Origin of the sequence: Paenibacillus sp. V4I7, assembly GCF_030817275.1 — a bacterium.
Lineage (GTDB): Bacteria > Bacillota > Bacilli > Paenibacillales > NBRC-103111 > Paenibacillus_E.
The window spans coordinates 980,416-1,038,086 of the sequence record NZ_JAUSZD010000002.1 but is presented as its reverse complement, the minus strand read 5'-3'; the positions used below and the strand labels follow the sequence as shown (position 1 = coordinate 1,038,086).

Genomic DNA, 57,671 nt, shown 5'->3' with positions numbered 1-57,671 from the left:
CCTTTTAATACGCCATTTTCAACCTTTGCAATCGACGGATCTCTTGATTCCCATTTAGCTAAATTAGTTACGTCTTCCATCGAACCATCGCTATAAAGTGCTTTCAAAGCGATAGGACGCTCTTCCCCTTCATCTATGAATGTAATTCTAGGTGCAGCTAAAACGAGCGATACAATTGTTTTCCCTTCTGCCTTTACTGACTTTTCAGGCGAGGCAGAAGCCAAACTACTAAATAGAGACAGGATTACTATAAAGATGAGAGTTAATACTGTAATTCGCTTTGTTACCTTTGTTCTCATTTGCCAACCTCCGTATTTTTTATAGCAATCAGCCTTTCAACCTAATATTAGACTATAAAAAATGTATATCATATAGAGCGATAGTTTTGATTTTTCAGAAATATAGCATTGATTTCCACTCATCTGTTTTGTGACTTTTCACATTGATTTCGACATTCATAAAATTAAATTCTACTGGAATCGATCCGTATCAACATAAACGCCGTTAGTTTGCTTACTGGCATGCTTATCCTTTCAAATTAAATAGTCCTTGGGGATCAATGACTATTTAACCACTGGTCAATTATATCAAGTTTTTATCCCTAATCGTATTGCCATACAAGCTGTCCCTTTCTCATTTTTGCTGCATAGATGATTTGCCCCGTATGATGCTACATATTTAAAGCCCACGACTACTTAGGTGGATATGTTCGAAAAAAAGATAATGTACTTGTTACATTTTATATTTAATTAATTGTATCTAAAAAACCCCTTCAGTTCACTTCTGGTCAAGACCCCGTTTAGTGGACATTGGAAAAAGCCCTATGCAACAAGCTGGCGCCGGTATTCAACCGGTGTCAGCTTGTTTAGTTTTCGTTGAGCACGATCTTCATTGTAAAATTGGATAAATTCCTCGATTCGCCTTTGTGCCTCATCAATAGATCGTATATCATAGGGATAGAGTGCTTCGACTTTAAGATGAGAGAAGAAGCTTTCTATCGAGGCGTTGTCATAACAATTTCCTCGGCGTGACATGCTGATTTGGGCTCCAACCTGTGGCAGCATGTCGTGATAAGCATGAGACGTGTACTGGCTTCCTTGATCACTGTGAATGATCAATCCAGTCACGTCTTTATGTTTTTTGAATGCCTTCTTAAAGGTCTCTAGAACAAGTGGATTGTCGTTGTTCCTACTTATATGGTAGGCAATGATTTCGTTATTCCAGAGATCCTTAACGGCTGACAGATAGATTCTTTCATCCAATACCCGATACTGGGTTACGTCGGTTACCCATTTTAGATTGGGGGCGTCTGCATTGAAATTCCGTTGTAACAGATTCTCTGCGATTCGGCCATCCTCTACGGCTGCTTGCTGACTTGTACGGTGAACATATTTGCGGCGGATAACAGCCTGAATGCCCAGCTCCTGCATTAAACGCAATACCTTCTTGTGATTAACCACAAGGCCATGCTGGCGGTACATCTCATCCTGTACGCGTCGGTAGCCGACAGTCTTGTTACGCCGTTCGAATATGGCTGTAATTTGCAGTTTCAGATCTTCGTCAGGATCATGGTTGCTTCTTTTCAGATAGCTATAGTATCCACTACGACTGATGCCAAGGTATTGGCATAATCCTTTTATGCTTTGTCTGTTCTTCATTTGGTCGACAACGATGTGCTTACAGTATGCACCTCCTGATTCAAGATTTGTAACCACTTTTTTAGCACGTCTACCTCCAATTGTAGCCTACGGAGTTCGCGCTCTTGTTCGGTCTCCGTTCGTTTTGGATCTCCCCGACCATCCTTAAATGCGGTGTCTCCAACTTCCCGATACTTCCTCACCCATACCTTAATTCGATCTTTATCCTGAACTCCCAAATGAATAGCAATGGACCTCTGACTCCAGCCCTCCACCGTGTGAAGACGAATTGCCTCCATCTTAAGTGATTCAGGATAATGCTTAAACTTTTGCCCTTTCAAAGCCATAAAAAAACACCCCCTAGAATTTCATCGGTTTAACCCTAGGGTTTTTCCAATGTCTATTCTAAAGGGTGCACTTCACTTCTTCACTGAAGGGGTTTTTTAGATACATATTTAAGGATCGTTAGTTTCTTATTAGGTATTAGTTATCTATTAAACTACTTTTATAGAATAAACTAACTTTGTTGTCTAAATATTAACTTCTTGTAACATAGGTGTAAATATCACATATAATTGAGACCTTGAAAAACTCACAGGACTTATGCAGTTCGCGAGATTAATTGGTATTTGTGAGAATCTATGTTTGAGTAAACCGGCCATCACGTCATGAAAAGTTGGGGAGGCCAGTAATCCGAAATAAGACTTGCAAAGCGGCGTGCTTCTATGTCAAAATCGATGAAGATTCGTTCAGACCCTTTGCGGTTTCTGCGACGGACCTGACAACGAGTGTGGAAGAGGCCACGAACCATTTCGCCGTGGGTGTAGCCTTCATCATCACTATGTTTTTTTGTTGTTTAATTGCCATAACGCATAGGTAAGAAGGGTTTCGGTTGCAAAAAGTAATTCCATATGTGCATGCTGGTGTGCCTCGGATTTGGAATGGCAAGACTCAAAGCCGAGTTCCTGCTTAGCGACCCGGAAGAAAACTTCGATGCGCCAGCGTTTGCCGTAGACACTTCAATTTGGTAATTTGAACTCGTAGAATGCGAACGGCTATATCATCATTATGTTCAAGGAAAATAAAGTATTAGACTGAAAAGACCTAAACTTAAGAAAATCAAATAAAAAAAAGGGTTCTACATATTATGTATGACTAATATGTGGAACCCTTTATGTTTAACTATCGTTTCCGTTAGCTTAATCTTGAACGGTCAATACACTTATAATCCCGCTGCTGATTTAATTTGTTCTCTCTGAGACGTGATTAATAATTTCAACTTTTCCGTTCCAAAGGCCCCTGCCGTAAAACCATTCGCTTTCGGATAGTAGACCATCCGAAATGATGTGCCATCTTGAAGGTGCACACGTAGGAAAATACCAGCCTCATGTTTGGTTTTCTCATAGACCGCATCGAAACCGACATACGGCAAAGGTAGAAGCTCAGAAATGAATTCCGACGACGCTTCTTGGCTGAAGTTGCCGATTGGACTGCCGTCTTGGCCACTTTCCAAACTAATTTTCTCCACCTTGCCATCAATGTCCATGAGATCCCCTATCGTTGCGGCATTCAGATTTTCCTTTACTTCGTAAATCTTGTTATCCGCTACGACGCGAAACTCCGACTTGTAACCCTTCAATGCATAAATAACGGTACCAATCGGAAGGAATGCCGCATCCCCGTTCTTAGCTACGTGACCCGTACAAGCATGCTTATTAAGCATGTAGGAGACTTCGCCCACCTTGTCTCCGAGTTGATCCGCCGTTACTGCTATGGTTCCATCATAGTTTTGATAATACTTGATGTTATTGATCATAAGGAAATCGACCCAATCAATTTGAGCCATGCATGGTTCCGTTGTTTTCTCTGAGACTAACTCTGGATCAACAACCTGAGATTGTGTTGTCACTTCACCTGTGCCCATCGTACCGCAACTGGCCGCGACAATCATAAAAAGTAGCACAAACGAAATCTGTCCCCAATGTTTAAACCGCCTCATTGTCAATCACCTCAGACTATATAGACGGGTCTGCTGATGTAGAAGTTGCGGCTGTTTTTGTTCCACTATTCTGCCCGTTAGCTGGGTGAAGAGCTGCAACGCGGCAGCCCTTCACTGTTTAACTATCGTTCTCCGTTAGCGTAATGTTATTTATCTGGAACTTGTATAATATGTTCTTCAATTGAACTATCCGTAATAATTGCACTTTTGTATCGAATAGTCCAAACATCTGAATTTTCATCATAAACTACTTCATTGATAACAAAGTTGTAGATACTTGAAATATCTTTGTTTAAGAGGGCTTTGCGTATTACTTCGTCTTGAGACAGGATTGCTTTTTCAGGTTTTTGTATTTTGGTTATGGTGACCTTCGATGCTTTTCCTTGACCAGGGTATGACGTAGCTATGGCACCTTCAAGCCATACATGAACGTATTGTCCAACTTCTACATCTTGGGGCATATTTGAAACCCATATTGCATCGTAGAACTCTTTTCTCGTTTGATTTATCTCTCTACTTATCGGACTAACCACTAAAGCTCTTTGATTTTCAAGCTTGGTAATATAACCCACAAGACTGGGTGCAGGGGTGAGCTTAAAAGTGGTTTTTATTGTGTTTATGTGGTCGTACATTGAAAAGAATTCTGCTTTTAACATCTCATCGTGAGGATTGTATTCAACATCTCCTGGTGGAGCTAATGTGAACACTTTATCCCCATCTTCACCTATTTTATATATTTGACCCACCCCGATTAGTGATGGACCGTTTTTAAGCCAATCCTCTTTTGTCCATACTGTGATCGTGAAAACAACTCCACCATACCCTTTATTTGCTTTATCAATAAAATTATAATTATCAGCACGGAAACCTTCACTTTCGATTACCTTTTCTTCAACTTCATATCTTCCCTCCCAAGTTTTGGGTAGTTTAAGAGTGAAATTATATTTCGTGTTTTCATAAAGAATGCTTGGTAATTCACTAATAATATGATCATTTACTGCACCTATTCGAAGATTAACCGCTGAATAGGCTCTGAAGTCACCTGCACCCTCAGATACGAACGTTTGAGATTCTACCCCAAAGTCATTTCCGCTTATTGCAATATCGCCAATTTTCTCACTTTTATCATTATAAAAGGCTAATTTAGCTTCTATTTTATTTTTTGAGCTTCCTACACCTGCCATTTTCAATTGCCCCGTAACTTTTGTGTTATTACCATCTTTAGTTAATATTAAATTACCAACAGATATATCTTTGTAATCTGGATCTGTTAAGTCTAGAATTTTATTTTTGACAAAAATCTTTTCTGATTCCGCATCATAATCGATGGTTGCTCCCAAATTTTCAGCTATAAAGCGAATGGGTACATATGCATGTCCATCCACATTCAGTACCTTGTAATCATTGTTTAATCCAATATTACTACCATTAATTTCAAAACTCGCTGGAAATAATAACGCTTGAATAGTATCCGATGCGAAAATAACAGTTGAACAGGCAATAGCTAAACCTAAACTCAATCCCAATATAAATTTTCTCAATACGGCACCCCTTTTCGTTGTTTATAAATATAGAAGCTAAAGCTTACATGTTGTTGTAAAAAATAGGGAAATTTCCGAAAATAATTTCCTTAAATGGAGTTTATTTCACCGCTATTCTGCCCGTTTGGGGAAAAGGCAGCCGTATCAGCAGCTACCTTTTCATTTTGGTTATTGAGCTATAGTTTCCATTAGCTCAGGAATAGGATTTCTCACCAGTAGTTATATATCGTTAGGCTTCACTTGATTTGTACTTTTCAGAATCATTGACTTTTTCTTTGGATCATATCTGAAGTGATAGACGTTAATGAAATCCTGTCCCGCCCCATAACCGCCAGTAACGATAAATTCTCCGTTGGCAACTTTGAATGGATGGTGCGGCAATTGGCTTATAGAAGCCCAATTCACTCCAGGTTTTATCTCAAGCGATATCGGAAAAGCCTTCCCATTACTAACTCCGAAAAGGTAAGTTTCGAGACCATGACAATCGGTGTAACGAGGAACATAAGCAAATATATCCATATCTTCAAGGGTAAATGGCTGCATGATGACTGGTGAATCATTTTGTTGTACAATTTCGAAGTCAATTGGGAATGTACTAATTTGGGTTGCAATTCCCTCAGATTTGGATTCCCATACCACCTCATAGTCTCCTAACCAACGTAGATCAGTCTGCACCCCATAACAGCTAGGTGCCCCCAAAGGGGCTACGCTCGCTTTGTTTGTAGGTTTGACGAGTAGTCGCCCCTCCGAATGCGTACCTATTGCTCTAATTGAGTCATCTTCTTTCGCTAAGTTTGCCTCTGTAGCTGGCGGAGACGATACTGGCGTTGAGCTGGGAGGAGACTCAGATGCTTCAGGTATTGGGGGAATGGACGATACAGACGTATATACACCATTTCCCCTGTCCCCACATCCTATGAGCATAAGGACGAGCAATAATATCCCCAGCGGGATAACGTTTTTCATTCTGATAGTCTCCTTTAGCGGCTGGACGCATTCAAACTATTTTTGCTTTACTTCATTTCCAATTTTTGATAAGTTAAATTGCCAGTATCAAAAACCCAACTTTTTAAAAATAATCTGATGTCCGATATAGTCTTTTTATCTTCTAGCGTTCTTATCTTTTTCGTTAATGGCGAGAAAACATAAATTTTCGTCATAGCATGGCGATGATCTACCACATTCCATACATGTTCTCCGCTAGTGAACTGACCGAGATAGATCGCCCGATCTTCTGAACGCCAAAAAGTACTATTGTTAGTATCCACAAAAAAAGGAATTTCAGGAGCGGTGCAGCAAGAATAAGTTCTTACTCTGGATTTGGTTGATGATGTTAGATCCTCCAGCTTAGTAGGGCTCAGTGTCTTCTGAACTCCCGTTAAAAGGTTCATTAATTTATAGTTAACCTTCGTTTTTTGGTCATCTTCTGGCCGGCTTCGATCGATTTCATAATATTGAATAACTGCTGCTTGTTGATCAGAAATCCAGCCTACTAGCTCGAGATGAACCTTAGGGTCATTTGTTTCAACCTGCTGAACTATTTTCCCGGTCCGATCATTTATGGTTAGGCTTTGCGGTGTTAAAATGCCGTTTTCTCCGCCAGATAAAAGATTTTCTGGTTTATCATCGTTTGCAAAATGACGAACTGTATAGCGACTATCGGGACTCCAGTATAAACCAAGCTCAATTCTACCCAACGAATTCGGGGCATAGATCAATTGGCCTTGAATGTTGTATAGTTTTCCGTGATACCAGAATAAATTGCCGTCCGGTGATGGGAACAATGCAAATTGAGGCCATGTATTTTTGAACTTCTCTTCCAGTTTAATTACATTATGATTTAATAGATCGAACACCCATGTAGTTCCTTCCTTGAAGCTGTTTATGACAAGCTTTTCTTTTTTATCGTTTAACCAGCCCGGCATATAAAAGTCGGGAGACACATTGTCTGGCTGATTATTAAAAAGCACTTCCATTTCCCCGCTATATACATTCATTTTTTCAATATTGTAGGTTGTTGGTGTATCCTGATCTCCATGAATCGCGGCATAAATAATATGTTCTTGATCTATAAAGCCGAGAACTTGGGTTATAGAATCTGTAGAATATGAATCCGTTGTATATCCATTCATTAAGGTGTAGATTTGAACTTCTTTCGTTTCTGGTTTAATAAGTACTAGGTCTTTACGAAACCATGCGTCATTCGCTGTACTCTGATCCATCCTTCTGACAACATGTAAAACAGCATCACCTCGTGGCGTAGGTAATGTTTGCATCAGATAAAATCCAAATGTTTCGTCGTGATCAATACGAAATCCTTCCTTTGTGCTAGCCAAAGTTATTTCAAGGTTTTTTGAAGCTAACGAAGATACCTTTTGTTCATTTTTAACGGGAGGTTCAGAAGTATTAGATATGCTAGTAGGCGTAGATGGATTCATTACCTCAGATGAGGAACCGGGAGTAGGAGTGGTCATTCCATTTGGTGTATAAGTTGCTGATGGTGCTGTGCTCGGAGTATTTTTGCATCCTGTGACAAACAGTACTCCGGATATACTCGATATGAGGACTAAAATTAACCAGATCCGTGACACCCAGAACACATCCTTTTCTACTGTGTACTTAAGAAAGAACAAATTTGATTCCTTATTATTCCAATTATACTTCTTAGACGTTTTAATGGTTGTCTTTGTTTCGAAAATATCCACTAACTTTGATTTATCGCATTAAAAATACCCCCTGTAGTGGAGGTATATATGGTTTTCCATATGTAACAAACGTATATTGGCTATTAATACTGTTGATAAACCGGCAATTAGCGCTTCGGATTAGTTGCAAAATATAGACTGACAGATCTTACTGAGATCGCGTTATATTGCCCGTTAACGACGATACGATTATTATTATTATGGTTCTCGTTCATAATAACCTAATCAATCCTTTTGTCTTTCTATTTCACTAGCTACAATTTGAGGGGGATCGGATTGCATTACAATATATTCGCCTTTGTCATTTGTTTTAGGAGTTACATTAACTTTTTCGCCTACCCTAAGCTCGTTGTAGAGTTGGGAATCTTCTACAATATAATAGACTAATTCGATATTACTCTTTTTGAAGGTAGCAAAGGTCTTACTTTCTGCATCCTTCTTAGAAATTTGCTTCGCCACTAAGATTCTTTGCTCTTCCTTTGCAATAATGTAATTCCCCTTTTCAGCTTCAGACGAAGCACTACAACCACTAAATACACATACGGCAAGTGTTAAGGCTACGCCTAAAACTAACTTTTTCAATATTTCACTCCTTCTAGTAAAAAAAATTCTTTATCCTACCCACTTTATTAGACGGATCTCTGGTAATAATTTGTTGCGTTAAACTGGACGTTACCTGTACAGGCTGCCAATAATGCTGGCAGCCTGTTGTCGTGGTGCTATCGTTTTCCGTTAGTTCAATCAACGACTGGCTTAATCGAATAAAGCCTCATATTTTTCAGTGACCCCTGGTAAGATAGCAAGCCCATTTGGATTAAACACCGAATTCTCCATTCGATAACCACATCCATAAACATTTGTTTCTGATGCCCAATAACATCACCGACTAACCTTGCAGCTGGGAAGAATCCGTCGCTTTTACGATACATTTTTTCTTTGCTAATTTTTTTTGCACGAGTTACAAACTGTTCATCAAAATAATCTTCAGATACCGTCACAATCTGACGATTCTTAAGTATTCTGAGGTTGCCGCTATCCTCAACGAGTTGCATCCAGTTCCATTTGTATCTTTCTCTAACACGTGGAGAAAGGATTTTCGAATCCTCCAAAAGTGGCAAAATTTTATCAGCTGTAATTTCCCCCATAAAGCGTGGTTTAAATTTGCCATATCTCTTGTAATAAGCATTTGAAGCCATGACAACTGATACAGAAATGGATTGAGGGAGATAGGACAGTAGACACATCAGCCCTGTATATTCTGAAGGGTTGTCCCCTATCCAGAACAAGAGTGAGTCATTATCCTTTAATGCAGTAGTCCATTCGCTAAATTTCTTATACGATTCACGAAGATACGGGATATCTTCGAGTATATCTTCATCAGTTAATACTTGTCCCCACCATTGAAAACGTAATTCTTGAATATCCTCCAACAGTACATTGCCAAGTGGACCCCACATTAAATCATCCACCATTACAACGACCTGTTCATCATTTAGAAGTTTCAAAGCGAACTTAACTGATGCACCAGATGATAGCCCAAATACTATATGTGTTGTCATTGATGGTTACCTCCGCAAATTGCCAACGTATATTCCAACCTCGCGATTCATTATAATTCTTGCCGAAACATTTTCAAAGTAGAAGTAAACTCCCGTTACTTGAATGAAAACAGGGAGCAGCTGCCGCGGCAATCTGCTCCCTGTTTGTTTATTGAACTAAAGTTCTTACGTTAGCTTAATAAGCCAGTATAATTTTAATTGGTGTTTTCTAATATATTTCGTATTTTATCCGTATAAATTTTATCTAGATGTTCGGTACTATATTTGAAATTTTCCATGCTGGATACTTTAGGGACATTCATCTTTACAAGTTCACTGTCAAGCTTTTCGATGATAAAAACCTCATGTTCTTCATTTTTAACTCCGCCTACTTCTGTTAAATCAATTTTTGAGCCGTCTTTTAATTCTATAATGTAGAAGAAGTCACCCTTTGAATGTGTAAACGGAATGTATAGTTTCTTTCCATACACACCTGTATTAATACTTACAACATCGTTGTAGTTATATTCTCGACCCTGTGGTGAAAGAAATGAATAATCAATAATCTTGCTATTAGTTATAACAGTAACAGCAGAAACAATAACGTAAAACAAAGCAATGTTAAGGGTTATAAATATAGGTATAATTTGTCTTCTGTGTTTTTTAAGAAAATTATCTTTTGCACTATAAGCTCCCGTACCCATTTCCCTAAATTCCTTCTTAAAAATATAGAAAAAACCCGCGAATAGATATATCTCATAAATAAACACCAGCCTTGAAGCAGGGTATTTAAAAATCCACATTAAATACTCTTCAGACACAAACAATTTTTCTTGAACTGCTACAATCAACATATAAATCCCAATTGTTAATACAACTATGGCAATCAGTGAAAGAATGTAAACAAAAATAATCTTGAATTTTTTCAAAAAAACAACACCCTTCATGTTTTACAGAACATTATTCCCCTTTCGCATTGTACTAAACTGCCCGTTAACGGAATAGGCCACCGAGCTATATACCGGCAGCCTAGATAGTACAATCTTAATGAGCTAAAGTTTCCGTTAGCGTAGTCACCCTAATTAGAACTCTTACCGTGAATTAAAATCTACGTTTCATCAACGTTTAACTTAATCGTCGACACGCCATACAACAAAAGATCAAACAACGTCGTTCTGGATGGCATCGACCACTAACGCCTTAGTACGCTAAGGCTGTATTCCCGCCCGAACTTGGGAACGAGTATGCTCCAGATCATCCCTATCGCCGTTTCTGCCTTCGCCATCGCGTCCGGACCGCCGATTTCAACCGGATCGAGCCCGATATCGCTTGCCAACTTGGCGACTACTTCCACTGCTGCGGGGTCTTCCCCGCTTAAGAAAGCCGTCGCGGTACCCGCTTCATACCGAGGGTTCGCGAGCACTTCCCAGGGCAGCGTGTGGAAAGCACGGACGACGCGCGCATTCCGTGCGAGACGCCGCACCTCGGCGTCCGAGGACGCACCGTCGTATCGGTTGGTACAATTTATGAGGATTTTACCGTCCAGATCCCCTGCCTCGGCCAGCACGCGCTCCACATCACCGGGCAGAACGGCCAACAGGATCACCTCGCCGAACGCGACTGCTTCCATGATCGTGCCGACCTGCGCGTTAGCGCCGGCGACTTGCAGCAAGAGCTTCATCTTCTCGCTATGAGGATCCCTCGAGCCGAACATCACGCGATGTCCAAGAGCGGCCCATTGTTTGCCTAATGTCCCGCCCATATTCCCAGAACCAATCGAAGCGATTTTCATTTTTTCACTGCCTCCTTTTCAATGATCCCATTGTAGAAATCCAACTTCTCTCTCGTTTCTTCGATTATGTTCGCCAACGCTAAGTACTGCGCTTCCATTCTGACCATATGCTCCGAAAGAATTTGCACTCGGCTTTCGATAGTCTCCCTGTCTTCGACGCTTAGCGGGAACGCAGGATTCGCGAAGCATCGTCCTTCCTGCAAAAACGTCTTCATCTCGTCTAGCGACAACCCAGTCTTCTTCAGGCAGTGCAAGGAAGAAAGCTGCCGCACGTCATCCTCACTATACGATCTTAGGCCCCCCGGCCCTCTCTTTGGCGGCTTCATCAAACCGATCTTCTCGTAATACCTGAGCGTATCGATGCTGAAACCCGTTAACTCCGCCGCTTGCCCGATCGAATACATCTGATCTCCACCTCCTCTCTGTTCCGATATTATTATTCTAGAGGCTGGAGCCGGCTCCAGGTCAACACCCGATTTGCAGTCCCCTCCTTTTTTCTTAATGAATTGATAAAATCATGGTACCTTCATACTGCAGCATTGCTCAAACTATGCCATCCGTTATTTCAAAAAAACAAAGAGGAGTTGCCAGCGCAAGCTCCTCCATTATCGTTTCCGTTAGCTCAATAATGCACCTCCATGTTAGAGCGGATTATAGTCCCCGCTGAAATGATATTGATAACTGTTGTCAATACGGATATAGCCAAGAATACGATGCCTTCTCTCCCTGTGAAAAATGCTAGAGTAATTTTTATTATCCCTGTTGCCCTCTGCTACCAAAATTTCTTTCTCGTTGCCAGAAAGAACAATACCAATATGATCATGCGAGTGATCAGATAGAAGCTTATCGTAGATGACGATGTCACCGCGTTGAGGCGTAAACCCATTCTGCTCGTCATGATGGAAGAACCCGGTCTCGGGTAACTGAGCCCACTCCAACCACGCACCAACGCCGGCGAACCGATGAATCCCATTCGGATACCGAATCGGCAAAAGAAATCCTGCTTGTCTGCAGCTGTGGTACACGAACGCAGCACACCAACTGTTCTTAAGCACTTTGTAGATACTGGCATCCGGCCAATATTTACAAATTTCCCGAAAGCGTTCATCTCCTGGTACGCCGATTATGTCTTGCCCCGCAAGCACTTCTGCAATATCAGCCAACTTGCGGCGTTTGTCTTCGTTGAGTTGGAGTTTCGTTTCCTTCTCTATGTTGATTTCTTCTTTAAACTCACCCACAATTTCCAGTTCTCCGAGCACATTTCGTAATCGATTTACATCTATTCCAGGTATCCTATAGCTTGTATTTTGAAAGTATAACTGTAGCACATTCGCATCCTTTACGATCTCTTCGTAGGGACCATGGCTTCGACTGCCATCCCCCTGGTAAAATATAGACCGGAGAACAGTACGCTGTTCTTCTTCGGTAAACATGCCTATATCCCGTATTATAGGTCTCACTGCCTCAGCACTATTAGGACCGGGAAACTCATTGATTCCAGTCTTAAAAACATAATAATCATGAAGCATTCCAGCGATCGCCGCAAGTTCTGGATTTTGTCCTCGCTTCATGGCGAGCATTGAAGCGAATGTAGATACCCCGTACAAGTGAACAGCTGCTTCCTGCCTGTTAACCATACAATCTATAGACAACAACATTTCATGAACAATAACTTTAATACTTTCAAGTCGCTTATTCGTCGTCCGTTCACCGATCAAACAATCTCCTCCTTTTTCTATGTACGAACCGCCTGGCGAAGTATCCGGATCATAAGCTGTAGGTCAGCAAGGTTCCGTTCGGTCTCGGCAAAAACAAACCACCATCACGTCCGCGATACGATGTTAGTCGCTTCCACACGTTCGTGTGTTGTGTTGTAGGGTGACTTGCATTGATAAAAATGATACTGGAATTTCCTGAAATATTGTAGACTTATGTTTTTCTGTGATTTATAATAATATTGTAAGGGATTGGAAACAGACCCCTTGCTTAAATTATGTCTAAAACGGAATCGCCACAATGAAATGTGGCGTTTTTTTATTGCATTTCTGCCAGTTACTTAAATAACACAAGAGGGGCTCCCATGAAGCAAGCCCCTCAACTATAGTTCCTCGTTTAGCGGAATAACACAACTTTTATTCTGCACTTATCCTTTGATTTGATTGTTGTTTTAACCAATACCTAATACCTTTACCTGCTAAGGGTTCATCCTCAAATCTAGGGATAACATGTAAATGTGCATGGAATATTTCTTGTCCTCCAACATGGCCACAATTCCAACCGACATTGTAGCCTTGCGGCTGATATTCTTTATCCAGTCGTTCCTTAACCTGTTGTAAAAGGCCAAATGTTGCTTGCCATTCTTCGGGAGTTAAATCAAATACAGTTTCTCGATGGTTTTTGGGAACAATTAAGCCTGAACCAAATAAGACAGGTTGAGGTTTTTGTACGAATAAACAATATTCATTACTAAGAACGATATTTTGTTCCTTATCTATTTCTGGAAAGCAGAATGGACAATACATATTTAGTCCTCAATTCTTTTCTTTTTCGTTCCTCTAAATTTCTTCTCCAACTATTTCCATTCTCCTGCCCGTTAGCTTAATCCCCCCCGCTGCAACTAAATTGTTAATCATATGCTCTAACTCTAACCCACTCAGTAAAAAAACGTTCACCCAGAGTTGATGAGCGAACGTTTTTTTATTTAAATACTTTATTTGTCATTTCAAAACTTTATTTGTCATTTCAAAACTTTATTGTCCATTTCAAAACTTTATTGTCCATTTCAAAACTTTATTGTCCATTTCAAAACTTTATTGTCCATTTCAAAACTTTATTGTCCATTTCAAAACTTTATTGTCCATTTCAAAACTTTATTGTCCATTTCAAAACTTTATTGTCCATTTCAAAACTTTATTGTCCATTTCAAAACCAATTTGTCATCCAACAACTTCTGTTGGGTGACAAATTGGTTTTGAAATGAAGAAAGCCAGCAACCACAAGGGTTTGCTGGCTTTTCCACAAAAAATAAAATGTCAAATAAAGTTTTGAAATGGATTTTAAGGTAAATTGTTTGAATAACAAATTAGTTTTGAAATACTTCTGACAAATAAAATAGAATTACAAATCACAAGAGTTATTGAACTAACGTTCTTACGTTAGTTTAATAATTAATTAGTTTTGAAGTATTGATAAACTACGCATATTCCATCCTCAATCTCTTCTTTTTCATAAGGCATTACCCCATTTGATTCGTAGACACTTTTCCAAAATTTTAAAGCTGGAGTATTGGTTTGTGCCTGGCTAATTGCATATCTACCAGGATACATTTCAAAAAACTTGTTACAAGCTAATTTTCCAATCCCTTTCCTTCTCTGGCTTCTGAGAATAAAGAAGGAATTCAACACATAATCTGCATATTCTTGATTTGAATATGGACCACTTTGCAATAGAATAAAGCCTATTGGTCTACCATTTAAACTAATAAAAAATGGTGATAGTCCCTCTTTATCAAAAAACATGTCAAGAACATCGAATTCGAAAAGCCCATTATCCGAATTTAAATTTATGCCTTCAATGAATTCGGATAAGTCGTGTAAAAACAACGTCATTAAATTTCTTAATATTTCTTTTCGATCCGAATCTACTTTATCTATGAGTAACTCCATTATTCTACCCCCACCAGTTTCCAATCAAGCTTTCTTACCTAATAATGATGCAATAAAGTTCAGTTCATTGGAAGGTTAAATTTATATTTAACCATTCTTTACCAATCCCACCGTTATTAATTAAAACACAAGTATCGATTGACCATAAGATTTATATTTATCAAGATTTGCTTGCCCGCCATAAAATTGCCCTTTGATTTTACCATTGATTAGTTACTATCAGTTTAGACAATAATGTTGTTATTGCAGAAAGAAATGAGTGGATAAATAGGTGGATAAATATTTAATCAATTTTATTGTTTTTCTATTATTAGTAGGAATCTTTGCAGTACTCGAAACAAAAAAAATTATTAGTAAAAAGATATTAAGCATGATTGTTTATCCTGTTTTACTTACTTCTTTTTTGTCTGCTGGTGACATAATTACTAACCCTCAACAATGGTCGACCCCTCTGCAAATAGCAAAGAAAGTATTATTAAATCTGTATTTTATGGTACTTATTGCTTCACCACAGTTACCTGTATCCAAGACTTTCAAACGAATACTTTACATACCTGCCATTATTATTTTACTTTTTTTAATTTGGAAGTTCGTTCACTTCTTATTAAGCTAATAAAATATTCTTTCATGTATTTAAAACTTCAATTTTCTACTGCTGCGTTAATCTGCCCGTTACTTGAACGAACAAAAAAAGGAGCTGGCGTAAGCTCCTTCACTATCGTTCTCCCGTTAGTTGATCTTTGAGAGATGCTCAACATATTCATCCTTGGTTAGCCCAAACAAAATGGAATCAAAATATCGTCCATTAGTATAGAATACCTGGCGACGAACCCCCTCTTGAACGCATCCGACCTTTCTCATCATTGCAGTGGATGCTTCGTTTCCTTCAAGTACGTAATCATTGAACTTATTTAGTCTACGTTCAAAGAAAGCGTACTTTAAAAGTATGTTTACTGCCCTTGTGCCGTAACCCTTGCCGCGGTGGTCTCTGTCAATTTGAATACCGATGCTAAACGTTCCGTTTTTTTCGTCGATGCTGTTTAGGTTGATCCCGCCGACATTTTCACCGTTCAAGTTTTCGATAGTAAACATAAGACGATTCGATGAGAAGTCAGAAAATGATTCTGCAAATGATTTTGCCTCTGTAACTGTAGGAGGCAATTCAACCGCACACTCTAAAAGGCGCCGTGCAGGAGTATCAAAACGGTTGATATAGTGATTCTCCCAATCTTCTGGTTGTATTGCACGCAATCTTATTGCTTCATCCTGCCAGAAATAATTGCTATAATCTATATCTCGCATATGTGCCTCCAATAATTTTATGTGTTCAGACAATATTAACCCTCAAATCAAACACGTAGGTAGTATTTTTTCGTTATAAGTATTCTGCCCTCTTGAATCTCCTTTTTTTGCTCAAAAAGAGCCTATTTCTAGGCTCCGTTCATGCAAGAACTACATTTAATTACTGACTTCAAAACTACATAATGGTATAATTTTCCTATTAATTATAGGGAGATGATGATATTATGCCAGATGACATCCAGCTCTATATTCCAGTCAAAAAAGAATCTGTGGAAAAATCCTTTAATACACTCGACGACTTAACAGAAGACGACACCAATGAAGAACTTGTTCCCTTTACTCAAGAAATCGTTGAAAAAATCGCAGCCAAGTTTACCAACTTTGAATTAAACAATCTGCAAGTATCTGTGAGTGCAAAAATAGGATCAGGCAACGCATTAAAATGGGTTGTGAGTCTAGAAGGCACTGGTGGACTTGTTCTTAACTTTAAGAAATTGTAGAGTTAACTACCTTCGGGTAGTTTTTTTGTATTACTTACCAGTGTGAATCCAATAGGGCCTATCCATCCTTTCGAGAATACATTGCGTCATCCCCATCAATAGGTCAAAGGACTCCACAATGGATCTACAAGAGTAGTAAATCTTACTCTTGAACTAATTACAAGAAAAGCGATAATGAGGGTTTGCTAAGATTGGCAAAATCTTAAAGGTTTAGTCCATTTTCATCCAAAAGTTTTCCAAAGAGCAAGCCCTTCACCTTTTCAGGCATGGAAGCAAAACCGGTTTGCATTCCCCTTTTGTGAAGCAAAAGTGGTTGCTATCAAAACAAAGCCCTGAGTACCAAGGGCTTTATTGCAACCTATTTATGTTCACCGTACAGTACGGTGAAGTGTTTTATATATTGTTACACACAAGCCATGTGCTCTCTTAAAATAGTTTGAAGTTCTGTTATTTTCTTCAAACGTCTGTGGATCAGCTGACTATTAACTTATTTAGTATCAAATAGCAATATTGGTATCTATTTCTATTTTAGCTTCTTCAACAACTATGATGGCTGTTTGCTTTGATGAACAGCAGTATCCTAATGGAATTTTCTTACCTCCGAAGAACATAAAACCAGTTTTGAAAACTTCCCCATTACAGTCCGACAATTTATGAGTTTCTTCACAGGATATACAATAGTACAAAAGGAATCACCCTAATCTATTGTTTATATTACTATCATTATATCAGAATAATCAGACTATTACATTAATTAAATGTTAAGTTTTCTGACATTGGTTAGTTATTCGATTCCAAATAATGATACAAAAAATATAAGGTAACATCTTTTGTTATAATTACGTTTAGTTTGGTTCGTGAACGTACACCTATGCTTCAAGTTCCTCGATCCGCTTCTTTGGCGCAAAGGTATCCTCAATTTTACATATTCATTGATAAATTGCATAAATTCTTCACCCCGAATTTACTTTTCTTGTTATTATTACCACTCAAAGAAAATGTGAAATGAGTGCAGTTTAACAAGGTACCTTATCTTATTACTTTGTGTTTGTTCGCTTCTATATACGACATTGGAACTTCCATTAAGTCACCTTCATCTTCCTCATTGCCTGTAGATAAGACCTCAAAAACAATTGATTTATCTTTGATTTCAACTACTTTTACTCTAATGCTTTCGAATGTTAATGATTCTCCTACTTTGAAATCCATCTTTTTTTACTTTCTCCTTCTGATACATGAACTACTTCAAGTTTTGTCCTATTTTCGAGAATATAAAACCACTTTATTGAACTATGCTGCCCGTTAACATTCCTGTAGGTGTTAATAGATGGAACTTGCAGAAAAAAGGACGCCTCGCTAGGATGAGTATGTACTGGGTTGCAGCCCTCAGAACTCACCTTAGGAGGCGTTATCATGAAGTCTAATCCAATTAATTCTCAAAATCAACGTGTAGAACGAATCTCCACTACCACTCTGGTTATAGGCATCGACATTGCCAAGGAGAAGCACGCTGCACAAGCCATTAATTTTCGAGGTATTGTCCTCACCAAGCGCCCTATTCTATTTTCGAATGACCTAGCCGGCTATGAGCATTTAGAACACAGTATTCGGAAATTACAGAAGATCCACGGCATGAATGACTTCGTTGTGGGAATGGAGAGCACCGGTCACTACTGGTTCAATCTTGCCAACTGGTTGGTGGATCAAGGCATTGATGTGGCTCTTGTCAATCCAATGACAACCAAACGCAATAAGGAAAACAGAGATAACTCACCTTCCAAGAACGACCCAAAAGATGCTCTGGTCATCGCCGATGCGGTGAGTCGTGGGTTCTACACGCCCTTCTCTCCAAAGGATGAAGCATTCCGCCGCATACGGGTTATGGTTACAAACAGAGAGCACTGGGTTATTAAATCAGGACGGATTAAGAATAGAATCCATCGCTGGCTCGATATCCGTTTTCCAGAATACAGACAAGCATTTGATGATATTTTTAGCGATCGTTCGTTGGCCTCTTTGCGCCGGTTTCCAGCCCCTTCTGACCTATTGCAGCTAACTCCGGAGCAAATGGTACAGATCTGGGGTGAGTATATGGCCAGACCTGGCGGGGTGCGAGGTAAGAACAAGGCTTTGGAACTTCAATCACTCGCTAGACATAGCGTGGGAGACACTACTGCCCTTGAAGAAGACAAATGGGAGCTGAGGCACCTCATCGAAGAGTATGAAAGGATCCGCCGAATTATTGACGAAGCGGACGAGATGATTGAAAAGATACTGCCTGAAATTCCTTGTTCTGATCTCGTTCGATCTGTCGGTACTTCCGTTCCTGCAACGGCTGCCATATTGGCATTTGGCGGGGACTTACGTAAGCTGTCTCACGGAAATCAATTATTGCGCAAGGCAGGATTGAACTTAGCAGAACGAAGTTCAGGCAAGTATAAGGGGCAAATCAAGCTCACCAAACGAGGCAACTCGCTACTGCGCAAGCATCTCTACTTCACAGTGTTTCACCTGCTATCTTTCAATGAAGCGTTCCAAGCCATGCATACGCATAATACCGAAGTGAAACGAATGACGAAAATGCAGTCCATGATGAAGCTGATTGGGAAACTAGCCCGTATGCTTGTAGCCATGGCAAGAGAAGGACAATCATTCTCCATGGATAAGGCCCAGCTACCATTATCTGCATAAAAAATAAATCTTAACTCTGACACGTAAATTGGCTCATTCGCAGGAACTCATAAAGAAAGCACGGAGTACCGATATTTTTAAGCTTTAGGGCATAGACCCGTTCCGTTAACGTTGATCGGACTCCACACCTTGGAAAGATAGGACGAAGGAATGTGAGGGCAAAGACCCGTCGAGATTTGGGAGAGTGAATCCCCAAGGACCTTGTGGAGAGAAGCGTGCAGCATAACTTTTCTTATGGAAGATGTTGTAAAAATATTCAGCACCTTCTGTTCCCGCATGCGCACTAACGGAACTGCCTGTCCCACACTACCCAAACACCTGAACTCCTGTTTAACAAGCATATTGAAATCCTGCGAATGAGCGAGCATTCGTGAGATAATCCTTATTCTCTGAGGGAGTTTAATCGCCGAAGCGGTCGTCACATTACAAGGCCCAACCTAACAAAGATTCGTTCACAAATCATCTTTGGCTAAGCTCTGATAATTTTATCAATTTAGCATTCCAGTACTCTTTCTTTTTCATTTCTTTTTGAGTTGTCATCAAAAGATACCTTCTATTTACAGCGATAACTTTCCTCAAATTATTTATTTCTTTTTTCTTCAAAAAGCCTCTAGCTGTATACTCAACTAATTTATTTTGATCAACTCTAGCCCTTTTTAAAATTGTCTCTAATCCTAGAATGTCAACTACCATATCCGTTCTATATCTTGACGGTGATTCAACAATTGATATCATTCCACTGCTAATGGTTACTTTTTTCGATAACTTACAACCGGATGATTCTAGAGCTCTCATCCTTTCCTTTTCCCAACGACTATTTAATAACTCAAACTTATTAAAAGATTCTCTCCATAATGCAACTTTTGCAAATAATCCTACATTATTTATATTGGAATCAAATTGTGAATCCGATATCTGTTCTCTAAAATCTTTACTAGCAGTAAATCTCAAAATATATTTCTCAGGAATTTGAATATGCTTTAATTTCTCCTTATCCTCTTCCAATAGTTCTCCACTTTTAACATATGTATTTTGGTGTAAAATCCCTAGATCAAGAAGTAATACATTTAAATCCAAATGGTTATAACTGTATTGCCTATATGTTTCAAACTCACCAATAACCCCTAGTTCTTTCCAAACCATGCGTTTTAAATTTAGTTCATCTTGTTCGGCCCTGATCATATTTTTTAAAAGATATAACTTTTCCTCCACCTGTTTTAGTTTCAAATATGAACCATCCTGGATAAATTTTAATATTTCTTTTAGGCTCAATTGCAACCAACCCTTCTTTAATATTTTCATTTCATTAACCAGGTCTGTTTAAATATTGTTGAATTTTTGAAATCGTATCTTCTTTAAAATAATATCTTTTTCTTTCATCTTTCATATGCAAAGTGAAATCAGCCGCGATTCCATGTTCATTTAAAACTTTCCATAACCTCTTCTCTCCTATTTTTAGTTTTTTCATAACATCTTGAAAGAAATATCCGACTTCTTCATGTTTTTTTCTTTTTACTAATTCCAAACAAGCCTTAATTTCATTCTCTTCATAAAAATTATCCACTAAATTGCCCCCACGTATAATTCGTGATGGCTTGAGATGTCCCGATAACGTAAATGCAATGATATCAACAATTGTTAGCGAACTTGTAGAATATTTAATTAGCACATCATGAAACCTACTAAAATTAGCAGTAAGCTTAGTTACAATCTGCCCCAAGCAACTCTCGATTAACATATTCACTTCATCTAGTTGAAACTGCTTGATTGGCGAATTTGCAACTTGAATAGGAGTTAAATAACCCGCATTTACGACCTTCGAAACTGAATATGAATTTATCCCTAAAATTAATCCAACTTCCTTTCTTGAAATTAGTGATTGCTTTTCTTTCAAATAGTAATCAAGTGTACTTTTCTCGATTAAATACCTTGATTGCCCATTTGTTAATTTTTTTTCGAGCTTCAACTCATTAAAATTACTTAATTCATGAAGCTTTTCGTAAGCTATTCCAGTATTTTGTCTAACTTCTTCTCTCCGAACCTTCGTTCTTTTTAATAGTAAATCAGGGTTTTTCTTAAATATTGAAAAATCTCTCCTTACATTTCCCTTATCAATTTGATCGATAAAATATGAACTATAAGCTTCTTCGACCCATGAAAAAGTCTGATCGTTAAAGAGCTCTTCAAATGCATTTATTTTGTCGTATCTTGCTTGTCCACGATTACGAGATAAGCATTCATCAAGCACAGTAAAAAAATGATTTGGGAATTCATTATACATCCAATACACATTAGCTAAAGCATTAGCTAGCGTAAATCCACTCTTCTCACCATTTGAACGATTATGAAATATTGATAATTTCCCTAATGTTAGAGAAATATAATCCGTCGCTCCATTAAGTAAATGAAAACTATACAATGCTAACTTAAAAAAATTGATAAAATTGCAATTCTTTATTACCAAAAAATTGTCATTCCAAAATCCGTGAGATATTTGTCTTTGTGACTCTACGAAAATAGTATTCTCAATTACTAGTGATTCCGTTTCACTATAAACAAAGGAGCATTTATCACAATTTTGATTAATAAAAGCTGCCATACTTATAAAGTAACCACATTGAGGGCAGTGATCTACCAATTTAACTCTATGCTCAATACATAACTGATAAGGTATCCCCACCCAAATTGTTCGATGATAATATTTACCCTGAATACACAATGGGCAGTACTTCACCTTATTTTTCATCATAATTCTAGTATATAAATCTGATCCAACACGTGCCTCAAAATTACTACCATTGTATATTCCGAAATTTACTAATCCGTCATTCAGGTCACTAAGCTTCCTTAAAGCTTCTTGAGTGAATTCATTATTTTGCGCTTGGTACGCTGATAAACTAAGGAAATCAGCCAAATAAGTAACACTGGGATAATAATTACACTGAGACAATCTGAAAAGATAACTTGAAAGACTCTCATCTTGATAAATATCGAGTTGATTTTTCAAATGCTTTAATTGAATAGAATTTCCCATCATTTTCTTGCTCTTTTACGATTTTTCAACTGTTGCTTTAGCTTTCTAATCGTTTCTTGATAAATTAGTATATTTTGCTCATTCATACCTGTTTCATCAAATATTCTATATGCAATTGTAAGACTACCATCATTCAACACGACTAAAATATACTCATTATCATTTCTGTCTACATAAATAGGGATCTCTCTAAATATATCCTCCTTAAGTAAAAACCACTGCTCTTTGATTGCGATGCTGCATGAATACAAATTTCCATTGAAAAACAACCCATTTTCAGTTAATTCTGCTCTCTCTGGTGGAAATAAATCAAACAATTTTTCCACAATAAACACCTCCTATTAATCTATTACTATTAATATCACCAAAAACTAGAGTTCTAATACATATAGATAGTATTTTTAGTTTGATACTACGTTTACACACATGTTTGACTTCATGTATCTTGACTACACTTCAATTAGAGGTGTAGCCAATGTCAGATCCCACTTTAAAATTAATTGGTGAACGAATACGTGAATTACGTAAGCAAAGAGGGTTTTCACAGGAGCAATTAGGAGAATTAGCTGACTTTCACTATACATATATTGGTGGAGTAGAACGTGCAGAAAAGAACATTTCAGTTCTAAATCTCGCTAAAATTGCGACAGCACTGAATGTTGGACTATATGACTTATTTGAATATACGAGACTAAATAGTCGAACCAAAGATAAATCAGACGATTTAGAGCAAATTGTAAACCTGCTACTGTCTTTAAAATCCAGCGAAGTAAAAAAAGTAAAGAACATTCTACTGGAAATGTATGAATAAAAATAAACATGGCGACTGTAACCAGTCGCCATGTTTATTTTTCTATTCCCTTCCTGTCTTATTAATTTACTTCCTGGGTATTTTTCTCATAAAAATTTCTTTATTACGAATTTTAGAAACTTCATTAACATTTTCATGCTCCTCAAACAGACTAATCACATGAATCACATCTAATTTCAAAAAATATGGAGATTCCTTTTTCCCACCTGAAGGATAGTACACATCCAAATGCCCTGCTCTATAAAGCTCCTTGCCTAATTGATTAATCACTTCACGTCTAGTTAGATAGTCACTTTTGTTATTACTCAAGACAATAAATGCATTCATCACATCATCTATAAAATATAAATATTCCCATCTATTTATTCTCGATCGAAAAACTACTTCGATATTTCTTCTACTTAAATGCTCTATTAGAGTATCTTTGCTCCAAATACTTCTGTCTAATAGATCTTCAACGGTGATATACTGGATCGCTTTTTGATCAAGACCTTCTAATTCAGAAAGTTTGTAACATACTGCTTCAAGTATAATCCTACTCGGAACTTGAAACATTTCACAAATTAATTTTGCTGTAGTAATACTAACATTCCATCTTTTAGCTAAAGTACTTGCAGAGATAAACTTAATCTTCCCAATATAATTGCTGTTTTGAGTTTGTATAAGTGGTATAAAATCTGCATGAATAATTTTCATTTCATTTCTAGGATGTTTAATTAATTCAATTTGATATTTATTTATTATTCGATGAAGTGTTTCCTCAGGAATATTGTTAATTTCTAAGAAATCTTCTAGAAATAAAAAGTTTTGATCGTAATACTGATGTTCAAAGCGAATATCTTTGTATCCCCTCTCACGTTCATGAACCTTCCAAAGAAAATTTTTAATTTTTTCATGAGGCATTGAATAAATAAATTTGAACATAAACTCTTTTACTTTATCGTACGATCCGATAAAATGAATTCTTAAAAATAGAACTAGTTTTGACGGCCATGCTGAGAGTAAGTCATGTGCAAGAGATAAAAACTTTCTTTGTAAAACAACATCATGGTAGTACCCCTTAGCAAGTCGTTGTTTCTCAATTGAGTTTAAATTTAAATTAAAAAGTTTTGTTTTATCTACCAAGTAATATGATAGCCACCTCGTTAAATATAATTGTTCTGTTTTATTTAATGAATGCCTTAAATATATAGAACCTAATTCTTTAAATTCACCATCCTCAGTAATGTACTCTTCTCCCTTATTAACAGCTATAACCGGAGAATGCATCAATAAGCAATTACAAGAGCCACATTTCCCTTTCGTTACATCCTCAATTTTGATTTTTTTGTGGCAATATGAACAATTCTCTATTAAATATATTAAATGTTTAAAACAAGACGTGTGGTGAGTCAGTGACCAATTAGTCCTATGATAAGTAATTTGTTCTATACATTTCGGACAAAATCGAGTATACAATTGATTTTTCCATTCGGGTAGGGTAAGCCCTTCGAGATACCATCTATACGGATATAAAAAGTCCTTTGATATATCCTGTTCAGTCAAAATAGATATTGATGAAAGATATTTTTCAATATTTTCATCAGAAGCTTCTGTTCTAAGGTATCCTAATTCCAAATCTTTAACTTCGCGATGATTAACTAAAGCAAATCTACACAAAAAACCTTCCAATGATTCATCAGGATATTTATCAATTAAATTTGGTAATGATCTCATTTAATTCATCCTCATCCCTCTATAACAAACAAGGTCAGACGACAATGTTTAGCCGACTGACCTTGTTGTATATTTATTCATTTCGATGTATAAAATCATCTTTCTAAAAAATTATGGAACAATCCGTCTAAGGAATTATGGAACATTTCTAATTAATTATGGAATTTGACAAAAACCAGGGCTTCCGCCCTGGCTCAATCTTAAGAACACCTGCTATACCCGCAGTTGACGCAATTCTTGCACCCTTCGCTGTTTACCAGCGAAGCGGATCCACACGACGGACACAGGTCCTTCGGCGCGGCGCTAGCCGCGCTACCGCCATGACCCGTGTGCCCCACAGACACTACTGGTGCCGGTGCTTGCGCATCCAGCACTTCACTCGTCGCGGTCACGTAGTTCCGCGCGTCGTCTTGCTCGTTCATCACTTCGTCGTGCTGCTCGAGTGCTTTGGCAACCGCGTCCGCGATGGACTCGACGCGGTTGTTGCCGAAGCCAATGGCGCCAGAGCCGCCAATGCCTTTCAAGTGCTTCACGAGCAGCTTCACTTTGTCGCCGTGATCGCCATAGCGCAGGAACAAGGAGCACACGCGACCGAGTGCTTCGGACATTGCGAACACGTCGGATCCAGCTTTTCCTACGTTGAGGAAGATTTCACTCGGCGTACCGTTCATATCATTAATCGTGATATACGCCATCCCGAATGGTGTATTCACTTTATACGTTGCACCGCGTAGAATTTGAGGGCGGCGCTTATATTGTTTATCGAATACTTGCTCCGTCTTCACATCCACATCTACTGCTAGCTTGCCTGATAGATTAGTAAAGCTATCGGCTTCTTTCACAGCTTCCGCGGCAACAGCGACTGGAACTGCTTCTGCTTTCTTCTCTTCCTTTTTCTCCGCGCTTGTACTCAAAACTTGCACATCACGGCTGCCATCACGGTAGATGGTTACGCCCTTACACCCTAGATCAAAAGCTAATTCATACAAGTGTTTCGTTTCTTCCACGGTGAAGTCTGAAGGACAATTCGCTGTTTTGGAGATCGAACTGTCTACCCATGTTTGAATAGCAGCTTGAGCTCGGATATGATCTTCCGCAGTCAATGTCATGGAGGTTACGAAGTAGTCCGGCAGCTCTTGACCCGGATTCGCATCTTTCCACTCCTGTGCAATTGGCACATATTGTTTATCAAAACCAAGACGGCTTTGACGGAAATATTCAAAAGCAAAGTATGGCTCAATGCCCGTCGAAGTACCGACCATCGTCCCCGTACTTCCAGTAGGTGCTTGAGTAATTACTGTTACATTGCGCATACCGTTTTGCTTAATCGCTTCGCCAACTTCAGGGAATACTTTCGTCATGTTTTTCATAAAGCCGCTCTCAAGGAACTTATCTCCAATAAACTCTTTGAAAGACCCTTTTTCACCGGCTATTTCAGCCGATGCCAGATAGGCTTCTCTAGCCATAAAGCCATAGATTTTGTCCAAAAACACCAGAGATTCTGGGCTTCCGTACCGAATTTTCAATTTAATCATCAGTTCAGCAAGACCCATAGTACCTAAACCTACGCGGCGCTCGCCTTGTTGATTCGTACGGTTTTCTTCGAAGTGATAAGGTGTCTTATCGATAACATTATCGAGAAAGCGAGTCGAATAACGAACCACTTTGGCCAAATCTGCCCAATCCACATCATGATTATCCGCGTCATAAAACTTAGATAGATTAATAGCAGATAAGTTGCAAACGCCCCAAGCCGGAAGCCCCTGCTCCCCGCATGGATTCGTACAAATAATCGGATTGAAGTACCAGCTGTTGGACATTTGGTTGTAGTATTCCAAGAATACAACACCCGGCTCAGCTGATTTCCAAGCAGACTCAATGATTGTATGCCAAACATCACGTGCTCGCACAGTACGATAAGGCTTGACAGCTTTACCTAGTTTTTTCCAAGCATCTAAATTGCCATCCCATTTATCATTGTAATCAGGATCCGTCGTATCCGGGAAAACAAGCTCCCACTCGAGATCTTCCTTAACGGCCTTCATAAATCCATTGCTTACACAAACGGATAAATTTGCATTCGTAATTTGGCCCATCGTTGATTTCACCGTAATGAAATCCTCAAGATCAGGGTGCCAGTCGTTAATCATGAGCATAAGTGCTCCGCGACGGCTGCCTCCTTGTTCAATTAAGCCAGTTGTATAGCTAAACAGACCTCCCCAAGAAACAGCACCGCTGGATGATCCATTAACCCCTTTCACAACGGAACGGCGTGGACGAAGCGAAGACAGATTGATACCAACTCCGCCGCCGCGCGACATAATTTCTGTCATTTCCGAGAGTGTGCTCATAATTCCGCCTCGGCTATCGTGTGGTGACGGGATAACATAGCAGTTAAAAAGAGTCAGTTCATCACTTGCATCGGCACCAGCAGCAATACGTCCACCTGGTACAAGCTTCCAATCATCAAGGATGTATCTGAATTTATCTGTCCATTCTTTACGTTTCTCAGGAGTTGCCTCTACGGATGCCATTGCACCTGCTAAACGGTCCCACATTTCTTCTGGTGTCTTCTCAATATTTAAAGTGAGCTTTTCAACTGCGGATTCAACAGTCTCACCGCTCCGTGTTTTTACTTTAACGGTATCGCCATTACGACTCACAATTTCGCCAACTTCTTTGGCTGGGAATTTGGGGTCATCCTTCGTCAAAACGAGAACGGTATCACCCACCTTGGCGAAACTCGTATCTGCATTTTTGAGTGCATAACGATCCAAAAATATTTTCTCGCTTAAACCATCCAACCTCTTATTTGACTCTACAATCCCCATGCATAAGTCCCTCCCAATAAGCTACAGATTCAGCTACAACTAAAATTAAAGTTACTTTATGAAGTTTATGTAAAATTACAATATGTGGTGTGCGAAATCCATTATACCTCACTATATATTGATCTTCTAATAACTAAAGAACCAAATTTCGCTATTAAGACAACCCTTAATCATACTAGCTAACCCTTACTTACTAATACTCTCTTTTTCGCGCCCAGAATAACCAAAATCAATCATTCAACTAAGCTAGATGTGTGAAGTCATGCAGCTCGTTTTGACGATCGTTAATTCCTCTGCTAACCTATACTAGGATAACACATATCATTTCTTTTTAGAACATTTGTTCGTTAATATTTTAAATGTCTACGATAAGCATTCAGTGCTAGTTATCATAAGTAAACGCATAAAGGAGATGTTGGATATGTATTTCTTTAAAAATGAATTCGTCAACAAGGAAGACGTTTTTCTTTCACCGGATGATCGTGGGTACTATTTTGGAGATGGGATATATGAAGTATTCCGAGTATATAACGGGAAAATTTACGAGCAAGCTGCTCATATGCAGAGACTCCAAAGAACCGCTAGTGAAGTGCGGATAGATCTACCTTTTACTATTGAAAAAATGGGTCATATTCTCACGCAACTTATCGAAAAAAATGGTCTAAATGAAGGCACTGTTTATATGCAAATCACCAGGGGCGAAGCTCCACGGGCACATCCGTTCCCCGCGCAAGTCGAACCCATTCTGCTTGCCTTCTGTACAGAGGTGCGCAGACCCGTTGCTACGATACATAATGGCATTAACGCAATCACATTTGAGGATATCCGCTGGTTGAGATGTGATCTCAAAACGCTTAATCTTCTCCCAAATGTCATGGCCAAACAAGCAGCTCTCGATCATGGAGTGCAAGAAGTCGTGCTGCATCGAAATGGCACTGTCACAGAATGCAGCGCCTCTAACTTGATGATGATCAAAGATGGCGTGCTTTACACGCACCCAGCTAACCATTTGATCCTTCATGGTATTACTCGGGCTGTCGTTTTGAGATTAGCTCACTCACTAAAAATTACGGTTAAAGAAGAACCCTTTACGACGGAGCAGCTTCTGCTGGCTGAGGAAGCTTTTATCACAGGAACTACCGTGGAAATTACACCTATCTTACAGATTGATGGCAAAGCAATTGGGACCGGCGCGCCAGGTCCGATTACTCGCAGTCTGCAGAGTGAGTTTGAACGTACTTTTGCACAATAAAGTTCAATAGGTAGTATGATGTCCCAGAATACCAAAAAAAGCTCGATCCTTTCTTAGAAAGGTCCGTGCTTTTTTGCACTTTCACTCACTCTTTCGCTTAACGACGCAAATTCCACTCATCCGTGCCATATTTCTCACGCACAAGACGCTTAGAAAGCTCAATTTCATAAGGTGTCAACGATTCCTCAACAAGCTCCACACCAAGTCCCAGCGCGATCTCACGACGAAACGCTTCTTCCACCTGACTAAGTGTTACCGCCTCTTTTCCTTGCGCCCGAAGCAGCTCGTTTATAGCCACAGCTTTCTTCAAAAAGCTAGTCTTCATCCGCTCCGCAACCTTCTCGTTTGAGAAACGCAGCATGCGAAATAGCTGATCGGTATCCATGTCGAGCAGGATGGAGCCGTGCTGCAGCACGACATTTTTTTGCCGAACCTGCGCGCTGCCGGCGACTTTGCGTCCCTCAACAACCAGCTCATACCATGAGGGAGAATCGAAGCAGGCCGCTGATCCAGCTGATGCGTACTTCTCTTTCTCCTCATCATTTGCGAGCTGCACCATTTCTGCGCCCAGCCCAAGCGCCCGAAATCCTTGTAAAAGCCCCTCGCTCAGCACGCGATAGGCATCTGTCACATTACGCGGAATACCCGGATAGTCCTCGGCAACGATAATGCTATACGTCAGTTCCTTATCATGTAGAACGGCTCTCCCGCCAGTTGGACGCCGTACGAAGCCAATTCCCTCCTTTGCTACCGCTTCCTGATCGACTTCCGACGCCTTTTGAAAATAGCCAATCGACAGCGTTGCCGGATTCCATCCGTAGAAACGCACCGTTGGAGGAACGATTCCTTCACTGTGGGCTGTCAGAATTGCTTCATCTAATGCCATATTTTCAGCAGGAGAACGATCTCCTGTATGTATGAAACGCCATGTCGTCATCTCTTTCTGCACCCTTTCCCACTTTGCTATCCGAAGACAACCTATATCATATCATAACAAGTACATATAACTCCAAAAGCATAAATCTAGCTACTCTGAGTAATCAAATCTCCACACGGGAAGCTACAATTAGATGTTATTGCGGGAGCATCAAGAGTTACAATGTCAGAGATTACCGTCTACTAACTAGTTGATGCAAATGTGCAGCATATATCCGAGTTTCCAACACGAAACGAGATTAACTGCACGATTTGCAGCATATCTTTCAAATACGCTGTTAAAGGCTGAATTTGATGTCCTTTTTACATCATTTCAGGTTTCGCGCCTCTTAGTGGACTTTCTCTTCGATATCGTTCACATCAACTTCCAAGGAAAAGTTATGAAAGCGCCTCTTCTGGACATACTAACACGTATTCGACGTAAAACTGGTGAGCTTAGTGCCATTTTCCGGCTCTGAAACCCATTACTGGTTCTTTCTGAGCAAAGTATTGATGAGAAGTCCGAAATGGACTTCTCATCGCTAGAAGGATGCTTATTACCGACAAATGTATGCTGAGAGAGCCGAAATGGACTTCTCAGTTTTCTTGCGAACACTCAGCTCATGCTTACGAAGACAGTTTTGCTACGCAAAACCTTAAGGAGGGCACATCGATGCGTCAACATGAACAGCAAGAGAACATTCGCCCCATTCATAATCAGCTTGATATGCACTTTGAGAGGGACTGGTTTACTGAGCTGGATAATCGTGTGCGCGGCGGTGGTCCTTGGGACGACTGGACGCTGTACCAGCTAGCCTACGAATCGGAAGAATCGGGGCTTATTTCTACGTTTGATGAAATGCAATGCCTCGTTCATTTAGGGCAGCTCGAACCTATGGCTCATCAGATTGATACGGCGAAACGTGTGCTTAACGAGATGCGTGGCCGGGCTATTTTGGCCGATGAAGTTGGACTTGGGAAAACGATTGAGGCTGGTTTGATTTTAAAAGAATATATGATCCGCGGTTTGGTCCGCAAAACGCTTATCCTCGTACCCGCTTCCCTTGTGCTGCAATGGGTCCGGGAATTGAATAGCAAATTCGGCATTCCAGCTGTTGCTCATAAAAAAGCCTACATGTGGAAGCAAAGCGACGTCATTGTTGCCTCCATGGACACCGCCAAACGTGACCCGCATCGCGAAATTGTCATGGGTCTTGAATATGACATGTTGATCGTCGATGAGGCCCACAAGCTCAAAAATAAGAAAACGACCAATTACACCTTCGTGAACGAGCTGCGTAAAAAGTATTGCCTACTGCTCACCGCCACTCCGGTGCAGAACGACCTGAAAGAGCTTTTCAATCTCATCACCCTGCTCAAACCAGGTCAGCTTGGGATTCATAGCAGCTTCAAAACCAATTATGTGGTTGGCAAAAGGACACCGAAAAACGAGGGTCAGCTTCAACAGGAGCTATCCAAGGTTATGATTCGCAACCGTCGCGGCGACGGAGGCGTTCATTATACGAAAAGGGTAGTTCGGAATATTCCTCTCACGCTCTCGAATGATGAACAGGCACTCTACGATGGGGTAACGAATTTCGTTCGAACCAGGTATCAAGAGAGTGCCGGTGATCTCAGCAGTATGCTTTCGCTTATCACTCTGCAGCGCGAAGTCTGCAGTTCCCGGGACGCCGTATTCATCACGCTCGTCAATTTGTTCAAGAAAACAGCCGAGGACTCACCGCAGCGCGCCAAAATATGGGAGCTTGTCGAGTTGATTCGCAGTATCAAAGCGAACACCAAAGCAGAGACCACGATGAAGCTCGTACAAGATATTAATGATAAAGTCATCATTTTCACCGAATACCGCGCTTCCCAAGAGTATCTTCTCAACTACTTGAAGGAACATAAAATAACCGCTGTCCCTTATCGAGGCGGTATGAATCGCGGTAAAAAAGATTGGATGATGGATTTATTCCGTAATCGTGTACAAGTCCTTGTCGCAACAGAGGCTGGCGGCGAGGGGATTAATCTACAGTTTTGCCATAACATGATCAATTTCGATCTTCCTTGGAATCCCATGCGTGTTGAACAACGAATTGGCCGTGTTCATCGACTTGGACAAACGCATGATGTCAACATTTATAACCTATCCACTAGAAATACGATTGAAGAGCATATTCTCTCTTTGCTGCACGAGAAAATTAATATGTTTGAGCTAGTTATCGGCCAACTCGATACCATCCTCGAGAAAATCGAGAAAAAAGGCTCCCTCGAAACATCGTTGTTCCGCATGGTCATGGAGGCAGGCTCTAGCGAAGATATACGCAGAAAGATCGATGAGCTAGGCCATTCATTTACCGAGGTCAAATCGGAAATTGAACAAAATCCGGTATACGGGGCAGCCTTCCAAGGCATTCTTGATGCTGTTGGCGGCACGCAAAACATTGAGGTAAGGCCATGAACAAACGCAATATTCACACGTTCGTCATGCGCTTTCTTGAAGCTTATAACTGTACGATTCTAGAGAAATCACCCGCTTACGTCACTGCAAAGCTTTCTCCTGAGGCAGATAGAGAGATGACAGGACGCCCTTACTATTGGAGCTTCGTAGAACGAACAGGAGCTGCAGCCGAAACGATGACCTATAAGTTCATCTTCGATCCTGAACAGATGAAGCTGGAGACGAAAGCGAAGACCACCGCAACAGCTGTCAAAAGCCCACCTAACCTGGGAGGACCAAGTCAAGGTCAAGGCCTGGGCCAGAGCCAAACTCCTCAGCCACCTGATGGAAACTCTGACAGCATTCTCGGCCGCTATTTCGGTTTCGTACCTACGACAGTCATCTCCCAGCGGCTTCCGCAGGACGAAGTGACCTTTGGCAGTAGGCGTCTGGAACAAATGTTCAACATTGTCCGTGAACACGGACGATTCGTTCATTTGTTCGAGGAACCCTTCCCGATGAGTGCTACCTATCATCCCGCACTTGTCTATGACACCTGGTTCTGCGTGAACTACAAGGTAGAGCTTGCTTGCGACCGCAAACGAAGTGAGATTCACTCTCTCGCTATTCAACTAAATAGCGGTGAAATTCGGGAACATTTTCATAAACACATGCTTACCAAGAGCCTCTCTCCGAAGCTTCCTGCGAATAGTCACATTTTACCTGACACGATTTCACTGCCTAAAGCCATTAATGCTCTTGAAATGATGCTCGAACGTAAGGTTAGTGCATATGATCATTCTTGGGCCGATGAAGCTAACGAGCAGCACCGCAGCGAAATCGATCGTGTGGAAGCTTATTACAACGGTCTCCTGCTGAGCGCTGAGCCTGACAAAAGAAACGAAATCGAAACCCAATGCCGCAATCGTCTGCAAGAAATCGACTGGCAGCACAAACCTCGTATTGTCGTATCTGTCATCAATTGCGGATTGTTTCATTTGAACGCTGGGCGAACACCCAGGAACTGACGCCAGTCGCTAAAACATCGCAAAATTAACACTACAGGTTCTAACAATCTTTTTAAGGCATAAGAATTACAATAGGTTAATAGGTTCAACCACTAGAGGTTAACGATAGGTAGGTGAACGAGGATGAAGCTGTGGACAACATGGAAGGCGGCCTGCATCATTAGTGTGGGCAGTTTATTATTCATACCGCTCCAAACCTCTGCAGGCGACTCCATAGAACGGACAAGCTATACGCAGACGGCAAGGGAAACGATAGCTAGTAATACAGTGACGAAGCCGTTACCAGATTTGCGGAGCGAATCCTCTTTGACCGCTACAATCAACGCTTGGCGAACAACTCTCGCTCGGGAATCGGGGTTTGAAAGCTGGCAGACGGCAATCTGGAATAGTTATCCACTCGGACCCGGCACACATGGCTGGGTGGTTATCCTCACCGATCATGGACTGGATGTTGGCTACATGATCGTACATGCCACGGACAACGGGTCCTTCCGATTAACCGAATACGGAACAGGCAAAAATCCGCTATTCAGCTTGACCACGCTGTATCGTTCTTTGGTACAGCAGGAACTCATTCCAACTACTACTTCTTACTCTGATTTTGTTCAAAATGAAAAGATTTTGTTAGACCGACTTTACATGGACCAGCTAACTGCTGTGTGGAAAATAAGTTTCGACGATCAAACTTACTATTTGGAAGCCAAATCCGGAGAGCTGCTTCCGCTCAAAGAAGACCCTATCCCGAGGATTAAAGAGGATCAGCCAGAAGCAACCGTTCTGTCGAGCAAAGCTCAAACGGCGTCATTTCCCGCCTTTGATCCTTATGATCGACTTCCATGGGTCCAAGGCAAACCGCTTAAAGTGACCAAATTGAGTGAACTTCAAAAGGCATTAAACCCTCAAGCTAAGCTTACCTATGTCACCGAGCTCTATGATGGTCAAGTCACGCTGCCGCTCGCCATTCTTGGTTATCAACAATGGGTAGATGGAGATTCCTATCTGACTTTAGATCATGTTGGACCACGTTATGTGCTGCTAGAGACTGCTTTAAAGTTAGGCCATATTTTTCCGTAAAAAAAGCCTTAGACCCGCTATATCCAGTGGTCTAAGGCTTTCTGCTTACTTCCAAGCAAAATCAATAGCTTTAAGAAAAGCTTTAGCTAAAATGGTATGCCCTACGTTGTTCGGATGTACACGATCCCAAGCGATGTAAGCAGGGTAGTACGCCTGGAGAACAGGTTCGAAAGCAGCTTGCGTATCCACGAAAAGGGAACCCGTTTCTTCGGCAATCTGTTTCACGACTGCCCCGTATTGATCCATTTTGGAACGCATGGCATCTTGGGGATTCGGCTCTATGTAAAAGGGGGTCATCAATACAAGCCCTTTTACTAGAGGACGCGTCTGCTCGACTAGCTCTCTTAACGTCTTTTCATAAGTCTCAATGCCCACTTGCTTTTCCTTTTGGTGAGGTACGTCAAAATGCCTCCAGACGTCATTAATACCGATCATGATAGATAACCAGTCCGGTTTCAAATCGACGACGTCCGTTTGCCATCTGGCTTGAAGATCAAGCACTGTATGCCCGCTGATACCCACATTAACAGTACGAATTTGAAGCTCTGGATACGTGGCATTGATCAGCCCGTCCACGATAGAAACATAGCCTTTACCTAAGGCTCCGAATAATCCTTCGCCAATTGGTCTTGATCGTTCGCAATCTGTAACGGAATCACCAATCATGACGAGCTTATTGTTTTTCTCAAGTTTCATTTTGACTTTTTCCCCCAATTTTTGGTCGTACATTCGTCCTGACTATATTCGATATGTATACAAAAAAACCTCTCGCACCGATGATCAGGATGAAGGTAATCTCCCGATTATAGGTGAAGAGGCTTTGTCATTTTACCTTTTTTGGTTTTGCTTGATCAATCAGCATCCGCGTGGCCAGCGGCAGCATGCCGAACCAGCGTGTTTGCCAGCTTTCCCGCTGTTCCTTGCTAATGGCTTTAACCTGCTGTCGAACTTCCCTTGGTGTTTCTATATACGTGACGACTTGCTGTGTTATGTACTTAACCAGATCATCGCTTTTTGCCATAAGTCCACCTGCCTTCTATCCCTATTTTAACCACAGAGACAGGAGCTTAAACTTGCAAAAGACAGGTGGATATAGGGGATTAACCGATTTTGCCGCCACTCTCTACAATAATTTTGTCTGCAAAAGATTTAATCGTGCTGCAACCGAGCAGCATCGGTTTATTGTCACACTGCAATAACAAGGTATGAGCGTTTGTATCCCACGCATATTGGAATCCGACATTCATACCAACCACTGTAATCATGAACTTGCCTTGCGCTGCATTAGGAATCGTAAAGCCCTGCTTTCTGCCGACTTGTTGTAAGGCTTTGAATACCGAAGACGAAATCCCTCTATACGTCCATGTGCTGCAAGCCGCCATAGGTCATCTCCTCTCTCCCCTTATAGGATCATTAAATTGTATGAACAGAGAAAGCAAATCGTGCTTGTTTCTTTAAAATCCACTGATCATAGCGTAGTCTTACACTTCTATTCGCGTTATCCAAGCATATACTAGAGCAAGTAGAGAGAGAGAGGTGTTGGCTTGGATGTGGAAACAGATGCTGCTAACAGAGCAGCTAGAGATTCAAATGGACGAATCTAATCATCTACTCGAGGTGAGATTGAGCAGAACCGAGCAGGAGGAAACAGCCATCGTTCGATTGAACCATGCTGAACTCATCCAAATCCTGCATACCCTGCTCGAAATTAATCGAAGCTTCCGCGGAGATATCTCCTATTTTCATTCCGTTCAAGTTCAGGTCAAGCATAGCTCGATCTCCTAAGATAGCTTTCAAGCAAAAAGCACCTTCGATTCCCACCCTACGGTGAGAGACGAAAGTGCTTTTTGGTTTCTCTGACGGTCTGTTTAATCCCTGTTTAACCCAACAATTGAGGCTAGAAACTTCAAGATATACAAGAAGAGATTAATGAAATCGAGATAAATATTTAATGCCGCGAGCGGTACTTCTTCTACGGATACACCGTTTCGGTATTGAGCCACATCATAGAGAACCCAACCACTGAAAATCAAGATGCCGATCATCGACCATACGAGGTTCATCGCCGAACCAAAATTAACGAACATACCGACCACACTCATGAGCACGAGCCCAATCGTTCCTGCAAACAAGAAGCCGCCTAGAAAGCTGAAATCGCGCTTCGAACGATGAGCATAGAAGGCAAGTCCGCCGAATATTGCTGCAGTCGCGAAGAATGCGCCCGATACAACATTTGCCCCCAGCTTACTGCCATACGCCATTATGATCGGGTAGAGGGTAACCCCTGAAATCGCAGTAAATGCATAAAGAAAGCCGTATCCGATATGCTTGCCGCGAACCCGAATGATGATCGCTGCCACCAGCATGACTACCTCAGCAATGATGAAAAGCATTATCATCGATGGCGGAACGACAATTGCACCGATCAATGTCCCTAGGAAGGAAACCAACAGGGAAATTGCAAACGTTTGAAGCACATGAGCAAAACTACCAGAATGCGTAACCGTAATCGTTCTATCCATGAAACATCAGCCCCTTTGTAATGATGTACAATCTATACTATGTATTATACCTAGTTTTCATGAAAGTCGCTATACACCTATGCGTTCATAGCATTAGGCTCAATACCAAATCCCAAATTTATGGAAAAAGACGAACATGGTTTCATAAAAAGAAAACAACCCCTTCAGATGTATCTGAAAGGGTTGTTACTTGGTATGCGATCAAGAGGACTCGAACCTCCACGGGGGTAAGCCCACACGGACCTGAACCGTGCGCGTCTGCCAATTCCGCCATGATCGCGTATACAGCTGCTCTATGAACGAAGTAGTCATAATAGCTGCGACAAAACTTAATATAACACGGGAAATGAGAGCTAGTCAACGATACTTTTACAATTCGTGAATAATTCCTCCCTTCACTCCTAACCCTATTCGCAAAGGAGGAATGACCTATGAATGAGGAAGAAATCAACGCCTTGGAACCAAAATATACAGGCAATCAAAGAGATCTTACAGAAGGTGAAGCAGAAGCCATTGTGCATGATCCTAACTACAAAAGTGAAGATGAGGATGAGTCTGGACTAGGCACGATTGCAACCGCAGCTGCGTTCGGAGTTTTCCGTAGAACTTAACTAACCAAGCTTGAATCCTTCAAGCAAATGCGAGAGCCAACCAAATGGATCATGCCCTACTATCCACATGGATCAGTAGGGCGTTTTTTCGTACAGTTGACCGGAATGCATGGTGGCTTCGTATACCGTTCTTCCGATTAAGTAACCCAGCGCAGTCGCTGTACCTGCGTAACGATAGGTCTGGCCGCGGCAAGTTGCAGCAATAAGTACGGCATCGGTTGTCGTTCCTGTCGCTGGCTGGCCCTCAACGAGGATACCTAATGCTTGAAGAGCCGCAGCTTTGGCCTCAGTTGCTGTAATGACCGCATTAACCATGGCCGCGTCGGTTAAGCAACCGTTGATAACGACAATCGTGTTAATTGTTCCAGGGTAAAGGGAAGCGGCAGGAAGTTCAGCTCCAGCTCTCGCCTTATTCCCTAGCCCCACCGTAACCCACGAGCAAACATGGAGGGGCTCCTGCTCTGGCTCCATCGCAAGTTTCTGACTGAATTCGCTGATATCACCGTCTATGCCAGATTCCCAGGTAAAGCTGCTGTAGCCAACGTCCTTTACCTTCGCCGCGGTCAGCATACCCGCTGTTTCTTGGGGATTCAAACCCTCACATTGGATGAATTCGCCCATCTCACGAAGCGGATCAGCCTCATTATACAGCTTGTCCACTTGCCGATTCATCATCACCTTATGTGTGCCGAATCCACCGCCCCAAGGCGAAGAATTCAGTGTTCGCATTGGATTTTCGCTGCAAATTTGCAAGTACGTACCTTGGTGAGAACTTATCAACTCCATGCGAATACCAGAGATAGGAACCTCCATTGATCCCATCCATGCATCCTTATTCGTCATCAGAAACACTATCTGGTTCGATGGGATCCTGCGGAAGCATGAATTCAGGAGGTCTTTCGTCCTCGTATGGTTGATAGATATAATGGCGTGCGAGCTTGACTACTTTGCGGTTTTTCTTGCGGATTAACACGCTCTCATCATCCCAAGCAACTACAATTCCACGTACATCATTCGTTGGGTTGACGTCCCGAATAACACGCAATAATGTGCTATCAACTCTATATTGATCAAGCTGTTCTTCCGATATCATCATCTTACCTCCAATATTTCATATGTACTACTTTAGCATACACCAATTCGCATTTAGTTCAAACTTTACATAAAACCGCTTTACTGAGGTTAACTTAACTAATGACGAAACAATGCTAACGCAAATCGCAAACTTACTCCATGGGAGGCTCTATAGTGGATAAAAAAACGTACTACATTAACGTTGGCACGGGGGAAGTTTTGGAAGACAAAGGAGCACTTAATTTTGAATTCGAGATCTCGGCAACCGAGGAAGAAATTGATAAGCTTCAAGAGCTTTTTGAGGAAACCGATAACTCCTCTCAAGGCAGCTACGCAACTTCTTGGCTTCCTTGGAAAGTTTATTACTCCAATGAGGCCAATCAGGAATACGATTATTATTTAACGGAAGTGTATCGAACCCTGCATAAGCTCGGGTCCGAACAAACGAAAAGGCATATTGAAAGCATGAACATTCTAGAAAATGGAGTCTGAGTTTAAACCAAGAAAACAATTCCATTTTAAACCACAGAAAAAGGCCAACGAATCCTCTTCGGATCCATCGGCCTCTTTCTTATATATGGGCATTAATTAGCTAACATGTTCCTTCGAATCATTCGTTTCGTACCAGAAATCAAGGACTTTGCTAGACATTACGCGCTTCTGAATATACTCCACTTGTGCGGCAGAGAAATGTTGTTCCCACTCGATTGTCAGTTCTGTGCAGAGCTTTACGATCGTTAACAACTCGGACCATGCTACATATCGTTTGTACCAGAAAAATTGAGGGTGTTCGATCATATACGGATACAGATCATCAAACTCTGTATGCTTACAATCTAGCGCACGTTCAAAATGTGTTTTGGCTTCCCCAAGCTTTGTCATAAAATATTCAATGGAACCATTTTCGATACCCATAGATGTCAGCCTCCTCTCATACCATGTATTCATTATAAAGGATAAATCGGTTTGAGGGAAGTCATGAGCAAATTGTAAAATCAGTTAAAAGTGATTTGCCCATTCGCCAGTGAGGAAATACGCGCTAGGGATTCCACACGAATTCCACGCTCTCGAATCGAGCTTCCACCAGCTTGGAATGATTTTTCTACCGCAATACCGACACCAACAAGCTCAGCTTCCGCTTTTTCAATGATGCGAATTAATCCTCGTGCTGCGTCTCCGTTAGCGATAAAATCATCGATCAGCAGAACTCGCTCGCCTTTATGAAGCAAATGAGAGGATACCATAATGTCCGTTACAATCCCTTTGGTAAAAGAAGGCACACGTTCACTATATGTATCTTGATCCATGGTCAACGTCTTCTTCCGCCGTGCAAATATCATGGGAACCTCAAGATGTAAAGCTGTCGTATAGGCAATCGGAATACCGGACGATTCTACGGTAAGCACCTTGTCAGGCTTCGTTTCTCTAAACAATCTTGCAAATTCTTTGCCCATCTCCATGATGAGTACAGGATCAACCTGATGATTAAGTATGGCATCCAGCTTTAGCACTTGATCCGATACGACTACACCGACCTCTAAGATCCGCTGTTTCAACAATTCCATGATTTCTAGCCCCCTAAACCTTTCTATTATGAGTAAGTTACCATATTGATGAAGTAGGTTTCAAGTCCCAATTTGTGAATATCCCTTTTTGAAGTGAAACTTTTACTCTTCATAAGGTGTCTATATGTATATAGGGTTCAGCATTTTGAAATTTGTCTACAATTGCTCACATTTAGGTAACTTGATGCATTGAAATAGAACCAGAAAACAGTATGATTAGTAATGTTGCATTTTTCACTCCAATTATTCGGCAGAAAGGATAGATGACGATGAACAACCTGCTTAGACCTATCATACTTGGCTTTATGCCAGTAGCAATTGCTTCATTACTGTTAGCTGGGTGCCAAGAGTCATCTGCTCCTTCCGGACAGCCTACTATAGATCCAACTAACCATGTACAAAATAGCCCGATTCCAGTTAGCACACCCCCAGCGATTGTAGTAGCAACTGCGACAGCAGCACCTTCACCATCACCGGAAGAATCGGCCAAGCACGAGGCACAAGTCGCAGGCACGTCCAAAACGGATTTAACAGACATCCCGCAACTATCTGCAAGTGCGAAGCCAACGGCCAAGCCGAATATTAAAGCAGAGGATGCGTATCAACAGGAGAAACCAACGTTAATGGGCTTAAAGCTCGGAACGAGTAAGGACGTTGTGCTCGAACGTTTTGGGAAGGCGAAGAAACAATTCGTTATGGATGCAGATGAAGACGCCATTCAAGTTTATGACTTCACGGATTTCTCCGTAGGCTTCAATAAGAAAGATGTACTTGAATTCGTTGACGTACATTCCACAGAGATTGATCCTGGACTTCGCGGATTGCGCCTCGGTCAGAAAGTCCAAGACGCTATCGCAATTCTAGGCAAACCGGACACCAACTCAACCTATGTTCTCTCCTACAAGTCGCAAGGCACATTGCTCAAGCTCGACATTGATCCGAATGAGAGTACCATCCAATCGATTAAGCTTTTCGCTAACCATTAATTTGCTAAGAATACGGAATAAGACCATGAATGCTCCTCTTATAGGATGACACTCATGGTCTTATTTCATGTGTATGGGAATCAGGCTGCTTTCCGTCTCCGGAATCGGAAGTAAATGACCGTTCCAACAATAGCTATAACTGCTATAGTCAATATGCTTATTCCCATGTATTTATGTATTAAATGGAATAAACCCTCCAAGTTACTGCCAATAAAATGCCCTAATGTTAAAAAGGTTGTACACCACAGCAGCGCGCCTGTACCCGCAAAGAACAAATACTTATAAAACTTGACTCCGCTTACGCCTGACAAATAACAGGTGAAATGACGAACCCCCGGCACGAAATACCCAAAGAAAAACGGTCCAGAGCCCATACTTCTTGAACCAACCCTCGGCCCGTTCAATCCGTTTCGGTGTTAGTTTGAACCATTTGCCATACCGGTAAAGAAAGGGTTTACCCACACGATGACCGATTAAATAACTAACAACCATCCCTGTCATCGTGCCTGCATAAATCACAATTAACGTTGTTCCAAAATCAAATGGCCCTCCAAGTGCCGTTAAAGAACCTACAAAAGCCATAAGGGTTTCATCTGGTACAGGTACCCCAATGATTCCGGCAGATAGCAAAAGGTATAAAGCAATATATCCATAATGACTTATGAAATCATATAGCAATTCCTTCACAAAAAACTCACTCCCGCATTGTACTTCGTCTTATTCATACCCATTTTAGCAGAAACGACAGCTTGCCCCAAGTTCCAGTCATGCGCATGGGATCACGAACATACCTTGTACTATATCAAACGAAAGAAAGCGGGGCAATCTATGCGAACAGGTTCACAGATCGTCCGTGTTGCCTTTACCTACATTGGAACGGTTGTTGGAGCAGGGTTCGCTTCTGGACAGGAAATCCTGCAATTTTTCACACGTTACGGCTGGCTAGCCACATTGACGATTGCTTTATCCAGCATACTTTTCATCTGGATTGGTATTAAACTCATGCTGATGGCTCATGATCTGAAGGCCTCATCTTATGAGGATTTGAATCGAGCCATTTTTGGCAAAAGAATCGGTAACGCCATTAGCTTGTTTATGATGGTCGTCCTATTTGGAATTACAACCGTCATGCTAGCCGGGGGCGGAACGGTATTTGAGGAACAGCTGCACCTCTCATACCAAACAGGACTCTTCGTGACATTGGTACTCGCCTATTTCGTATTGTCACGCGGAATTGGCGCTATTATGACAGTGAATTCAATCGTAGTTCCCATCATGCTGCTCTTCAGCCTGGTCATCGTCGTTTATACGTGGCATTCGCCATCTTCAGGGAACTGGTTGCGCATTACAAGCGATGATCCATTAGAAAAAATATGGTTCGCACCTTTCCTCTATACCGCCTTTAACTTAGCGATGGCCCAAGCCGTGCTCGTCCCCATGGGAGCATCCATTCGCAATCGATCCGTTCTTTACTGGGGCGGACTGCTTGGCGGTGCAGGCATTGGTCTGCTTCTGTTATCTGCACATTATGCACTCTCTGCACAAATGCCAGGTATCGCACAATTCGAAATCCCAATGGGAAATATTATTACCCGACTAGGGTCCGTACCGCAAGTTGCTTATCTGCTCGTCATATACGGTGAGATTTTCACGACCTTTATTGCTGACGCCTACGGCTTGTCCCAGCAGCTTCAGCAGCGTGTAAAACTAAACCCAAAGGTTATTCTGATCAGTATCCTAGGGTTAAGCTATCTGATAAGTCAAATTGGTTTCAAAATACTGCTTTCCGCTTTGTATCCCTTATTTGGCTTTATCAGTGTGATCTGGCTCGTTCTGATGATCTGGCGGAACCGTAACCGTGCGATGTAAAGCACCTGTCTGAATAAAACCAAGAACGATAACCAAACGTACAAACAACAGAAGCATGCCCATAGCAGAAATAATGATTCCTGTGAGCAAGTAGGAGAAATGGAAATTGGCAATTATCGTTTGATCTCGCCAAACAGCAAATAACTCGGCTATCAATAGTAAAAGACCGGTGATAAATAATAAGATGACTGCGTAATCAATGACCGTCCATTTTGAAAAGTATTTTACGGCAATTTCCACCTGACCCTCTGGTTTTGGGGCTGCCGCCTGCTGCTTCCACAGCTGATGAACCATCCAAGCTGTATATATGGCAACCCCGGTTACAAAAAGGCCCAGCAGGCCACCAATAATGGCTAATAACATGTTCATAAAGCTGATCCCCCCTTCATTCAATCCTTACTTGCCGCTAGCCATGACGCAACGCATAAATGAGAACAAGCGTTAATAGGAAACAGAAGACGGGAAGCGAATAAAGGATAGGGAGAAGCAGCCAACTTGGAAGACTCATGGCCGGAAGCCAAAACAGCTGCAGACGCTTTTCTCCAACATGACCCTCATCTTCCACGGATGATTTGACCGCTAAAGCTTCCGTTGCGCCTTCATTCCATTCGATCTTCCCCTTCTTCCATCCGACCTGATAGGTGATTTCCCGATGCTCTTTCTTCTTATCGTTTCCAGACTCCATTTCCAATTCCTCCATTACTAACGCTTCTACAAACGAATAAAGCGATTTCCGGGAATAACTCTTGCTGCCGCATCTCGCACGTGAGCGTGGCAGGTAAAGAGCAGCACTTGATGCCTGCTGCTTAAATCTGCAAGAACACGCAAACAGCTCTCCATCCGTTCCTCATCGAAATTAACGAGAATATCGTCCATCACCAGCGGTAAAATAGCTTTGCCAGCATACTCCTGGGCGAGTGAAAAGCGCATGGATAAGTAGAGCTGCTCCGCCGTTCCTCTACTAAGCTGACTCGTATCAAGCGACTCTCCATTCGCTCGTATTGCGACTAGACGCTGCTCTCCGAATGGCGCTTTGACATGGGTGAAGGCCCCGTTCGTCATCTTCGCAAAGTAATCCGATGCTCGCAGAAGTACGCCAGGCTGCCGTTCATGCTCGTAAACATCGCGGGCCTTCTTCATCAGCAATGAAGCGAAGGAAGCTACGGCATATTGATCTACTTGCTGTCGAATGGTAGCTCGATATGCTTCAGCTTGGAGAAGATGATCTGCATGTTCCGATCCTTGCTCCAGCTTCTCAATTTGTCCCGCTAGCTTACCAACAACCTCTCGAAGTTCATTCGTTTCGTTAACGGTTTCGGATAATCGGTTTTGAAGGGAAGCCATTTGAAGTGCGATATCCTCTTCTCCATGGGTTTCCAAAAGCTCGGTGTAGCTGGCAAGCAATGAGCGGCTAAGTAACGTTTCGAGCGAGGATTCCAGCAATGTTTGTTCTTCCGTCAGTTTCCTGCGTTCTTCCTGCTCTCTCTGATGAATACGCAGTACTTCACCATCACATGCAGAGGCTTCCTGTAAAAGTTGGTCCAACCGGGCTTGTATACGCTGCTCGTTTGTCTGTAGAAGCTGCAGCTCTTGCTCAGTTTCCGAATAAAGCTGCTCGCCATGCTTCTTCTCCGCAAGCAGCTTCACCTGTTCTTGCTCCTGTTCTTTCCAGCGTTTGAGAGCGAATACGGATTCTTGACGTACCGCTAGTGAAAGCCGAAGGAGTGAACCGACTGTTTGATCGAAGTGATCCATGCTTGATACTAATGTCTCTAGCTTGGACTCCAGCTTATGAAGTTGACGAAGACTTTCCTGCCCCTGCTCAATCGTCTGGATGGTTTCCAGCAGGGCATCTGCCGATAACTGCGTACTTAGTCCAAGCGATTGCAGCCAATGACTCCAATCCGATTGGAACTGATCAGACTCCAACACAAGCTCCGCGAGGTAACCATTTCGCTGATCTTCTTGCTGCCGAAGCGATTGCAGCATCTCCTTCGTATCCTGCAGCCTCTCTAGTTTACGAAGCAGCTCGTTGTGTTGTTGTTTATTTTGCTCAGCTTCACGCATCCATGCATCCAATTGAGGCTGGAGTACCTCAAGAGGCATGGATACGGAATGGCTCAATGAATTAGCAGCTGATGCTGCCGCAGCTTCAACATATCCTGTTTGCTGCTGTGCAAAAGGTTGGATTTGTTCTTGCAGGCGGCGCTCCAGCATGCGAAGTTCCTCACTCAGACTTTCATCCCTGACTGAGGATGAAGTCATCGCTCGGGAAGAGCGATTCTCTTTCACCTCACGATCAGAAACAAGCATAAAGAGTGCAGCACCAGCAAAAAAAAGAAAGGCACACAGAGCTGCCACCCAATTGCCCTGCCATAACAGCAATAGTGGTGCCAAGACAGCCAATAAGCTGGTAAATACAACGATGCGTTGACGTAATCTCCGTGAGGCCGTTTTGCCAGCTTTCGCCGCGTCCTCTAAATTAAGCTGGAACTGATTCTCCACAGCATCGCGTTCTTTTTGGTGTGCTATATCCCTCACAAGCAGCTGCCAGCGCGAATAGTCTCTCGCTATGTTATGCAAGGTTGTGGATGGATCTGCTCCTCCCCAACCGGGAGAGGCTGAACCATCTGTTCTTACCCCGCTTTTATGTAACTCGGATTCCAAGCTCCTTACCGTGTCTTGGACGCGTTTGACCTGCTGCTGCACACTCTCCAGCTCTGTTCTGACGCGCAGTTCACTCTCCTGGCACTTGTGAAACCGTCCCTTGTAAGTTCGTACCTGTTCACGCAGGGAAATTGTTACCGAGAACGAGGCTAAATCTGTCTCCTCCCAGTGTACATCTATTTGTTTAAGCAGCCTGTCTACCTGCGCGCGTTGGTGCTCCTGCTCCACGCGCATTTGATCTACGCTGCGTTTATTTTCTTCATATGTGGCTGCTTGCTCAAGACAATGATTCAGCTCGATCTGATGCTCGAGCAGATCAGGCACAAGCTCTATGGCGCGCAGCTGGCTCATCAGGCTCTGCTGCCTAAGCAAGAGCCGAGCGCGCTCCGCATGGATGCGCTCCAGCTCTGCCTCGAGCGCATCAAGCCTCGCCGACGCATGCTCGGGGAAGCCCGCCAGCGCAGGCAGCGCCGCAAGCTCCTGGCCGATCTGACGCAAGCGGATCCATCCGCTTCGCGCCTTGCCGGCCAGGCCAAGCTTGTGCAGCTCCGCGCGCAGCGACTCCTGCTGCCCCTCCAGGGCAGCAATGCGCTCCTCCGCGGAGCGGCGCTCCACTTGCAGCCGATCGTAGTCGGCTGCTGGGTCCCGGCTGCGGCGCAGCGACTGCTCCAGACCCTCAAGCTCCTTCAGGAGACGGTTCATCTCCTGATTGCGCCCGCGGGGTCTGTACAGGCCGTCGGCCTGCGCCGTCAGCTTGCGCTCGGCCTCCATGATGGCCGAGCCGCTCACACCAAGCCCAGCGCTATACAGATAGCCGCTGAGCTCGTCGGTCTGCAGGGTGCGCAGCTCCTGCAGCTCGGTTAAACCGAAAGCGAACAAGCTGCGGAAGAGGTCGGCCGATAGGCCGCCCAGCAGCGTGTTCAGCAGGTCTTCGCCCCCGGTGGTGCCATCACCGAGGGTGACCTTGACGAGCCCCGCAGAGGCTCGTCTGCCGCCTGCGGCAGGTGCGTCGTAACGCTCGACGCGAATGAGCTGACCCTGCTCATCGAGCAGGGTTAGCGCACCACCATGGGCGCCGCCGCCAAGCGGCTCATATCGTTCCAACCGGCTCTGACGAGTCGGAAAGCCGAACAGCACCGCGCGGACGAAGCCCATGAGCGTGCTCTTGCCCGCTTCGTTGGCGCCATAGAAAAGCACCAGCTGGCTATCGGTGTCAAGCTGCCGTTCGCGCAGGCTGCCGAAACCTTGAACCTGCATGGATACGATTCTCATCCATGTCCCCCCCCATCCGCGGACAACAGGTCCGCGGCTAATTCTTGTGCGGCGCGCAGCCACTCGCGCAGCCGTTCAGGCTCCGCCGCAGCCGGATCACCGGCTGCTTGCGGCAAGCTTTGCAGCGCGGCCAGCGCCTCGCTTGCAAATAAAGCAAGCGCTTCGTCGTCGACTTGCAGCGCAGCCGAATACCGCAGGAGATCGCCAAGGAAGCTCTTCTCCTGCAGTAAGGCCTCGAGGTCGAGCTCACTAGCCGTTCGGTCCTCGATCGACTCCACCCAGACGAAGCGGCTCCGCTCTGCTTCCTCCTCACGCAGTTCGGCGGTCAGCTCCTGCAGAGCCCGACCTTTGCGCAGCAAGCCATGCACCGCGCTGCGGCCTTCCAGAACAAGACGGACGACAGCATCTCTGCCTTCCGCCTCTGCCCGAATCCGCTCGAGCTGCTCCCCTAGCCGGTCTTTCAAATCCTGTTCTGTCTGTAAGCCTGCCACAGACAGCCGTTCTAGGAACCAACGAACCTGATCCAACGCATGAAAGGTTAGCTCAGCTCGTCCATCCTCAGACATATCGACGATGTAACACCCACGTGGTCCTGTTTCCCGAATACTTCGGCCCTGCAAGTTCCCTGGGTAAACAATCGCTGGCTGCTGATGAAGCACATTCCTTGTATGTACATGTCCTAACGCCCAGTAGTTCATACCCGCTTCAAGCAAATCCTGCTTGCTGCAAGGGGCATAATTGTCATGACCGGGATCACCGTCAACATTCGTATGCAAAAGGCCGATCTGACATACCTTTTCTTGGCCTACTCTGAATTTGACAGCTAAATTATCCGTTACCGCCGAGCTTCGATAGGAAATGCCATGAATCTGGGCAATGACGCCGCGCTGCGGCTTTTCCACGCTAATCGTCTCCACTTGGTCGCACGCAAAAAAATGGACTGCTGCCGGCCAATCCAGTTTCGCGGCACGTCCATCCTCCGGGTCATGATTTCCATGAATAATATAAGTAGGGATTCCCTGTTCAGCTAATTGCTCCAGTGCTTTCTGGAAACGAATTTGAGCGCGCAAGGAACGATCGGATAAATCATAAACATCCCCACTAATGAGTACAAAATCTACCTGCTCTCGTATCGCTAAGGCCACAAGTTCCTTGAGCGCTTCAAACGTCGATTCTCGGATTCGCTCTCGAACCCGTTCAGGCAGCGCCGACATGCCTTTGAACGGACTGTCCAGATGCAGATCGGCGGCATGCATAAACCGCAGTCGTTTCATCACTCTAACGCCTTCCTATTCAGCTTTTTTCACTATCCGCACTATCATCATCATTTGGTTGTACAGCGACCTGATAACTTTCATACACACTTTTCAGCTGCCGCAGCACTCGGTTCAATGAGTAGGTTTTCTTCGCCTTCTCCCAGGCAGTTCGTGCCAAATTGTAGCGGAAAGTAGGATCAATGACGACTTTTTCCAAAGCATGGCTAAGCGCCATCGCATCACCTACCGGCACAAGTAAGCCGTTATGTCCATGTTCGATTTGCTCAGCAATCCCGCCGACATCAGTTCCGATTAGTGCTAACCAGCACAGTGCTGCCTCCGCAAATACAGAGCCGAATGCCTCCGCGCGCGATGGCAGTACGAATACATCAAAGAAAGGCATAAACTCTTCAGGATGCAGCATATAGCCATAGAAAATCGTTTCATCGTAAATATTATGCTGAATCGCCAGCTTCTCAAGTTCTTCTCGGCTGGGGCCATCACCTATAATATGTAAAACGAAGGGATGACCGCGTTTTTTCAGCTCTCCGCAAGCAATCAGCAGCGTATCGAGCCCTTTAGCAGGCACTAAGCGGCAAACGGTTATGAACTGTGTAACTGGATTTTCATGTGAAATCGGACGAAAACGCTTTTCGTCAAAACCATTTGGAATAACGCCAATCCGCTCACTATCCTGCACATACTCCGCCATATATTGCTTGAACGAGTTAGAAACCGTGATCATCTGATCGACTCTCGCTTCAAGCTCCCCGTAAATTTGAGTCAGGAATTGGTGCTCCACGCCATTCTCCTGAATGCGTCCGTTCAAAATAAGCTCTCTTTCAAAACTAGAGTGAATGGTTAAGATGACGGGTGTTTCCGGATAAATCTGCTTCATGGCAAGCGCAGCAATCGGATGATGGGCATGGATGATATCATACTTCTTGGAAATTCTCAGCTTCGTCCACCAAACATAATCCTTGTAAGTCTGAATGTATTTATCAACGATCGGGTTTCCGGCATACTTCCGCCAATCAAAAGTGACAAACTCCACTTCCTCAGTACCCTTGCCACGAATTCGCTTAGGTAGCGAAAATAATTCCATTTCCCAGCCTTTTTTATTAAAACGGTCCAATATATAGGGAACCATGGATGACACCCCACCCGGCTGTTCCGGGGGGAAAAACAATGCTTGCAAGATGTTCATTGCATGAGCCCCTCTCCCAAATCCTTGAGCTTACCTTCTTATTGTAACTTGTGTGCGCCGAATAGAAAAGAGAACACCTTCGAGCCTTTACAATCGTTTCTATCCCTCTCTCGCATTTTCCTTTATAATAGAGTCATTACATGTCGAAAAAGAGGGGATTTTGGAGGAAAGTATGAACGTTGTTGATCTGCTTTTCGGTGATTTAGCTTCATTATTATCGAATGCCATTATCGTTGTCATTGTTGCCCTTATGTTCGTGATCTCGCTTCGATTATTTCTAGACCGTCGCAAAAAAGGCTACAGGTCAATGACCATTTCACTAGTTTTTGTAGGCATTCATTACCTTCTCCAGTTATATTTCACACTTAGCAACATGGATACAAGTTTAACTGCGTACATGCTGCTAATGCTTAAAATAATATCCTTCCTACTTATTAATATGGGGATCTATCAATTATACAATCGTACGAATCGTAAACAGTACATATTCTTCTATGGCTTAATGATTATGGGGTTTGTCGTTTCTATCCTTCATTTCAGTGTGCCAAATATGTATACCGGCACGCATGAGCAAGTTAGATTGCTTCAGGATATTGGTCTCGAACTCTATGTATTTGTACTGATCTTTCTTTGTTTCTACACGATCCCACCGTACATCGGCCAACAAGTCAAATATCAAATGGCACTGACGGTTTACTTTTTCATTCAATCTGTCCACCTTGTAAATGCCTATATGTATGGGAACGTTCAGCCTTTGTTATCTATTGCAGCCAATGTCTTACCGATTATTTATTATTTTTTATTGTTTATGCTGCTGTTTGAACGTGTTGTAGAGCTTATGCAGGCCATTTATAATTCATCCATAACAGACGGGCTTACACGTCTATATAATCGCAAATTTTTCTATAACCGTGTTGCCCAATATGTTGGAAGGCATTTGCCTGTGTACATTTTGTTTAGCGACATTGATAATTTCAAGAAGTTAAATGATACCCAAGGTCATCAGATGGGGGACGATGTGCTCAAGCAGGTTGCCCTGATTATGAAAGAAGAAGCCGAAGAATGCGGCATTGCCGGCCGATACGGTGGCGAAGAGATGGTCGTCATGGTGACAGATCCTAGTGTCAAAATGGATGCCTTTGCAGAACGCGTTCGCAGTCGAATCGAGAAGGAAACGATTGTTACCGCAAGTATCGGCTACAGCAAGTATAAGAATGGCCTAAGCGCCGAGGAACTCATAAAGCAAGCGGATGAAGCTATGTATCGGGCAAAAACAAGCGGCAAAAATAAGGTAGTGAAGTATGCCTAATAAATAAGGGAAGTCCCAAGTATCTCTAGGGACTTCCCTTATTTATTGCGATAAAACCTTACTTTATGTAAGTACAAAAAGAAGAGCGATAACAGCGGGCAACCCCTGTACCAGTAAAATTGACTTCTTGGCTGTTGCCCCGCCATACAAGGCAGCAATAATGACACAGATTAAGAAGAAGATCTCAATGGAACGACCCATGGATGCATCAGGATGAACGAGCCCCCAAACAAGACCAGCCGCAAGAAATCCATTGTATAAACCTTGATTAGCAGCAAGTGATTTGGTTTCCTGGGCTTGTTCCTTCGTCATGCCGAAGGCTTTCAATCCACGAGGTGTCGTCCATAAAAACATTTCCAAAATTAGAATGTAGATATGCTCTATGGCTACGATGCCAACAAATAGGGACGCTAACATGAATACCTCCTCCTTTCACAGTCATTTTACGTTAAAAGACGATGCTTGGCTACACAGCAGATTGCCTTAATCTCACTTCATTTCCCAGTCACGTATGTACTTACCTTGAAGTAAGCGTCGCACCTCCAGGTAACTTAATCACCTATTTGTCAGTTCTTACATAAACCGCGGAAAATCTTTATACTATAGATAGCTCTTATCCCACAGTGCACTAGGAGGTTAACAATCATGCAATATCGCAAACTCGGTAACAGCGGTCTCAAAGTCAGTGAAATCAGTCTTGGGAGTTGGCTCACATACGGCGGTTATGTCGGGGAAGATCCTGCTGTTCGTTCTATTGAACAAGCTTATGATTTGGGTGTTAATTTCTTTGATACAGCTAACGTATATGAACGTGGTGAAGCAGAAAAAGTGATGGGCAAAGCACTCGCCTCCTATCCACGGGAATCCTATGTTCTAGCTACAAAAGTTTTTAATACGATGGGCGATGGTCCTAATGATCGTGGTTTATCTCGCAAGCATATTAAAGAGCAGGCCGAAGCCAGTCTACGTCGACTGAATGCGGATTACATCGATATTTACTATTGTCACCGTTACGACCCTGAAACTCCGCTTGAAGAAACTTTGCGTGCCTTGGACGATTTAGTCACACAAGGCAAGGTGCTCTACATCGGTGTCAGTGAATGGACGCCTGCTCAGATTGTTGAAGCTTATGCAATCGCAGACAAGCTGTTACTGGATAAGCTCATTGTCAATCAACCGATCTACAACCTTTTCAATCGTTACATCGAAAAAGAAATTATCCCACTTGGCGAGGCTAAGGGATTCGGTCAGGTTGTTTTCTCGCCGCTTGCACAGGGGCTTCTTACAGGCAAATATCGTGCAGGACAACCCATCGCAGCCGATAGCCGAGCAAGCAGCAAGAATTGGAGCGATAAGCAATTAAACGAAGCTTCATTGAATAAAGTGGCACAATTATCTGGAATCGCCGATGAGCTTGGCATCAAGGTTTCTCAGCTGGCAATTGCTTGGATTCTCAGACAAAACAATGTAGCAAGTGCCCTCGTTGGCGCTAGCCGACCAGAGCAAGTCGTTGAAAATTGTGCAGCTAGCGGCATCCGCTTGACGGAAGATGTGCTACAAAAGGTGGAAGAAATCCTTAAAGGATAAGAAGTACGCCTGAATAGTTTGATGAAAATCCCTTATACGTGAGGGGTTTTTCTTTTTATGTTCGGATGCTACTTTGGAAACAATGAGCCCTAAAGAGAAGGGGATGAAAAAAAAACCATCCAGGATGCACGCATCTCGAATGGCTGTTTACTTACTTATTCATTTCCTTCATGAACGTGCTCTTTGCAAAACGCTTCTACGGCGGCAACCTCATCATCCTCTAGATCAAAATCCAAATAGAGTTGCGTCGTTTTCTCGTATAGCTCATACTTCATAATCCCTGACTTTTCCTCTTCCACGCTATAGATCGCTCTAATATATAATCCACTTTCGGAGTAAAGCTCATCATCTTCCTCAACTTCAATATCAATGAGAAATTCATATCGCTGCCCCGTCAATATACCAAATGGATCTTTCACCAATTCCACGGTGTAACTTGTCATTGTAAACATTGGACCACCCCTTTTTCATCTGCAGGTTATAGTATACCTGATAATAAGAAAATAACTAAACTTTCCTGGAAGTATCTTTTCTTTTATTCTCCATCGTCACTCGACTTTTTCTGTTTTCGTGACCAGTTTTTAGGATTTAAGTACTGTCTATATTTTCTTGCCACTTCTTTACCTAGAATGATGCCGCCTGTCCAGAACGCAATCTCGCTAACAATAAGAAGACCAGCAATCCAACCAGCCATCCCTCTTCCGGTATGAACGAAGAATGGAATCGTTAAAGCCGACAATAGAGCAAGCCCTGAGACGATCAGCAGCGCAATACCCAGTTTTTTCAAATAAACAACCCCCTACTTTCAACTCCTACCCTTCAACTCTACTTGCCTTGTCACACATTATCAAGTTTTATGGAAAAAAGACCGCACAGCCTAAGCTGTTGCGATCTTTTAAAAGACATCTCAGTAAACTATCTACTCATTACTTATGGCGCATTCGGTCCTACCTCTGATGCCACCAACGGATGTTTCCCAAATGACGTGCTTGAAGACCGTTCATCTGCTCCAATATCCGGAGTGGAACGTGCTTCCCCATCCATATCCTCTGTCACATAAGTGTAGATTCCCAGTGCAGCGTTTATCGCCGGACTGCTAGAGGACAATTTTTGCAACCCGTTTACAGTTGTAAGCAACGGATTTGTTCCCCAGATTTGGGCAGCCGTCCTTGAACTATTATTGCTTACTGTACTGCCAAACCCAATATTCCCTTCGAATATGGTGTTGGTCGTCACAACTTCATCATACAGGGTACCGGTGGAATTTCTCACGATATTATTAGCCACTTTGCTGTCCTGAGTAGGATATGTTTTACTGGAACCAACAACAATTCCCGTCGTGCTGTTAACAATCGTATTGTTGACGACTTGCGCTCGGTAAATTTTCCACTGCGCTCTCAAGTCATCAGCCGTTGGATTCGTGGGATACCCGCCCGTACCTCCATCATAATTACCATTGTCAAGAATAATGACGTTAGCAGTAAGATCCTCCATGTAATTGTTGTATATCTTATGGTCGTTTCCATAAATACGGATTCCTGCTTGTTCTGTTTCTACACCATCGCCAAGGAAAAAGTTTCCGTAAAATGAGTTGTTATGACCATGTCTTGAGGTGAGTCCGCCTTTAGAAGTCTTAAAGGTATTGTATCGAACCGTGTTATTACTGCTTTTCACAGAAACGATTTCGGGTTCGCCATCGCAGTTCTCAAACAGATTATACTGGATGGTATTAAACCCATTGGACAATGAGATTCCCGATAATCCAAGGCGTATCGTTTCTTTGCCATTAGCAACCCATGGACCCACATCATGAAAGTAATTATATTCGATGACGTCATACTGAGAGATGTTCCCGTTACCATCGCCTTGATAGGCAATTAGAGGATCCGTGTCGCTCTTGGGACCGAAGTCATTATGGTCGATTCGATTATGATGACTATTGACTCCGCTAACCTGAAGCCAGATTAGGGTACCTCCAGTTGCTTGTAGTGCGAATTGATTTCGAGTCACTCGAATGTTATTGGATCCATCTAAGAGAAGGGCTGTATTTCCAGCGTTTGTAAATTTAAGCCCCTCGATAACGACATTGGACGAGTTTTGAATTTGGAGAGAAGCTCCGCCAGAAATAATCGCTTGCCCTGGGTTAGCGGCCTTGATCGTGATAGGGCTGCCTGCTGTGCCGTTTTTGTTGCTCAAGACGAAAGGGCCTGTTTGTGTGTAAGTCCCATTCGCAAGTACGATCGTGGTACCGGCACTTGCACTGCTTAAGGCCGAAGTTAACTCCCCTGATGTGGATACAGGAACACCTGGAATAACAGGAGCAACACCATAGATTTCTACCTCATTATAACTGTTCCATGCGTTGACGGAGTTTCCATGTCCAACAATACGCACATAACGGACTGGCGTTACATCAGGGAAGTCAAAAGTCTGTAAGCTTGTATTCAAACTGCTGGTCACGTTAGACTGAACCGTTGTAAAATTCACGTTATCGGTGGAAGTTTGAATATCAAAACTGGAAGTTCTTGTATCCCCGCTTAAAAATGCCATCTTAATGAAGGCGACCTTGACACTCGAACCCAAATCGTACTTGATCCATTGCCCATTGCCGTTAGCAGACCAGCGTGTGGTTAAGCTTCCATCCACCGTATTAGCAGGCACATTCCCATCATCCGCGCTAGCGGTCACGGAAGACCCGGGGACGGAGAACTTTGTGTCTACGGAAGCGCTTGCAGAAGTATCCCCGTAAATTTCTACCTCGGTATAGCTGTTCCAAGTGTTTACGGAGTTTCCATGTCCAACAATCCGTACATAACGGACGGGGTCTACATCCGGAAAATCAAAAACCTGCAGGCTTGTATTCAAACTGCTTGTCACGTTGGCATGAACCGTCGTAAAAGTAACATTATCCGTAGACACTTGAATATCAAAATTCGATGTTCTCGTATCCCCGTTTAGGAAAGCGATTTTAATGAAAGACACTTTTTTAACGGAGCCCAAATCGTACTTGATCCATTGCCCGTCACCACTTGCAGACCAGCGGGTCGTTAAGTTTCCATCCACCGTATTGGCAGGTACGTTCCCGTCATCCGCACTCGCAGTCACGCCAGAAGCCGCGACCGACAATTTAGCATCCGCCGCAAAACCTGAAAAAGGGATCATGGCAAGAAACAAACTAACCAATAACATAACAATGCCTGCTTTTTTTCCTTTTCCCATTCATACATCTCCCTTGATTTCATTTTCTCATCAACTAATCCTTTTTAACCTTTAACGCTCCTTTCATTGTTGTCGAGTGCGCACTCTCCCTCAATTTTATATAAATCATGGAGATATTAAATCTTCATAATCGTAAATTCATCTTTAAAATCGAAACTCCACACCCTCATTACCTAATCTGGATATTCAAATATGGATGTAAACGTAAAAAAGGGAGTGTCCTCAGTTACCAGACATCCCTTCGCGGCCTTGCCCCCACATTCTTACAACCAAAGAAGCGGCTGTCGGATGGCCATATTTCGACGCACCTCTGAACTCGTCGGGCTTTTATCCAGCTCGTGCCACAGCTTCAGCAAATCATCAGATTCGTAAGCAAGCCCAGCGAATAATAGAAATGATATCCCGACAGGCCACTCTTCAAAGCACTCCACATCATGTCTGTAAGGCCATGCAGCTTTATTCATCAAAAACGGCGTCAGAAAATCGATTCCCTTCCGGATTCCCCTTCCATCGGGTAATTGATAATCCCATAGGTTATCGTTCGGAGTCGATAGGATATGGCAGAGAGTGACCAGATTATCCAATGCGAAGATGGAATAGGCGTAAGGCTTAGTTCGTGCCAACTCCCTAGGCAAGCTGCCGTTCTGATCCATTTGTTCAGCCAGCAGACGGGTCTTGAACTGTTCCTTGCAAAAGATAAGCATTTGTTGATTTCCGGTCATCCGTCCAAATGCCGCTGCTTGCACGAACCAGCAGATTCCATGATTATTGGACTCGTCCCTTTCCTCAATACCTTGAGGGTGCGTGCTCATCCAATTCAAGTAACTGGAGAACCAATCCATCAGGCCCAACCTTGACGATTCCTCCACACTTAATGCCCTTTGCAAAGCTTCTACGGCAACCGTAACATCTATGAAGTGGAGCGTATCGATAATCCCGATTCCCCTCCCCTCGCTTACACCAGGAATCGCTTGAGCATACAGCAAATGCGGATTCATTCGGGTCTGTTTATCCAAGAAAAACCCCTTCAAAAGCTGTATCGCTTTTGCTGCATATCGTTCATCCTCAGTGATCCGATAGGCCGAAGCCAACCTGGCCACATGCGACCTCATAAGCCGCAGTGTGCTCCGGTGATGATCGAAATTGCCAGGATTACTTTCACCATCGCGGCGAATATACGGCAGTCCGTCCTTCGTATCCGGATTCGGCCACCAGTAGTCTCCATTCGAATAATAATCATGCATGCCTCCAGGACTTCCATGAGCAATATGATCTGTTATATGTATCATCGGGGCGTGAAGCGACTCCTCCGCATCATGAAGAATTCTGTCCATATCAAAGTAATCTTTCCATAGTTCCTGGTTTAACTTTAAGATCCCAATCATGAGTTCCTCCCTGCGAGCTGCTATCCTTCTACGTGTAACACATGTAAAAGTAATTGACCTGTACCTGCTAATTCCATCATGAAATCAGCAGGTCACAGGCCTGTTTTCTAGAAAATTCGATTTTTCCAGCCTAGCAGCTTTGCAATGGCCTCAACGTAATAATAGTCTCCATAGATCAAGGAAACATCAATGTTCTGCCCAGCGGGTAAATTGCCCGTTCCGCCAAGCAGGATTGCCTCATGCTCCGGTTGATCCCATGTCGCATAGTTCTGGGTCAAGGAAAGCAGGATCCGTTCAGCTGCCCGTCGATAAAGTGCGCCCTCTACGGATGGAAGTGCATCAGCCAGTTCAAGCAGACCAGACGCAGCGCAGGTTGCTGCGGATGTATCGCGCGGGAGGCCCTCCAATGATTCATCTGCACGGAAATCCCAATGCGCAACATAGTCCTCAGGCAAGCAAGCTAGAAAATAATGCGCTACGCGTCTAGCCGCATGGAGATATTTGGCATCACCTGTGTAACGGTAAGTGTTGGCCATACCATGCAGCGCCCATGCTTGCCCACGGCTCCAGGAAGATTGAGGTCCTGCACCCTGCCCGCCAAGAGATTCGATGAGCTCACCTGACTTAGGGTCGAAGCTAAGAATGTGATTCACAGATCCGTCTTCTCG

At 42.7% G+C, this 57,671-nt stretch carries 58 protein-coding genes, 1 tRNA gene and 1 pseudogene (2 of these 60 only partly in view); 14 read left to right on the top strand and 46 right to left on the bottom strand.

Features of this window, described 5'->3' with window-relative positions; genetic code table 11:
• The 17 genes and pseudogenes from QFZ80_RS05985 to QFZ80_RS05910 all read right to left on the bottom strand — a co-directional run.
• Window positions 1–299, bottom strand: the 5' end (the start) of a protein-coding gene (locus QFZ80_RS05985; protein WP_307557759.1) for an Ig-like domain-containing protein. It extends 2,551 nt beyond the left edge of the window; 299 of the gene's 2,850 nt are visible here — the first part of the coding sequence; the start codon lies at window positions 297–299; its stop codon lies off the left edge, out of view.
• Between the two features lie 522 nt (window positions 300–821).
• Complete coding sequence (locus QFZ80_RS05980) at window positions 822–1,658, bottom strand: IS3 family transposase (RefSeq protein WP_307557757.1); 837 nt, start codon at window positions 1,656–1,658, stop codon at window positions 822–824.
• Entirely contained in the window at window positions 1,655–1,984 is a 330-nt protein-coding gene (locus QFZ80_RS05975) for a helix-turn-helix domain-containing protein (protein WP_307434631.1), read from the bottom strand. The genes QFZ80_RS05980 and QFZ80_RS05975 overlap by 4 nt, the downstream gene beginning before the upstream one ends.
• A 492-nt stretch (window positions 1,985–2,476) precedes the next feature.
• Window positions 2,477–2,641, bottom strand: a pseudogene (locus QFZ80_RS38825) (transposase); the annotation flags it as partial.
• 218 nt (window positions 2,642–2,859) lie between these two features.
• Window positions 2,860–3,636, bottom strand: a complete 777-nt coding sequence (locus tag QFZ80_RS05970) for a hypothetical protein (RefSeq protein WP_307557755.1) — start codon at window positions 3,634–3,636, stop codon at window positions 2,860–2,862.
• A gap of 146 nt (window positions 3,637–3,782) precedes the next feature.
• Window positions 3,783–5,177: a DUF3221 domain-containing protein gene (locus QFZ80_RS05965; protein ID WP_307557753.1), complete on the bottom strand. Its 1,395-nt coding sequence runs from the start codon at window positions 5,175–5,177 to the stop codon at window positions 3,783–3,785.
• 219 nt (window positions 5,178–5,396) lie between these two features.
• On the bottom strand, window positions 5,397–6,143 hold the full coding sequence (locus QFZ80_RS05960) for a hypothetical protein (RefSeq protein WP_307557751.1): 747 nt from the start codon (window positions 6,141–6,143) through the stop codon (window positions 5,397–5,399).
• A 47-nt stretch (window positions 6,144–6,190) separates the two neighbouring features.
• Window positions 6,191–7,768 carry a hypothetical protein gene (locus tag QFZ80_RS05955; RefSeq protein ID WP_307557749.1) on the bottom strand — a complete coding sequence of 526 codons (1,578 nt, stop codon included), beginning with the start codon at window positions 7,766–7,768 and terminating at the stop codon, window positions 6,191–6,193.
• Between the two features lie 339 nt (window positions 7,769–8,107).
• On the bottom strand, window positions 8,108–8,464 hold the full coding sequence (locus QFZ80_RS05950; protein WP_307447342.1) for a DUF3221 domain-containing protein: 357 nt from the start codon (window positions 8,462–8,464) through the stop codon (window positions 8,108–8,110).
• 155 nt (window positions 8,465–8,619) lie between these two features.
• Window positions 8,620–9,441: a DUF1835 domain-containing protein gene (locus QFZ80_RS05945; RefSeq protein ID WP_307557747.1), complete on the bottom strand. Its 822-nt coding sequence runs from the start codon at window positions 9,439–9,441 to the stop codon at window positions 8,620–8,622.
• A 194-nt stretch (window positions 9,442–9,635) separates the two neighbouring features.
• Window positions 9,636–10,349 carry a hypothetical protein gene (locus QFZ80_RS05940; RefSeq protein ID WP_307557745.1) on the bottom strand — a complete coding sequence of 238 codons (714 nt, stop codon included), beginning with the start codon at window positions 10,347–10,349 and terminating at the stop codon, window positions 9,636–9,638.
• Window positions 10,350–10,612: 263 nt separating this feature from the next.
• Window positions 10,613–11,212 (bottom strand): NADPH-dependent F420 reductase, encoded by a 600-nt coding sequence (locus tag QFZ80_RS05935; protein WP_307557743.1) that lies wholly within the window; start codon window positions 11,210–11,212, stop codon window positions 10,613–10,615.
• A complete protein-coding gene (locus tag QFZ80_RS05930; protein WP_307557741.1) occupies window positions 11,209–11,616 on the bottom strand; it encodes a MerR family transcriptional regulator in 408 nt (135 codons plus the stop codon). The genes QFZ80_RS05935 and QFZ80_RS05930 overlap by 4 nt, the downstream gene beginning before the upstream one ends.
• 237 nt (window positions 11,617–11,853) lie before the next feature.
• The gene (locus QFZ80_RS05925) at window positions 11,854–12,930 is read right to left on the bottom strand and encodes a CHAP domain-containing protein (protein ID WP_307557740.1); all 1,077 of its coding nucleotides are present in this window, start codon (window positions 12,928–12,930) and stop codon (window positions 11,854–11,856) included.
• A 414-nt stretch (window positions 12,931–13,344) separates the two neighbouring features.
• Entirely contained in the window at window positions 13,345–13,734 is a 390-nt protein-coding gene (locus QFZ80_RS05920; RefSeq protein WP_307557737.1) for an HIT family protein, read from the bottom strand.
• 645 nt (window positions 13,735–14,379) lie between these two features.
• Entirely contained in the window at window positions 14,380–14,877 is a 498-nt protein-coding gene (locus tag QFZ80_RS05915) for a GNAT family N-acetyltransferase (protein WP_307557735.1), read from the bottom strand.
• A gap of 729 nt (window positions 14,878–15,606) precedes the next feature.
• Window positions 15,607–16,179, bottom strand: a complete 573-nt coding sequence (locus QFZ80_RS05910) for a GNAT family N-acetyltransferase (protein ID WP_307443646.1) — start codon at window positions 16,177–16,179, stop codon at window positions 15,607–15,609.
• Between the two features lie 224 nt (window positions 16,180–16,403).
• On the opposite strand from QFZ80_RS05910, the gene QFZ80_RS05905 reads away from it, so the two are divergent.
• Window positions 16,404–16,679 (top strand): hypothetical protein, encoded by a 276-nt coding sequence (locus tag QFZ80_RS05905; protein WP_307443648.1) that lies wholly within the window; start codon window positions 16,404–16,406, stop codon window positions 16,677–16,679.
• Between the two features lie 497 nt (window positions 16,680–17,176).
• Here QFZ80_RS05905 and QFZ80_RS38820 read toward each other — a convergent pair whose 3' ends face one another.
• Both QFZ80_RS38820 and QFZ80_RS05900 read right to left on the bottom strand, forming a co-directional pair.
• The gene (locus QFZ80_RS38820) at window positions 17,177–17,365 is read right to left on the bottom strand and encodes a DUF3973 domain-containing protein (protein WP_373460017.1); all 189 of its coding nucleotides are present in this window, start codon (window positions 17,363–17,365) and stop codon (window positions 17,177–17,179) included.
• A gap of 343 nt (window positions 17,366–17,708) precedes the next feature.
• The gene (locus QFZ80_RS05900) at window positions 17,709–17,888 is read right to left on the bottom strand and encodes a hypothetical protein (RefSeq protein WP_307557733.1); all 180 of its coding nucleotides are present in this window, start codon (window positions 17,886–17,888) and stop codon (window positions 17,709–17,711) included.
• A 204-nt stretch (window positions 17,889–18,092) separates the two neighbouring features.
• Between QFZ80_RS05900 and QFZ80_RS05895 the strand changes: the two genes are divergently transcribed.
• Entirely contained in the window at window positions 18,093–19,370 is a 1,278-nt protein-coding gene (locus QFZ80_RS05895; protein ID WP_307557732.1) for an IS110 family RNA-guided transposase, read from the top strand.
• A gap of 459 nt (window positions 19,371–19,829) precedes the next feature.
• Here QFZ80_RS05895 and QFZ80_RS05890 read toward each other — a convergent pair whose 3' ends face one another.
• The 3 genes from QFZ80_RS05890 to QFZ80_RS05880 all read right to left on the bottom strand — a co-directional run bounded on the left by QFZ80_RS05890 (window position 19,830) and on the right by QFZ80_RS05880 (window position 22,730).
• Entirely contained in the window at window positions 19,830–20,597 is a 768-nt protein-coding gene (locus QFZ80_RS05890) for a hypothetical protein (protein WP_307557730.1), read from the bottom strand.
• A 79-nt stretch (window positions 20,598–20,676) separates the two neighbouring features.
• On the bottom strand, window positions 20,677–22,407 hold the full coding sequence (locus QFZ80_RS05885) for a TniQ family protein (protein ID WP_307557728.1): 1,731 nt from the start codon (window positions 22,405–22,407) through the stop codon (window positions 20,677–20,679).
• Entirely contained in the window at window positions 22,404–22,730 is a 327-nt protein-coding gene (locus QFZ80_RS05880; protein ID WP_307557725.1) for a hypothetical protein, read from the bottom strand. The genes QFZ80_RS05885 and QFZ80_RS05880 overlap by 4 nt, the downstream gene beginning before the upstream one ends.
• Window positions 22,731–22,879: 149 nt before the next feature.
• On the opposite strand from QFZ80_RS05880, the gene QFZ80_RS05875 reads away from it, so the two are divergent.
• Window positions 22,880–23,215 carry a helix-turn-helix domain-containing protein gene (locus QFZ80_RS05875; protein ID WP_307557723.1) on the top strand — a complete coding sequence of 112 codons (336 nt, stop codon included), beginning with the start codon at window positions 22,880–22,882 and terminating at the stop codon, window positions 23,213–23,215.
• Between the two features lie 66 nt (window positions 23,216–23,281).
• Here QFZ80_RS05875 and QFZ80_RS05870 read toward each other — a convergent pair whose 3' ends face one another.
• Together QFZ80_RS05870 and QFZ80_RS05865 are read right to left on the bottom strand one after the other, a co-directional pair.
• Window positions 23,282–24,931, bottom strand: a complete 1,650-nt coding sequence (locus QFZ80_RS05870; protein WP_307557721.1) for a TniQ family protein — start codon at window positions 24,929–24,931, stop codon at window positions 23,282–23,284.
• A 200-nt stretch (window positions 24,932–25,131) separates the two neighbouring features.
• Window positions 25,132–27,762 (bottom strand): adenosylcobalamin-dependent ribonucleoside-diphosphate reductase, encoded by a 2,631-nt coding sequence (locus tag QFZ80_RS05865; protein ID WP_307557719.1) that lies wholly within the window; start codon window positions 27,760–27,762, stop codon window positions 25,132–25,134.
• A 421-nt stretch (window positions 27,763–28,183) separates the two neighbouring features.
• On the opposite strand from QFZ80_RS05865, the gene dat reads away from it, so the two are divergent.
• Window positions 28,184–29,014 carry a D-amino-acid transaminase gene (dat, locus tag QFZ80_RS05860; RefSeq protein ID WP_307557716.1) on the top strand — a complete coding sequence of 277 codons (831 nt, stop codon included), beginning with the start codon at window positions 28,184–28,186 and terminating at the stop codon, window positions 29,012–29,014.
• A gap of 97 nt (window positions 29,015–29,111) precedes the next feature.
• On the opposite strand, the gene QFZ80_RS05855 is transcribed toward dat, so the two are convergent.
• Window positions 29,112–29,951 (bottom strand): lipoate--protein ligase family protein, encoded by an 840-nt coding sequence (locus tag QFZ80_RS05855; protein ID WP_307548084.1) that lies wholly within the window; start codon window positions 29,949–29,951, stop codon window positions 29,112–29,114.
• Window positions 29,952–30,602: 651 nt separating this feature from the next.
• Here QFZ80_RS05855 and QFZ80_RS05850 point away from each other — a divergent pair.
• From QFZ80_RS05850 to QFZ80_RS05840, 3 genes are all read left to right on the top strand, one after another.
• Window positions 30,603–32,393: a DEAD/DEAH box helicase gene (locus QFZ80_RS05850; protein ID WP_171691787.1), complete on the top strand. Its 1,791-nt coding sequence runs from the start codon at window positions 30,603–30,605 to the stop codon at window positions 32,391–32,393.
• The gene (locus tag QFZ80_RS05845; RefSeq protein WP_307557712.1) at window positions 32,390–33,400 is read left to right on the top strand and encodes a YqhG family protein; all 1,011 of its coding nucleotides are present in this window, start codon (window positions 32,390–32,392) and stop codon (window positions 33,398–33,400) included. The genes QFZ80_RS05850 and QFZ80_RS05845 overlap by 4 nt, the downstream gene beginning before the upstream one ends.
• 123 nt (window positions 33,401–33,523) lie before the next feature.
• Window positions 33,524–34,474, top strand: coding sequence for a hypothetical protein (locus tag QFZ80_RS05840; protein ID WP_307548090.1), 951 nt, complete (start codon window positions 33,524–33,526; stop codon window positions 34,472–34,474).
• Between the two features lie 45 nt (window positions 34,475–34,519).
• Here the strand turns inward: QFZ80_RS05840 and QFZ80_RS05835 are convergent, their stop codons facing one another.
• From QFZ80_RS05835 to QFZ80_RS05825, 3 genes are all read right to left on the bottom strand, one after another.
• Window positions 34,520–35,170 (bottom strand): SGNH/GDSL hydrolase family protein, encoded by a 651-nt coding sequence (locus QFZ80_RS05835; protein ID WP_307548092.1) that lies wholly within the window; start codon window positions 35,168–35,170, stop codon window positions 34,520–34,522.
• Window positions 35,171–35,297: 127 nt separating this feature from the next.
• Window positions 35,298–35,495, bottom strand: a complete 198-nt coding sequence (locus tag QFZ80_RS05830) for a YqzE family protein (RefSeq protein ID WP_171649191.1) — start codon at window positions 35,493–35,495, stop codon at window positions 35,298–35,300.
• A 79-nt stretch (window positions 35,496–35,574) separates the two neighbouring features.
• Window positions 35,575–35,856, bottom strand: a complete 282-nt coding sequence (locus QFZ80_RS05825) for a hypothetical protein (RefSeq protein WP_307548094.1) — start codon at window positions 35,854–35,856, stop codon at window positions 35,575–35,577.
• A gap of 166 nt (window positions 35,857–36,022) precedes the next feature.
• Between QFZ80_RS05825 and QFZ80_RS05820 the strand changes: the two genes are divergently transcribed.
• A complete protein-coding gene (locus QFZ80_RS05820) occupies window positions 36,023–36,259 on the top strand; it encodes a hypothetical protein (RefSeq protein WP_307548096.1) in 237 nt (78 codons plus the stop codon).
• An 83-nt stretch (window positions 36,260–36,342) separates the two neighbouring features.
• Here QFZ80_RS05820 and QFZ80_RS05815 read toward each other — a convergent pair whose 3' ends face one another.
• Both QFZ80_RS05815 and QFZ80_RS05810 read right to left on the bottom strand, forming a co-directional pair.
• Window positions 36,343–36,996 (bottom strand): Bax inhibitor-1/YccA family protein, encoded by a 654-nt coding sequence (locus QFZ80_RS05815; protein WP_307548097.1) that lies wholly within the window; start codon window positions 36,994–36,996, stop codon window positions 36,343–36,345.
• Window positions 36,997–37,192: 196 nt separating this feature from the next.
• A tRNA-Leu gene (locus QFZ80_RS05810) sits at window positions 37,193–37,276 on the bottom strand.
• Window positions 37,277–37,427: 151 nt separating this feature from the next.
• Here QFZ80_RS05810 and QFZ80_RS05805 point away from each other — a divergent pair.
• Window positions 37,428–37,607, top strand: coding sequence for a hypothetical protein (locus tag QFZ80_RS05805; protein ID WP_307548098.1), 180 nt, complete (start codon window positions 37,428–37,430; stop codon window positions 37,605–37,607).
• A gap of 72 nt (window positions 37,608–37,679) precedes the next feature.
• Here QFZ80_RS05805 and QFZ80_RS05800 read toward each other — a convergent pair whose 3' ends face one another.
• Both QFZ80_RS05800 and QFZ80_RS05795 read right to left on the bottom strand, forming a co-directional pair.
• On the bottom strand, window positions 37,680–38,429 hold the full coding sequence (locus QFZ80_RS05800) for an adenosylcobinamide amidohydrolase (protein ID WP_307548100.1): 750 nt from the start codon (window positions 38,427–38,429) through the stop codon (window positions 37,680–37,682).
• 10 nt (window positions 38,430–38,439) lie between these two features.
• On the bottom strand, window positions 38,440–38,703 hold the full coding sequence (locus tag QFZ80_RS05795) for a hypothetical protein (RefSeq protein WP_307548102.1): 264 nt from the start codon (window positions 38,701–38,703) through the stop codon (window positions 38,440–38,442).
• A gap of 152 nt (window positions 38,704–38,855) precedes the next feature.
• On the opposite strand from QFZ80_RS05795, the gene QFZ80_RS05790 reads away from it, so the two are divergent.
• Window positions 38,856–39,173, top strand: coding sequence for a hypothetical protein (locus QFZ80_RS05790; protein ID WP_047685913.1), 318 nt, complete (start codon window positions 38,856–38,858; stop codon window positions 39,171–39,173).
• A 96-nt stretch (window positions 39,174–39,269) separates the two neighbouring features.
• Here the strand turns inward: QFZ80_RS05790 and QFZ80_RS05785 are convergent, their stop codons facing one another.
• Window positions 39,270–39,596 (bottom strand): hypothetical protein, encoded by a 327-nt coding sequence (locus QFZ80_RS05785; protein ID WP_057306882.1) that lies wholly within the window; start codon window positions 39,594–39,596, stop codon window positions 39,270–39,272.
• 80 nt (window positions 39,597–39,676) lie between these two features.
• Window positions 39,677–40,246: a xanthine phosphoribosyltransferase gene (locus QFZ80_RS05780; protein ID WP_057306883.1), complete on the bottom strand. Its 570-nt coding sequence runs from the start codon at window positions 40,244–40,246 to the stop codon at window positions 39,677–39,679.
• A gap of 269 nt (window positions 40,247–40,515) precedes the next feature.
• On the opposite strand from QFZ80_RS05780, the gene QFZ80_RS05775 reads away from it, so the two are divergent.
• Window positions 40,516–41,232 (top strand): hypothetical protein, encoded by a 717-nt coding sequence (locus QFZ80_RS05775; protein ID WP_307557708.1) that lies wholly within the window; start codon window positions 40,516–40,518, stop codon window positions 41,230–41,232.
• Between the two features lie 279 nt (window positions 41,233–41,511).
• On the opposite strand, the gene QFZ80_RS05770 is transcribed toward QFZ80_RS05775, so the two are convergent.
• Window positions 41,512–41,919, bottom strand: a complete 408-nt coding sequence (locus QFZ80_RS05770; protein ID WP_307557706.1) for a DedA family protein — start codon at window positions 41,917–41,919, stop codon at window positions 41,512–41,514.
• A gap of 141 nt (window positions 41,920–42,060) precedes the next feature.
• Between QFZ80_RS05770 and QFZ80_RS05765 the strand changes: the two genes are divergently transcribed.
• Window positions 42,061–43,101 (top strand): YkvI family membrane protein, encoded by a 1,041-nt coding sequence (locus QFZ80_RS05765; protein WP_307548111.1) that lies wholly within the window; start codon window positions 42,061–42,063, stop codon window positions 43,099–43,101.
• Here QFZ80_RS05765 and QFZ80_RS05760 read toward each other — a convergent pair.
• Genes QFZ80_RS05760 through QFZ80_RS05740 form a run of 5 tightly spaced genes read right to left on the bottom strand, consistent with a single transcriptional unit; the run spans window position 43,033 to window position 49,503 of the window.
• Window positions 43,033–43,470, bottom strand: coding sequence for a hypothetical protein (locus QFZ80_RS05760; protein WP_307548113.1), 438 nt, complete (start codon window positions 43,468–43,470; stop codon window positions 43,033–43,035). The genes QFZ80_RS05765 and QFZ80_RS05760 overlap by 69 nt on opposite strands.
• A gap of 37 nt (window positions 43,471–43,507) precedes the next feature.
• Entirely contained in the window at window positions 43,508–43,786 is a 279-nt protein-coding gene (locus QFZ80_RS05755) for a hypothetical protein (protein ID WP_307548114.1), read from the bottom strand.
• Between the two features lie 26 nt (window positions 43,787–43,812).
• The gene (locus QFZ80_RS05750) at window positions 43,813–47,040 is read right to left on the bottom strand and encodes an AAA family ATPase (RefSeq protein WP_307557705.1); all 3,228 of its coding nucleotides are present in this window, start codon (window positions 47,038–47,040) and stop codon (window positions 43,813–43,815) included.
• The gene (locus QFZ80_RS05745) at window positions 47,037–48,314 is read right to left on the bottom strand and encodes a metallophosphoesterase family protein (RefSeq protein WP_307564038.1); all 1,278 of its coding nucleotides are present in this window, start codon (window positions 48,312–48,314) and stop codon (window positions 47,037–47,039) included. Before QFZ80_RS05745 ends, QFZ80_RS05750 begins: the two co-directional genes overlap by 4 nt.
• A gap of 19 nt (window positions 48,315–48,333) precedes the next feature.
• Window positions 48,334–49,503 carry a glycosyltransferase family 4 protein gene (locus QFZ80_RS05740; RefSeq protein ID WP_307548116.1) on the bottom strand — a complete coding sequence of 390 codons (1,170 nt, stop codon included), beginning with the start codon at window positions 49,501–49,503 and terminating at the stop codon, window positions 48,334–48,336.
• Between the two features lie 172 nt (window positions 49,504–49,675).
• Between QFZ80_RS05740 and QFZ80_RS05735 the strand changes: the two genes are divergently transcribed.
• Complete coding sequence (locus QFZ80_RS05735) at window positions 49,676–50,812, top strand: GGDEF domain-containing protein (protein WP_307557703.1); 1,137 nt, start codon at window positions 49,676–49,678, stop codon at window positions 50,810–50,812.
• Window positions 50,813–50,875: 63 nt separating this feature from the next.
• On the opposite strand, the gene QFZ80_RS05730 is transcribed toward QFZ80_RS05735, so the two are convergent.
• The gene (locus QFZ80_RS05730; protein ID WP_307548118.1) at window positions 50,876–51,229 is read right to left on the bottom strand and encodes a DUF1304 domain-containing protein; all 354 of its coding nucleotides are present in this window, start codon (window positions 51,227–51,229) and stop codon (window positions 50,876–50,878) included.
• A 228-nt stretch (window positions 51,230–51,457) separates the two neighbouring features.
• Between QFZ80_RS05730 and QFZ80_RS05725 the strand changes: the two genes are divergently transcribed.
• Window positions 51,458–52,399: an aldo/keto reductase family protein gene (locus tag QFZ80_RS05725; RefSeq protein WP_307548119.1), complete on the top strand. Its 942-nt coding sequence runs from the start codon at window positions 51,458–51,460 to the stop codon at window positions 52,397–52,399.
• 155 nt (window positions 52,400–52,554) lie between these two features.
• Here the strand turns inward: QFZ80_RS05725 and QFZ80_RS05720 are convergent, their stop codons facing one another.
• The 5 genes from QFZ80_RS05720 to QFZ80_RS05700 form a co-directional block, all read right to left on the bottom strand.
• Complete coding sequence (locus tag QFZ80_RS05720; protein ID WP_307440635.1) at window positions 52,555–52,851, bottom strand: DUF6509 family protein; 297 nt, start codon at window positions 52,849–52,851, stop codon at window positions 52,555–52,557.
• Between the two features lie 83 nt (window positions 52,852–52,934).
• Window positions 52,935–53,186 carry a transporter suffix domain-containing protein gene (locus tag QFZ80_RS05715; protein ID WP_307548120.1) on the bottom strand — a complete coding sequence of 84 codons (252 nt, stop codon included), beginning with the start codon at window positions 53,184–53,186 and terminating at the stop codon, window positions 52,935–52,937.
• Between the two features lie 143 nt (window positions 53,187–53,329).
• Entirely contained in the window at window positions 53,330–55,618 is a 2,289-nt protein-coding gene (locus QFZ80_RS05710; RefSeq protein ID WP_307557701.1) for a chondroitinase-B domain-containing protein, read from the bottom strand.
• A 263-nt stretch (window positions 55,619–55,881) separates the two neighbouring features.
• Window positions 55,882–57,003, bottom strand: coding sequence for an alginate lyase family protein (locus QFZ80_RS05705; protein WP_307548122.1), 1,122 nt, complete (start codon window positions 57,001–57,003; stop codon window positions 55,882–55,884).
• A gap of 107 nt (window positions 57,004–57,110) precedes the next feature.
• A protein-coding gene (locus tag QFZ80_RS05700) for a glycoside hydrolase family 88 protein (protein ID WP_307555657.1) crosses the window boundary here: on the bottom strand, window positions 57,111–57,671 show its 3' portion. Its footprint extends 549 nt past the window's final position; the window shows 561 of its 1,110 coding nt (coding positions 550–1,110); its start codon lies off the right edge, out of view; its stop codon occupies window positions 57,111–57,113.

Bases quoted from the DNA above. Each gene is read 5' to 3' on its own strand.
- QFZ80_RS05820 (WP_307548096.1), top strand. From the start codon at position 36,023: ATGTGGAAACAGATGCTGCTAACAGAGCAGCTAGAGATTCAAATGGAC.
- QFZ80_RS05975 (WP_307434631.1), bottom strand. From the start codon at position 1,984: ATGGCTTTGAAAGGGCAAAAGTTTAAGCATTATCCTGAATCACTTAAG.
- QFZ80_RS05760 (WP_307548113.1), bottom strand. From the start codon at position 43,470: ATGAACATGTTATTAGCCATTATTGGTGGCCTGCTGGGCCTTTTTGTA.
- QFZ80_RS05905 (WP_307443648.1), top strand. From the start codon at position 16,404: ATGCCAGATGACATCCAGCTCTATATTCCAGTCAAAAAAGAATCTGTG.
- QFZ80_RS05835 (WP_307548092.1), bottom strand. From the start codon at position 35,170: ATGAAACTTGAGAAAAACAATAAGCTCGTCATGATTGGTGATTCCGTT.
- QFZ80_RS05865 (WP_307557719.1), bottom strand. From the start codon at position 27,762: ATGGGGATTGTAGAGTCAAATAAGAGGTTGGATGGTTTAAGCGAGAAA.
- QFZ80_RS05735 (WP_307557703.1), top strand. From the start codon at position 49,676: ATGAACGTTGTTGATCTGCTTTTCGGTGATTTAGCTTCATTATTATCG.
- dat (WP_307557716.1), top strand. From the start codon at position 28,184: ATGTATTTCTTTAAAAATGAATTCGTCAACAAGGAAGACGTTTTTCTT.
- QFZ80_RS05800 (WP_307548100.1), bottom strand. From the start codon at position 38,429: ATGGGATCAATGGAGGTTCCTATCTCTGGTATTCGCATGGAGTTGATA.
- QFZ80_RS05750 (WP_307557705.1), bottom strand. From the start codon at position 47,040: ATGAGAATCGTATCCATGCAGGTTCAAGGTTTCGGCAGCCTGCGCGAA.
- QFZ80_RS05705 (WP_307548122.1), bottom strand. From the start codon at position 57,003: ATGATTGGGATCTTAAAGTTAAACCAGGAACTATGGAAAGATTACTTT.
- QFZ80_RS05830 (WP_171649191.1), bottom strand. From the start codon at position 35,495: ATGGCAAAAAGCGATGATCTGGTTAAGTACATAACACAGCAAGTCGTC.
- QFZ80_RS05755 (WP_307548114.1), bottom strand. From the start codon at position 43,786: ATGGAGTCTGGAAACGATAAGAAGAAAGAGCATCGGGAAATCACCTAT.
- QFZ80_RS05795 (WP_307548102.1), bottom strand. From the start codon at position 38,703: ATGATGATATCGGAAGAACAGCTTGATCAATATAGAGTTGATAGCACA.
- QFZ80_RS05845 (WP_307557712.1), top strand. From the start codon at position 32,390: ATGAACAAACGCAATATTCACACGTTCGTCATGCGCTTTCTTGAAGCT.
- QFZ80_RS05720 (WP_307440635.1), bottom strand. From the start codon at position 52,851: ATGTTTACAATGACAAGTTACACCGTGGAATTGGTGAAAGATCCATTT.
- QFZ80_RS05870 (WP_307557721.1), bottom strand. From the start codon at position 24,931: ATGAGATCATTACCAAATTTAATTGATAAATATCCTGATGAATCATTG.
- QFZ80_RS05915 (WP_307557735.1), bottom strand. From the start codon at position 14,877: ATGGAGTTACTCATAGATAAAGTAGATTCGGATCGAAAAGAAATATTA.
- QFZ80_RS05945 (WP_307557747.1), bottom strand. From the start codon at position 9,441: ATGACAACACATATAGTATTTGGGCTATCATCTGGTGCATCAGTTAAG.
- QFZ80_RS05815 (WP_307548097.1), bottom strand. From the start codon at position 36,996: ATGGATAGAACGATTACGGTTACGCATTCTGGTAGTTTTGCTCATGTG.
- QFZ80_RS05805 (WP_307548098.1), top strand. From the start codon at position 37,428: ATGAATGAGGAAGAAATCAACGCCTTGGAACCAAAATATACAGGCAAT.
- QFZ80_RS05765 (WP_307548111.1), top strand. From the start codon at position 42,061: ATGCGAACAGGTTCACAGATCGTCCGTGTTGCCTTTACCTACATTGGA.
- QFZ80_RS05970 (WP_307557755.1), bottom strand. From the start codon at position 3,636: ATGAGGCGGTTTAAACATTGGGGACAGATTTCGTTTGTGCTACTTTTT.
- QFZ80_RS05725 (WP_307548119.1), top strand. From the start codon at position 51,458: ATGCAATATCGCAAACTCGGTAACAGCGGTCTCAAAGTCAGTGAAATC.
- QFZ80_RS05980 (WP_307557757.1), bottom strand. From the start codon at position 1,658: ATGAAGAACAGACAAAGCATAAAAGGATTATGCCAATACCTTGGCATC.
- QFZ80_RS05895 (WP_307557732.1), top strand. From the start codon at position 18,093: ATGAAGTCTAATCCAATTAATTCTCAAAATCAACGTGTAGAACGAATC.
- QFZ80_RS05780 (WP_057306883.1), bottom strand. From the start codon at position 40,246: ATGGAATTGTTGAAACAGCGGATCTTAGAGGTCGGTGTAGTCGTATCG.
- QFZ80_RS05740 (WP_307548116.1), bottom strand. From the start codon at position 49,503: ATGAACATCTTGCAAGCATTGTTTTTCCCCCCGGAACAGCCGGGTGGG.
- QFZ80_RS05900 (WP_307557733.1), bottom strand. From the start codon at position 17,888: ATGGATTTCAAAGTAGGAGAATCATTAACATTCGAAAGCATTAGAGTA.
- QFZ80_RS05920 (WP_307557737.1), bottom strand. From the start codon at position 13,734: ATGTATTGTCCATTCTGCTTTCCAGAAATAGATAAGGAACAAAATATC.
- QFZ80_RS05875 (WP_307557723.1), top strand. From the start codon at position 22,880: ATGTCAGATCCCACTTTAAAATTAATTGGTGAACGAATACGTGAATTA.
- QFZ80_RS05825 (WP_307548094.1), bottom strand. From the start codon at position 35,856: ATGGCGGCTTGCAGCACATGGACGTATAGAGGGATTTCGTCTTCGGTA.
- QFZ80_RS05840 (WP_307548090.1), top strand. From the start codon at position 33,524: ATGAAGCTGTGGACAACATGGAAGGCGGCCTGCATCATTAGTGTGGGC.
- QFZ80_RS05710 (WP_307557701.1), bottom strand. From the start codon at position 55,618: ATGGGAAAAGGAAAAAAAGCAGGCATTGTTATGTTATTGGTTAGTTTG.
- QFZ80_RS05935 (WP_307557743.1), bottom strand. From the start codon at position 11,212: ATGAAAATCGCTTCGATTGGTTCTGGGAATATGGGCGGGACATTAGGC.
- QFZ80_RS05785 (WP_057306882.1), bottom strand. From the start codon at position 39,596: ATGGGTATCGAAAATGGTTCCATTGAATATTTTATGACAAAGCTTGGG.
- QFZ80_RS05960 (WP_307557751.1), bottom strand. From the start codon at position 6,143: ATGAAAAACGTTATCCCGCTGGGGATATTATTGCTCGTCCTTATGCTC.
- QFZ80_RS05930 (WP_307557741.1), bottom strand. From the start codon at position 11,616: ATGTATTCGATCGGGCAAGCGGCGGAGTTAACGGGTTTCAGCATCGAT.
- QFZ80_RS05850 (WP_171691787.1), top strand. From the start codon at position 30,603: ATGCGTCAACATGAACAGCAAGAGAACATTCGCCCCATTCATAATCAG.
- QFZ80_RS05745 (WP_307564038.1), bottom strand. From the start codon at position 48,314: ATGAAACGACTGCGGTTTATGCATGCCGCCGATCTGCATCTGGACAGT.
- QFZ80_RS05910 (WP_307443646.1), bottom strand. From the start codon at position 16,179: ATGCGAGATATAGATTATAGCAATTATTTCTGGCAGGATGAAGCAATA.
- QFZ80_RS05855 (WP_307548084.1), bottom strand. From the start codon at position 29,951: ATGACGACATGGCGTTTCATACATACAGGAGATCGTTCTCCTGCTGAA.
- QFZ80_RS05885 (WP_307557728.1), bottom strand. From the start codon at position 22,407: ATGATGGGAAATTCTATTCAATTAAAGCATTTGAAAAATCAACTCGAT.
- QFZ80_RS05730 (WP_307548118.1), bottom strand. From the start codon at position 51,229: ATGTTAGCGTCCCTATTTGTTGGCATCGTAGCCATAGAGCATATCTAC.
- QFZ80_RS05775 (WP_307557708.1), top strand. From the start codon at position 40,516: ATGAACAACCTGCTTAGACCTATCATACTTGGCTTTATGCCAGTAGCA.